We start from the raw sequence: 56,834 nt of genomic DNA, 5'->3' as shown, positions 1-56,834 counted from the left end.
ACCTCCTCGCGCGTGATGCCAGGCATGCAGCGATCCTCTGGGGTGAGTGAATGTGGTGTGGCCCAATCCTATGGGGCGGGGGGCCGTGCCCGTGAAACGGTTTGCCGGGTTCGCGCGGGGCGGGCGGGGGACGGCGGCTCTCAGAGCGCGAAGAGCAGTCCCGCACCGATCAGGACGACGACCGCGGTGGCGAAATGGATCCCGAAGGCCACCGCTTTCGCGCCGCCGTGACGCAGCACGATCAGGGTGTCGCCGAGCGGCACGAGCGCGACGGCGAGCAGGAACCAGGCCTCGGCACGGGCTCCCACGAACACCAGCAGCGCCAGCCCGACCAGCCCGAGGGTGCCGTCCCGCAGGCCTTTGATCGCCAGGTAGGCGCCGGCGTCCCCGCCGGGCTCGGCCGGTACGCCGTAGCCGGCGGCGGCGGGGGCGGGGCGGAACAGGAACCGGTAGCCGAGGAACAGGCAGAACAGGTTGAGCCCGACGGCCAGCGTGTACGCGGTGACGGTCATGTCTCTCCTCGATGTGCGTATCTAGCACTGCTAGGAACGCGAGCGAAGCTATCAGAGCATCGGCAGCATTTCTAGCGGTGCTAGCATTCCGTCATGACGATCCAGACGCGCCGGGAGCGCGAACGAGCCGAACGCGAGCGGCTGATCGTGACGGCCGCACGGGAGCTGGCGGAGACGGAGGGCTGGGACGCGGTGACCACGCGCCGGCTCGCCGAGGAGATCGAGTACAGCCAGCCGGTCCTCTACAGCCATTTCAAGGGCAAGAGCGCCATCATGGCGGCCGTGGCCGTACAGGGCTGCGCGGATCTGGCCGACGAGCTCCGGGCGGCACGCACGGCGGCCGGAAGCGCCCGGGAGGCACTGGCGGCGGTCGGCGGGGCGTACACCGCCTTCGCCCGGCGGCGGCCCGCCCTCTACGACGTGATGTTCACGCTCGCCGTGGACCTGCCGTTCGCCACGCCCGAGGCGCCGGCGGCCCTCCAGGACGCGTTCAACGAACTACTGCTGGCGGTCCGGCCGATCGCCGCCGAGGGCGAGGACACGGCGCTGCTGACGGAGACGTACTGGGCCGGGCTGCACGGGCTGGTGACCCTGATGCGCAGCGGCCGGCTGCCCGAGGAGGCACACGAGCGACGGCTGGCACTGCTGATCGGCCACTTCGTGCCGCAGGGCACGGACTGAGCGCCCCGGCCGCGTCATCTGCCGCACGAGCCGCTCGGCCAAGCGGGCGGGCGGGACGGGCGGAGCGGCGGGCGGGAGGTCACTCGTCGGCCGTCGCCGCGGGCAGTGCGGCGCGCGGCCGCTGCCATCCCCGCGGTCCCCGGGCGCGGAGCCAGGCCGTGGTCTCCTCGGGCGGCATCGCGGCGGCGACCAGCCAGCCCTGCACGGCGTCGCAGCCGAGGTCGCGCAGACGCTCCCAGGTCTCGTCGTCCTCGACGCCCTCGGCGACGACGAGCAGCCCGAGGGAGTGCGCGAGGTCGACCGTGCAGCGCACGATCTCCGCGTCCTCGTGGTCGAGCACCAGCCGGGCCACGAAGGAGCGGTCGATCTTCAGCTCGCTGACGGGGAGCCGGCGCAGGTGCACCAGGGAGGAGTAGCCCGTGCCGAAGTCGTCCAGGGACATCTTCACGCCGTGCGCGGTCAGCCCGTTGAGCGTGTCGGCGGCGCGCTGCGGGTCCTCCAGCAGGACGTGTTCCGTTATCTCCAGTTGGAGCGCTCCCGCGGGCACGCCGTGCCGGGCCAGCCGGGCGGCGACCGAGCCGGCGAAGCCGGGCGTGTGCACGTCACGCGGGGAGACGTTCACCGCGACCGGCACGAACAGGCCCTGGGCGCGCCAGCGGGCGACCTGCCCGAGCGCGGTCTCCAAAACGTACTCGGTGAGGTGGGGCATCAGGCCCGAGGACTCGGCGATCGCTATGAACTCGTCCGGCGGCACCTTGCCCCGCTCCGGGTGCACCCAGCGGACCAGGGCCTCGAGGCCCGCGACCTGTCCGTCGAAGCGGACCTTGGGCTGGTAGTGCAGGTGCACCTCGTGCGCGTCGAGCGCCCGGCGCAGATCGCCCAGCAGACCGAGCCGGTCGGGGGTGTTGGAGTCGCGCTTGGACTCGTACACCTCGACGCCGGTGCGGTCCCGCTTGGCCTGGTACATCGCCACGTCCGCCCGGCGCAGGAGTCCTTCGGCGTCGAGTGCGTGGTCGGGGAAGACGGCGACTCCGGCACTGGCCTCCAGGACCAGCGTGAGGCCGTCGAGGTCGAGGGGGGAGCTGAGCGCGGTGACCAGCTGGCGTGCGATGCGGGTCGCGGACGTCGTGGAGTCGGCGACCGGCAATAAGACGGCGAACTCGTCCCCGCCGAGCCGCGCGGCCTCCGCCCCGCGCGGCAGCGCCACCCGCAGCCGGTCCGCGATCTGCAGCAGCAGCCGGTCACCGGCCAGATGACCGAGGGTGTCGTTGACCGACCGGAACCGGTCGAGGTCGATCAGCATCAGGGCGGCGCGGGCGTCGATCCGCTCGGCGTCGTCCAGCGCGGTCCAGATGCGCTCCAGCAGCCACTGACGGTTGGGCAGCCCGGTGAGCGGGTCGCGCAGCTGCTCCTCGGCCCGGGCCCGGGCTATCCACAGCGTGGAGTCCAGGGCGATGAGGGGGATGGAGAACAGCGGCAGCAGGATCGGCTTGGCCACGGCCACCACGCACACCAGCGGCGCGATGCCCAGCAGCGCGACCGCGACCAGGCCGTGTCTGACCAGGGCGGTGCGGGCGACGGTGGGCAAACCGGAGCGCGGGGCGTGCAGATACCAGAGCAGGACGCGGGTGACGGCGAGGTAGGCGACGGCGACCAGGGCCACCTCGGGCGCGGTGGCGAGCGTCCAGGCCCCGGGGTCCGTGGGGGACTCGACGGAGGGCACCGTGCCGAAGGCGGCCAGCACCAGGGCGCCGGCGCCGATCCCGAGGAGGTCGACCGCCCCGTGCAGCACACCCTGGCGCCAGCGGTTGCGGCGGGCTATGCCGACCAGCACGACGACCGTGAGGCTGACCATCCCGGCCGGCAGCCAGCCGTACAGCAGCAGCACGGCGAGGGTGAGGGCGGCGCCCGAGCCGGTGCCGCCCCACCAGCGGGAGCGGCCGAGCATGACGAGGTGGCCGACGATGACGCCGGTCAGCAGGGCCAGCGCCCAGCCGGTGGTGCCCGACGGGAAGAGGGCGTGCCCGTCGGTGAAGGCACGGTAGAAGCCGGCGCCCAGGACGAACCCGGCCGCCACGACGATCGCCGCGGGCAGCACGGGCCAGGACGGGTGCCGTTCGGTGTCCGCGTCCGGCCCGGCGCCGGTCGCTGCCGGGGGACGCTCGCCGGCCGGCTGTGCGGTGCGGCGGTCGTCCGCGGCGGCGCGCCCGGCGGCGGCGCGTCCGTCCGCGGTGTACTGTCCGACGGCGCGCGCCTGGTTGCCCGGATGCCCCGCCGGCCGCCCGGTCCCACGCACTGCGCGCCATGCGACCGCCACACGGCGCAGCCGTGAGCCCGGCTCGGCGCTCTCGGTCGGTTCCATTCCCGTCCCTCTCACAGCCGGCGGTGCCCACGCCCCGCGGCCCGGTGCCCGACAAACTCAACGCCCCGCGTCGGAAATCCCTTCCCCGTACTCCGCGCGAGCACGAAGATGCCCCGACCGCAGCCGGGCACGGCAGGCGCACATCTCAACAGTAGGCCGCGGAAGGCTTCCACGGGCGGCGGTCGCCGACGGTTGCCCGAATGCGCCCCGGCCACCCGTATGCATCTGGTATGCGCCGAACGGGTGGCCTTCAACCGCTACTCCTCGGACGAAAGGGCGACTTCGGCCGCCGCTTCGGGCCCCTGCTCCAGCAGGACCCCGAAACCGTCCTCGTTCAGAACCGGAACCTTCAGCTGCATCGCCTTGTCGTACTTCGATCCGGGGCTGTCCCCCACGACGACGAACGACGTCTTCTTCGAAACGGAACCGGTCACCTTCGCCCCGCGGCTCTGCAGGGCCTCCTTGGCGCCGTCCCGCGTGAAGTGTTCGAGGGTGCCCGTGACGACGACCGTGAGGCCTTCGAGCGGGCGCGGCCCCTCGTCCGCGCCGGTGCTCTCCGCCTCCATGCGGACGCCCGCGGCCTTCCACTTACGGATGATTTCGCGGTGCCAGTCCTCGGCGAACCACTGCTTGAGGGAGGCGGCGATGGTCGGCCCGACGCCCTCGGTGCCCGCCAGCTCCTCCTCCGTGGCCTGGTCGATGCGCTCGATCGAGCGGAACTCGCGGGCCAGGGCCTCGGCCGCGACCGGCCCGACGTGACGGATCGACAGGCTCGTGAGGATGCGGGCTAGGGGGCGCTCCTTGGCCGCGGCGATGTTCTCCAGCATGGCGAGCGCGTTCTTGCGGGGCTCGCCCTGCTGGTTGGCGAAGACCGTCGCGACCTTCTCCTCGCCGGTCTTCGGGTCGCGCTTGGGCAGGCCGCTGTCCTGGTCGAGGACGTACGCCTTGATGGGCAGCAGCTGTTCGACGGTGAGGTCGAACAGGTCGCCCTCGTCCGCCAGCGGCGGGGTCTTCGGCTCCAGCGGGGCCGTGAGGGCGGCCGCGGCGACGTAGCCGAAGTGCTCGATGTCCAGCGCCTTGCGGCCCGCGAGGTAGAACAGGCGCTCGCGCAACTGGGCCGGGCAGGTACGGGCGTTGGGGCAGCGCAGGTCGACGTCGCCCTCCTTCATCGGCCGCAGCGGGGTGCCGCACTCGGGGCACTCGCTCGGCATCACGAACTCGCGCTCGCTGCCGTCGCGCAGGTCGGCGACGGGGCCGAGGATCTCCGGGATGACGTCACCGGCCTTGCGCAGCACCACCGTGTCGCCGATGAGGACGCCCTTGGCCTTGACCACGTCCTGGTTGTGCAGCGTGGCGAACTCGACCTCGGAGCCGGCGACCGTGACCGGCTCGACCTGGGCGTACGGGGTGACCCGGCCCGTGCGGCCCACGCCCACGCGGATGTTGACCAGCTTGGTGTTGACCTCCTCCGGGGCGTACTTGTACGCGATCGCCCAGCGGGGGGCGCGCGAGGTGGAGCCGAGGCGGCCCTGGAGGGGGATCTCGTCGAGCTTGACGACCACGCCGTCGATCTCGTGCTCCACGGAGTGGCGGTTCTCGCCGAAGTGGGCGATGAACTCCCGTACGCCTTCCAGGCCGTCGACCACCTTGTTGTGCCGCGAGGTGGGCAGGCCCCAGGTCTTGAGCAGGTCGTAGGCCTGGGAGAGGCGGGTCAGGCCGGTGAAGCCCTCCAGGGCACCGATGCCGTGGACCACCATGTGCAGGGGGCGGGTGGCGGTGACGCGGGGGTCCTTCTGGCGCAGGGAACCGGCGGCCGCGTTGCGCGGGTTGGCGAAGGGCTTGTCGCCGGCCTCGACGAGGCGGGCGTTGAGCTCCTGGAACTTCTCCATCGGGAAGTAGACCTCGCCGCGGATCTCCACGAGGTCGGGGACGTCGTCGCCCTTGAGGCGGTCGGGGATCTCCGCGATCGTCCGCACGTTCGGCGTGATGTCCTCGCCGGTGCGGCCGTCGCCGCGGGTCGCCGCGCGGGTGAGGCGGCCGTGCTCGTAGGTGAGGTTCACGGCGAGGCCGTCGACCTTCAGCTCGCACAGGAAGTGGTAGTCCTGCTCGCCCAGTTCCCTGGCGATGCGCTCCGTCCAGGCGGCCATCTCGTCGTCGTTGAAGGTGTTGTCCAGCGAGAGCATGCGCTCGCGGTGGGCGACCGCCGTGAACTCCGTCTCGTAGGACCCGGAGACCTTCTGGGTCGGCGAGTCCGGCGTGCGCAGCTCCGGGTGCTCCTCCTCCAGCGCCTCCAGGGAACGCAGCAGCTGGTCGAACTCCGCGTCGCTGACGACGGGAGCGTCCTTCACGTAGTAGCGGAAGCGGTGCTCCTCGATCTGCTCCGCGAGGCGCGCGTGCTTCTCCCGTGCCTCGGCGGGCACCGTCGTCGTCTCCGCTTGCTTGTCGCCGGCCACCGTGTCGTCCTCCCGTTACTCTGGGTTGTCCGCGAGGGATCTCGCCGCCCTGACACAGTGGGCGAGAGCCTGGCGCGCGTACCCCGGGGAGACCCCCGCGAGTCCGCACGCCGGGGTGAGGGTGACCGCCTCCGCGAGATGCCCCGGAGACAGCCCCAGCCTGCGCCACAGCGTCCTGACACCCATGACGCTACCGGCAGGGTCTGACAATGGTCCCTCCACGGACGGGACGATGCCGGCGAACAGCCGGGTGCCGCCCTCCACCGCCTCGCCGATCGCCTCGTCGTCACGCTCGGTGAGCAGGGAGAAGTCGAACGAGACGGCCGCCGCACCCGCCCGGCGGAGCAGGGCGAACGGGACGTCCGGGGCGCAGGAGTGGACGACGACCGGGCCGTCGGGGTGCGTCCCGACGAGGTCGCGCAGCGTCTGCTCGGCGATCTGCCGGTCGACGGCCCGGTGGGTGCGGTAACCGCTGGCGGTCTTCACCCGGCCGCGCAGCACGGCGGCCAGGGAGGGCTCGTCGAGCTGGAGCACGAGCTGCGCGCCCGGGACGCGCCGCCGCACCTCGGCGAGGTGCTGGCGCAGTCCCTCGGCGAGGGAGGCGGCCAGGTCGCGGCAGGCGCCGGCGTCGGACAGGGCCGCCTCGCCGTTGCGCAGCTCCAGACTGGCGGCGAGGGTCCAGGGGCCGACGGCCTGGACCTTCAGTGGCCCCTGGTACTCCTGGGTGTGCTCCTCCAGCGCGTCGAGGTCCTCGCGGAGCCAGGAGCGGGCCCGCTTGGTGTCCCGCCCCGGCCGGTCCCCGAGCCGCCAGCCGCTGGGCTCCACGCGCGCGTACAGCTCGACGAGCATTCCGGCGGTCCGGCCGATCATGTCCGCGCCGGGGCCCCGGGCGGGCAGTTCGGGCAGGAAGGGGAAGTCCTCGAAGGTCCCGGTGGCGGTCTTGGCGGCCTCCCGGGCGTCACCTCCGGGCAGGGAGCCGACACCGGTGGCCGCACCGAACCTGAACTGGCTGTTTTCGCTCACCGCGACAGCCTAGTGAACGGGTGCCGGGGTCAGGCGCCCGGCCGCACCGTCAGGTCGTTGACCTCGGCGTCGCGCGGCAGGTCCAGGGCCATCAGGATCGTCGTGGCCACCGACTCGGGGTCGATCCACTTCGAGGCGTCGTACTCCTTGCCCTCCTGCTGGTGGACCTTGGCCTGCATGGGGCTGGCCGTGCGGCCGGGGTAGACCGAGGTGACCCGCACCCCGTTGCCGTGCTCCTCATGGCGCAGCGCGTCGGCGAGGGCCTTCAGCCCGTGCTTGGAGGCGGCGTAGGCGGACCAGTCGGCGTGGGCGTTGAGGCCGGCGCCGGAGTTGACGAAGAGCACGTGGCCGCGGGCGGCGCGCAGCTGGGGCAGGAAGTGGCGGGTCAGCTCGGCGGGGGCGACGAGGTTGACGTTGAGCTGGTGGCGCCAGGTCTTCGGGGTGAGTTCGCCGACCGGGCCGAGGTCGACGACGCCGGCGATGTGCAGCAGCGAGTCGACCCGGTCGGGCAGGGACTGGTGGGAGAAGGCCCAGGAGAGCTTGTCGGGGTCCGTCAGGTCGCCGACCAGGGTCCTGGCGCCGGGGAAGCCGGCCGCCAGCTCCTTCGCGCGGGCCGCGTCACGCGCGTGCAGCACGAGCTCGTCCCCGCGCGCGTGCAGGCGGCGGGCCACGGCCGCGCCGATGCCGGATCCGGCCCCGGTGATCACATGAGTAGCCATGCCCGCCATGCTCGCATCACAGGCGGTCAGGCGATGCCCCGGCTCTCCTCCAGGTAGGCCAGCGCCCCGACCGGCTCCTCCGCGAAGAAGACCAGGTCGGTCAGCGGGCGGGGCAGGAAGCCCTCGTCCTCCATGCGGCGGAACTGCTCCTTGAGGCCGTCGTAGAAGCCCGCCGTGTTGAGCAGGACCACCGGCTTGTCGGTGTGCCCGTGCTTCTTCAGCTCCAGGATCTCGGTCGCCTCGTCGAGCGTGCCCGTCCCGCCGACCATGACGACCACCGCGTCGGCCTTCTCCAGCAGCAGCCGCTTGCGCTCGGCGAGGTCCTCGGCGATCACCATCTCGTCGACACCCGGGCGGGCCTTGGCGGCGAGGAACCGCACGGAGACGCCGGCCAGCCGGCCGCCCGCCTCCTGCACGCCGTCGGCGACGACCTTCATCAGGCCGACGTCGGAGCCGCCCCACACGAGCGTGTGACCGCCCTTGCCGAGCAGCTCGGCGAACTCCCGCGCGGGCCGGGTGTAGCGCTCGTCGAGGTCGGCGGCGGAGAGGAAGACACAGATGTTCATGGACCCACCGTACGGGCCGGGTCGGCGGCCGTGGTGAGGCGCATTTTGGACTGGCGGTGCGGCAGCCGCTCCCAGTCGTCCATGAACCGGGCGTCCAGGCCGTGCCGCGCGGCGAGGTCGGTCAGGGTCCGCGTCCGGTAGTAGAAGTCCTCGTGCAGCACCTGGTGCTCCTCGCCCTCGGTGCGGTCGAACGTGAAGTCGAAGAACCCGCCGGGCGCGAGGATCCGCCCGACGTGCGCGAAGCACTCCTCGATGACGGGCAGCGGCGAGTGCGAGAAGACGCTGTGCGCGTGCACCACGTCGAAGTGCGCGTCGGGCAGGAAGTCGAAGGTCAGATCGTCGGCGAGGGTGAGGTGGGGCAGCTTGGGCTGGAGCTTGTCGGCGACGAGGGTGTCCTGGGCGGCCAGCAGGATGTGCGGCGAGATGTCGATGCCGTAGTAGTGGCCGGTGTCGAGGTAGTCGATGAACAGCCGGCCGGCCCGCAGGTTGCCGCAGCCGATGTCCAGCATGCGGTGGTGCGGCCGCAGGCCGTGCCCCACCAGGTACTCGAACTGCATGCGCCCGATGCGCGTCCACGCCTCGCGCGAGGGGTTGTGTCCCACGGCCGCCTCCGCGCTGCGGGCCGCGTCCGAGGCCATCACGGCCCGGTAGTACGCGATGTGGTCGCGGTGGCGCAGCCGCAGCAGGGCGTCCCGCAGGAGGCGCCGGGCGTGCGCGGGCACCCGTTCCGGGTGGCGCAGGGCGTACCGGAGCTGGTGGACCAGGCTGCTGCGGTTTCTGGCCGGTTCCGTGGCGCGCATCTCGGCCTCCTGCGGGTCGGGGGAAGAACTCGGCTTCAGCCTGCGCTGTATCGCATGAGCCGGCTACCCGAGGAGGGCGATCGTGACGACAGGGCACCGCATCACCGTCGAACGGAGCGAGCGGCACGTGCGCGTGGTGCGCGACGGGCAGGTCCTCGCGGAGAGCGACCGGCCACTGCTCCTGCGGGAGACGGGCTGTCCGGAGCGGTACTACATCCCGCCCGAGGACGTGCGCCTGGACCTGCTGACCCCGTCCGGCACGCAGACGTACTGCCCCTTCAAGGGCACCGCGTCCTACTGGTCGCTGCCGGGGGCGGCCGACCTCGTCTGGGCGTATCCGGACCCCAAGCCGGCCGTCGCCGGGATCAAGGACCACCTGTGCTTCTACGACGTGGAAGTGACGTGATCGGCTGACGCACGGCCCGCCTCACCCAGGATCACCGTGCGGTGCGGCAGTCTCGACAGGCATGGACAAGAAGACCCTTTCGCGGGACGGCACCCGCATCGCCTACGAGAGCACCGGCCGGGGCCCCGCGGTCGTCCTGGTGAGCGGCGCGATGTCGACGGGCGGCACGCTGGCGCCGCTGGCGGTGTCGCTGTCGGAGCGCTTCCAGGCCGTCGTGTACGACCGCAGGGGCCGCGGTGCCAGCGGAGACACCGCGCCCTACGCGGTGGAGCGCGAGGTCGAGGACCTGGCGGCGGTGATCGAGGCGGTGGGCGGCGAGGCGTTGCTGTACGGCATCTCCTCCGGTGGCGCGCTCGCCCTGGAGGCGGCGGCGAGCGGGCTGCCGGTGCGGCGCGTGGCCGTGTACGAGACGCCGTTCACGATGTCGGGAGAGGGCGCGAGGGAGCGCGCGGAGTACACCCGGGGGCTGACGGAGGCGCTCGGTGAGGGGCGGCGCGGGGACGCGGTGGAACTGTTCCTGCGGCTGACCGGCCTGGCCGAGAGCGTGATCCGCAACGCCCGTCAGTCCCCCATGTGGGCGGGCATGGAGACGCTCGCCCCGAGCCTCGCCTACGACGACGCCGTCATGGGTGACGGCCGGGTCCCCCGGGAGCGGCTGGCCTCGGTCGGCGTGCCCACCCTGGCGGTGGCGGGCGACGCGAGCCCGGCCTGGCTGCGCGAGGCGGCCCGGGCCATCGCGGACTGCGTCCCCGACGGGTCGTACCGCACGCTCCAGGGCCAGACGCACATGGTGGAGCCGAACGTGCTGGCGCCGGTGCTGACGGAGTTCTTCAGCCGGGGCTGAGAGGCCTGTCCTGTGCACGGCTCTACGCACGCGTGGAGCCGCCTCGGGCGGGAGCGGGGCCGGGGTCAGGCGACGCCCGCCGTCGCCCTCGTGGTCGAGGCGATCGTCGCCGAGCCCACCACGCGCGTGCCGTCGTACAGGACGATCGCCTGGCCGGGGGCCACGCCGCGGACCGGCTCGGTGAAGGTGACCTCCAGGGTGCCGTCGACGACCTCGGCGGTCACCTCGGTCTCGCCGCCGTGGGCGCGCAGCTGGGCCGTGTACGTGCCGGGGCCGGTGGGGGCGGCACCGCACCAGCGCGGCCTGATCGCCCGCAGCGCGGTGACGTCGAGGGCGTCGGCCGGGCCGACCGTCACCGTGTTGTTCACCGGGGAGATGTCGAGGACGTAGCGGGGCTTGCCGTCGGCGGCGGGCGTGCCGATGCGCAGTCCCTTGCGCTGGCCGATGGTGAAGCCGTACGCGCCCTCGTGGGTGCCGAGCTTGTTGCCGGCCTCGTCGACGATGTCGCCCTCGGCCCTGCCCAGCCGCTGTGCCAGGAAGCCCTGGGTGTCGCCGTCGGCGATGAAGCAGATGTCGTGCGAGTCGGGCTTCTTGGCGACCGCGAGCCCGCGCCGCTCGGCCTCGGCGCGGATCTCGTCCTTGGTGGTGACCGTGTCGCCGAGCGGGAACATCGCGTGGGCGAGCTGCCGGTCGTCGAGCACGCCGAGGACGTAGGACTGGTCCTTGGCCATGTCGGAGGCGCGGTGCAGTTCGCGGGTGCCGTCCTCGCGGACGATCACCTTGGCGTAGTGGCCCGTGCAGACCGCGTCGAAGCCGAGCGCGAGCGCCTTGTCGAGCAGGGCGGCGAACTTGATCTTCTCGTTGCAGCGCAGGCAGGGGTTGGGGGTGCGGCCGGCCTCGTACTCGGCGACGAAGTCCTCCACGACGTCCTCGCGGAAGCGGTCGGCGAGGTCCCACACGTAGAACGGGATGCCGATGACGTCGGCGGCGCGGCGGGCGTCACGCGAGTCCTCGATGGTGCAGCAGCCCCGCGCGCCCGTGCGGAAGGACTGGGGGTTGGCGGAGAGCGCGAGGTGGACGCCGGTCACGTCGTGGCCCGCCTCGGCCGCGCGGGCGGCGGCGACGGCGGAGTCGACGCCGCCGGACATGGCGGCCAGGACGCGGAGGGGGCGGGGGCGCTGCGGGGTGTCAGTCATAACCCCTCCAGGGTAAGGGGGCGCGGGAACCAGGACCGGCGAGTATCCGTTGACGATCACATGGGACAGCGGAAGGCTCCGAGGGACGGCGACCGGAAGGTCGGGCGCCGCGCGTTGCTGATCGGCGGTGCGGCGGCCGCGGCGGGCACGGCCGTGCTGGCCCGGGACGAGCTGGGGCGGCTGTGGTGGCGCACCCCGGGCGTGGAGAAGCCGCGCAAGGAGGGCGAGGTCGACTTCGCGGGCGCGCGCTGGGTGGCGGCGTCCGACGCGAACTGGCGGCGCGCGGACCGGCCCGACGACTTCGGCATAGACATGGTGATCGTCCATGTCACGCAGGGCAGCTTCGACAGCGCGGTGAAGGCCTTCCGGGACCCCGGGCACAAGGCGGCCACGCACTACGTCGTCCGCCAGGACGGGCACGTGACGCAGATGATCCGCGAGCTGGACGTGGCGTACCACGCGGGCAACCGCGACTACAACGAGCGCAGCGTCGGCATCGAGCACGAGGGCTTCGTGGACCGCCCGCAGGACCTCACGGACGAGATGTACGAGGCCTCGGCGCGGCTGACCGCCCGGATATGCGCGCGGTACGGCATTCCCGTGGACCGCGAGCACATCATCGGCCATGTGGAGGTCCCGGGCACGGACCACACGGACCCGGGGCCGCACTGGGACTGGGACAAGTACATGCGGCTGGTGCGCCGGGCACGCACGACGCCCGCCTGACCGGCCCGCCGGCCGGTGTCACAGGGAGGAAGAGCGGGACCGCCGGGCGGTGGTGGAGGAAGCGCTCCAGGCACCCTCGACGAGGTGGATCACAGCGGCGAGCAGGGTGAAGACCTGCTGGCGTTCAGGTCCGGAGTGTGTCCGCCCGGGCCCGGCCCCCGGCAAGGGCCCCGCGGACCGCCGCACGCCCCGTCGCACGCGCCGGGCGTTACGTCAGTCCCGCCGCCCGGGCTCGTTCCACCGCCGGGCCGATGGCCTTGGCCAGGGCCTCGATGTCGGCCTCGGTGGAGGTGTGGCCGAGGGAGAAGCGGAGGGTGCCGCGGGCCAGGTCGGGGTCGGTGCCGGTGGCGAGGAGGACATGGCTGGGCTGGGCGACGCCGGCGGTGCACGCGGAGCCGGTGGAGCACTCGATGCCCTGGGCGTCGAGCAGGAGCAGCAGGGAGTCGCCCTCGCAGCCGGGGAAGGTGAAGTGCGCGTTGGCCGGAAGGCGCCCTTCGGGATCCGGGTCGCCGCCGAGGATCGCGTCGGGTACGGCCGAGCGGACGGCGGCCACCAGGGCGTCGCGCAGGGCGCCGATCTCCCGGGCGAACCACTCGCGCTGCTCGGCGGCCAGCCGCGCGGCGACGGCGAAGGAGGCGATGGCGGGCACGTCCAGGGTGCCGGAGCGCACGTGCCGCTCCTGACCTCCGCCGTGCAGGACGGGGACGGGGGTGTGCTCGCGGCCGAGGAGCAGCGCGCCGATGCCGTAGGGGCCGCCGATCTTGTGGCCGGAGACGGTCATCGCGGCGAGTCCGGAGGCGGTGAAGTCCACGGGGACCTGGCCGAAGGCCTGCACGGCGTCGGAGTGCAGCGGAACTGCGAACTCCGCGGCGACGTCGGCCAGTTCGCGGATCGGCAGGATCGTCCCGATCTCGTTGTTCGCCCACATGACGGTGGCGAGGGCCACGTCGCCGGGGTTGCGGGCGATGGCCTCGCGCAGGGTGTCCGGGTGGACCCGGCCGTGGGCGTCGACCGGCAGGTACTCGATGGTGGCGCCCTCGTGTTCGCCGAGCCAGTGCACCGCGTCGAGGACGGCGTGGTGCTCGACGGGGCTGGCGAGGACGCGGGTGCGGGCCGGGTCGGCGTCGCGGCGTGACCAGTACAGGCCCTTGACGGCGAGGTTGTCGGCCTCCGTGCCGCCCGAGGTGAAGACGACCTCGCTGGGGCGCGCGCCGAGGGCTTCGGCGAGGGTCTCGCGGGCCTCCTCGACGGTGCGGCGGGCCTGCCTGCCGGATGCGTGGAGGGAGGACGCGTTGCCGGTGGCACCCAGCTGGGCGGTGAACGCCTCAACCGCCTCCGGGAGCATCGGGGTGGTCGCGGCGTGGTCGAGGTAAGCCATGGTGAGCCCGATTCTACGGCTCCCCTTCGGCGGGCCTGAGATCAAGGCTGGCCGAACGTGAACCGCTGTCCGGCGCGGCGGTGGCCCGTCGCCCCCGGGCCCGGCCCCGGCCGGCCGGCGCGTGATCGGCCGACGGCGGCTCAGAAGCTCCAGGAGATCGTGCTGTCGGACTGCACGAAGGCGGCCAGGACCAGCAGGTCGGCGACGCCCAGGCCCAGACCGAGCAGGGCGCGGCCGCGGCGCTCGGTGCCGCGCCACAGGGCGACGCTCGCCAGCACGATGGCGATCGGGCCGAGGAAGACGTTGAGGACCAGCAGGCCGAGCAGGCCGAGGACGAAGGACGCGACGGCCATGCCGTCGGTGTCGCGGATGCCGGTGCGGCGCGAGGCCGGGGCGGTGAGCTGCATGATGATCGACTCCCGGGTCGGAGGCGCGGTGGTCAGTGGGCCTGCGGGTGGCGCCGGCGGTTGCGCTCCCGCACCGCGAAGATGCCGAGCCAGACGGCGATGACGGCACCGGCGGCGAGGGAGAAGCCGAGCGGTGCGTGGGCCACGGTGCCCAGCACGAACCCCAGCAGCAGGAGTGCGGCGACGATGAACAGCATGGGAAACAGCCCCCAGAATTTCGGTGAACGGTTGTAGTTACACTTGTTCACTGACTTCCCAGGCTAGCGCCTCTCATGACTTTCCAATTCCAGAGAACAGTTGTTAACTGCATGGTATGAGTCACACCCTCGGCATCCGGCAGGCCCAGAAACAGAAGACCCGGCAGGCACTCCTGGACGCGGCCCTGGGGCTGCTGGAGGAGCAGAGCCTGAGCAGCCTCGGGCTGCGCGAGGTCACCCGCGCCGTCGGTGTCGCCCCGACCGCCTTCTACCGCCACTTCCGCTCCACGGCGGATCTGGGCGTGGCCCTGGTCGAGGAGGCGCTGGGCAGCCTGCACCCGATGATCCGGACGACGGTGTCCGGGACGGGTGACCAGGAGGAACGCATCACGCGTGCCATCGAGTTGATCGCCCGTCACGTCGACGGGTACCCCGCACATGTCCGCTTCATCGCGCGGGAACGACACGGCGGAGTCCAGCCGGTGCGGGAGGCCATACGGGACCAACTGTCCCGGTTCGCCGGGGAGGTCAAGGACGAGCTGGCCAAGGACCCGGTGTCCGAGGGCTGGAGCGAGGACGACCTGCTGATGCTGGCGCACCTGTATGTCGACCAGATGCTGATCACGGCGTCGCTCTTCCTGGAGGCACTGGAAGGGCCGCCGGAGGCACGCGAGGAGCGGCAGCGGGAGGTCGCCCGGGTGGCGACCCGTCAGATGCGGCTGATCGGCCTCGGCCGTCACCACTGGCTGGATTGAGCCGTACCGCATGACGCCCGGGGGCGGCGCGCTCGTTCGCGAGCACGCCGCCCCCGTCGCTTTCCGGCCGCACCGCGACCCGGCCGGTGCCTGCTTCGCCGTTCCGCGCCTGACCGCCACCGCCCGGGGCGCCGCAGCCACCGCCCTGACCGCCCCAGGGGCCGCCCTGCCCACCGCCCGGCGTACCGGACGGGGCTCCCGACGCCTCGGTGGCGGAAGCGGCCCTGGAAGGCACATGGGCGGGAGCCCGAGCGGACACCCGTCGGAGCCCCGGAAGGGGTCGGCGCGGCGCGGTTCAGCCGAGCCGGACCCGCGCCAGCTGCCGGGACTGCGCCACCAGCCGGTCGGCGCTGTCCCACACCTCCGCGTCCTCCTCCAGGAAGCCGCCGGCGAGGTTGCGTGTGGCGATCGACACGCGCAGCGGGCCCGGCGCCGGACGGCACCGCACGTGCACGGTCAGCTCGACGGTCGGCACCCAGCCCTTCAGGCCGAGCTCGAAGGCGGTCGGCGGCAGGGCGTCCACCGCCAGCAGCAGGGAGAGCGGGTCGGGGTCGCGGCCGTCCTTGAGTCCGAACCAGGCCCGCATCTCGCCCTTGCCGGAGGGCTGCCCGAGGGCCCAGCCCAGGGTCGACGGGTCGAGCTTGAGCATCAGCCGCTCGGTGATGGCCGAGCTGCCCTCGACCGGGGCCGGCCCGTCCTCGGGGCCGAAGCAGTGCTCGATCGGCGGGATCGCGGGCGGCCGGGCCGTGGTGCGGACGTCGTCGGGCAGCGTGTCCAGGTCGCCGTAGGAGGCGAGCACGCGGATGCGTTCGACCTCGCGGCCCTCGTCGTCGTACTGGAACAGCGAGGCCTGGCCGGTCGACAGGGTGCGGCCGGTGCGGACGACGTCCGTGCGGACGACCGCCGGGCCGGGTTGCGACGCGGTCAGGTAGTGCGCCGAGATGGTGAAGGGGTCGGCGTGCGGCAGGGCGTCCGCGAGCGCCCGGCCGAGGACGGCCAGCAGGTAGCCGCCGTTGACGGCGCTGATGATCGTCCAGCCGGCGGAGAGGTCGATGTCGTAGACGCCGGGCGCGCGGCGGGTGAGAGCGGTGTCGCGGTCGAACTCGCTGTCGCCGATCGCGGCCCGGACGGCCGGGGCGGAGGCTGCTTCTGGCATGGCTGAACAGTACAAGAACCAACTACTAAGCGGTAGCTTTGCGCAGCTCCCGGACTGCCACGCACGGGTGGGACATGGACAACTTCCCGGTAAGTGCCCGACTCGTCCGTGAACCTCGCGGCCGCCTCCGCCCTCTGTAGGGGCATGAGCCTCACCGGGACCCCGTTCCTCTGCACCCCGCGACGAACCGGCCCACCGGCACCACCGGTTCCCGGTCGTGGAGCTGCTGCCCGGCTATCCGGGCTCGGCGAAGGCCCGGTTCGGCTCACTGCGCGCGCACGAGCAGCTGGAGCCCTCGATGCGGGACGGCCGCGTCGCCCCGTTCATCCTGGTCGCGCCCCGCACCAACCTGCCGGCCGGGGTGGACACCGGTTGCGCCAACATCCCGGCCACGGTCAACGCCGACAGCTGGCTGAGCGTCGACATGCCGAAGACGGTCATGGACAACTTCCGAAGAGCGCCGGCGGGCACACCATGGCGCTGTGGCGGCCGCAGATCGCGCCGGCCTTCACCTGGCTGACGCAGCAGACGGGCGCCCGGCCCGTCACGGCAGGACGGGCTGCTCCTCCTCGCTCACCGTCGACCGCCGGTGCCACGCCCGCGGAGCTCGCCAGTGGAACCGCATCGCGAGCAGACGCAGTACGAAGGCCGTGATCACCGCGAGGGCACTGGTGAACGGGTTCAGGGCGTCGTAGCGGATGCACAGGGCGACCAGGGCGGAGCCGACGATCGCCGGGACCGCGTACAGGTCGCGGTCCCAGCGCAGCAACGAGGGCACCTCGTTGGCGAGGACGTCCCGCAGCACACCGCCGCCGACCGCGGTGGTCAGGCCCAGGCCGGCCGAGGCGGTCAGGCCGAGCCCGTACTCGTAGGCCTTGATCGTGCCGGCGACGCAGAACAGGCCGAGGCCGGCCGCGTCGAAGACGTTCACGGCGACCTGGATGCGTTCCACCTGCGGGTGCAGGAAGAACACGAGGAGGGTGGCGAGCAGCGGGGTGAGGAAGTACCCCAGGTCCGTGAACGCGGCGGGCGGCACGGCCCCGATGACCAGGTCGCGGAAGAGCCCGCCGCCCAGCGCGGTCACCTCGGCGAGGACGGCCATGCCGAAGACGTCGAAGTTCTTGCGCACGGCCAGCAGGGCGCCGGAGATCGCGAAGACGAAGATGCCGATCAGATCGAGCGTGTGCTGGACGGACGGACTGAAGAGTTGCTGGAGCACCCGTGCATTTTCCCCCACGGGTGAGCCCCCGCCCTGAGGTGCGAGGGCGAGGGCTCGGGTGGGGTCACTTCTCGACGGGCGCCGCGCCGTTCTCCACGGCGACCTCCTTCGCCGAGGACAGCAGCTCGGTGTCCTGCGGCTGCTGGTCCGCGAAGTTCTCCGGGTGGTGGCAGGCCACGCGCTGCCCGGCCCGCAGCTCCACCAGCGGCGGCTCGGTCGTCTTGCAGATCTGCGTGGCCTTCCAGCACCGGGTGTGGAAGCGGCAGCCGCTCGGCGGGGCGATCGGCGAGGGCACGTCGCCCTTGAGCAGGATCCGCTCGCTCTTGACGCCCCGGCGCTTGGGGTCCGGTATCGGCACGGCCGACAGCAGGGCCTTGGAGTAGGGGTGCATCGGCGACTTGTAGAGCTTGTCGCGGTCGGCCAGCTCGACGATCTTGCCGAGGTACATCACCGCGATCCGGTCGGACACGTGCCGGACCACCGACAGGTCGTGCGCGATGATCACGTACGTCAGGCCGAGCTCCTGCTGGAGGTCGTCCAGCAGGTTCACCACCTGGGCCTGGATCGACACGTCCAGCGCGGAGACCGGCTCGTCCGCCACCACGAGCTTGGGGTTGAGCGCGAGCGCGCGGGCGATGCCGATGCGCTGGCGCTGGCCGCCGGAGAACTCGTGCGGATAGCGGTTGTAGTGCTCGGGGTTGAGGCCGACCACCGACAGCAGCCGCTGGACCTCCTTCTTCACTCCGCCCTCGGGCTCGACGCCCTGGAGCCGGAAGGGGGCGCCGACGATCGTGCCGATCGTGTGCCGGGGGTTCAGCGAGGAGTACGGGTCCTGGAAGATCATCTGGACGTCGCGGCGCATGGGGCGCAGCTCGCCGGTCTTCAGGTGCGTGATGTCCTTGCCCTCGAACTCGACCGTGCCGCCGGTCGGTTCGAGCAGCCGGGTGATCAGCCGGCCCATGGTGGACTTGCCGCAGCCCGACTCGCCGACGACGCCGAGCGTCTCGCCCTTGCGGACTTCGAAGTCGATGCCGTCGACGGCCCGGACCGCGCCGGTCTGCCGCTGGAGCAGGCCCTTGCGGATCGGGAAGTGCTTCTGCAGGCCGGTCACCTTCAGCAGGATCTCACCGTCGGCGGTGGTGTCCTGGGTGAGGGTGCTGCCGCTGGTGTCCGGTTCGCTCACCGTTTTGTCGTCGCTCACAGCTTCGGCGCAATCTCTTCGGTCCAGATACGCTCCCGCTGCTCCTGGCTCATGTGGCAGGCGGCCCAGTGCGAGCCGCCGACCTCGGTCAGCTCGGGGCGGACCGTGCGGGTGACGTTGTCCTTCGGGATGTCCGCGTACGGGCAGCGCGGGTGGAAGGCGCAGCCGGACGGGAGGTTGATCAGGGAGGGCGGCGCGCCCTTGATCGGGATGAGCCGGTCGGTCTCCTCGCGGTCCAGCCGCGGCATCGAGCCGAGCAGGCCCCAGGTGTAGGGGTGCCGGGGCTCGGAGAACACGGCCTCGGCGGGACCGCGCTCCACGCACCGGCCGCCGTACATGACCAGCAGGTCGTCGGCCATCTCGGCGACCACGCCCAGGTCGTGGGTGATCATGATGACCGCCGAGCCGAACTCCTTCTGCAGATCGTGGATCAGGTCCAGGATCTGCGCCTGCACGGTGACGTCCAGGGCGGTGGTCGGCTCGTCCGCGATGAGCAGCTCGGGGTTGTTCACCAGGGCCATGGCGATCATGGCGCGCTGGCGCATACCGCCGGAGAACTCGTGCGGGTAGCTGTCGACGCGCTTGGCGGGCTCGGGGATGCCGACCCGGTCCAGCATCTCGATGGCGCGCTGCTTGGCGGCCTTCTTGGTCACGTCGTGGTGGACGCGGTACGCCTCGACGATCTGCTGCCCGACCGTGTAGTACGGGTGCATCGCGGACAGCGGGTCCTGGAAAATCATGGCCATCTTCCGGCCGCGCAGCCGCCGTACGGCGTCGGGGTCGGCCGCGATCAGCTCCTGGCCGTCCAGCCAGACCTCGCCGGTGACCTTGGCGCGCGCCGAGCGGTGCAGGCCCATCACACCGAGCGAGGTGACGGACTTGCCGGAGCCGGACTCGCCCACGATGCCCAGGGTCTTGCCCTTGCGCACGTCGAAGCTGACGCCGTCGACGGACTTGACCAGGCCGTCGTCGGTGTCGAAGTGGATGCGCAGATCACGGACGGACAGGAACACGTCGTCCGGGACGGACGGGGCGGTGGTGTCCGGTTCGCCGAGCGCGGCTTTGTCGAGCTTGCTCACGAGTACCTCACCCGGGGGTCGATGGCGGCGTACACCAGGTCGACGATCAAGTTGCAGAAGACGATGAAGAACGCGGCGACCAGGGTCACGCCCATCACGATGGGCAGGTCGTTGTCCTTGATGGCCTGGACCGAGTAGGCACCGATGCCCTGGAGGGAGAACACGGTCTCGGTGAGCACCGCGGTGCCCACGAGGGTGCCGAAGTCCATGCCGAAGATGGTGACGATCGGGGTGAGCGCGGAGCGCAGGCCGTGCTTGGTGACGACCGTGGACTCCTTCAGGCCCTTCGCCCTGGCCGTGCGGATGTAGTCCTCGTTCATCGTCTCCAGCATGCCCGCCCGGGTGAGCCGGGCGTAGAGCGCGGAGAAGAGGAAGGCGAGGCTGATCCAGGGCAGCATCAGATGCCAGGCCCATTCGGCGGGGTTCTGGGTGAACGGGACGTAGTCGATGCTGTCCCAGATGGGGATCTCGTAGACGAAGAGCGCGAGCAGGATCTGGCCGGTGAAGAAGATCGGGAGCGAGACGCCGGCGAGCGCGATGAACATGGAGATGCGGTCGATCGGCCGGCCCTTGCGCAGGGCCGAGATGACACCGGTCGTCACACCGGAGATCAGCCAGATCACCGCCGCGCCGACGGCCAGCGAGAAGGAGACCGGGATCCGCTGCTCCAACTGCGGCCAGACTTCGATGTGGCTCTTGAAGGAGTACCCGAAGCAGGGTGCGCTGCAGTGCGTCGCCTCGGGACCGAACCGGTAGTCGGCACCCGCCACGAGGCCCTTGATGAAGTTCCAGAACTGCTCGTAGACGGGCTGATCCAGTCCCAGGTTCTTCTTGATCGCGGCGACGGACTCGGGGTTCGCGTCCTTGCCGACGTACTGGGTGGCCAACTGGTCGGCCGTCTGGCCCCCGAGACGGGGCACCAGGAAGAAGATGGCGAAGGTGACTGCGCTGACCACCAGCAGCAACAGCACCGCGCCCATGACGCGTCGGAGGATGTACGCAGCCACAGCTGTACGGCCCCGGGTGGCCGCGGCGGGGTCGTCCGCCGCGGCCACCCGGTGCCTTCACCTGCCTTTCGAAAGGATCCGGCCTGCTGAGTTACTTCGCGGAGCTCATCAGCAGGTAGTCGTACATGCCGAGGTAGGCCTGCGTGACCGTGACGTTGCTGGCGGACGTGGGCCGCAGCAGCAGGTTCTTGCGGTAGATCAGCGGGACGACCGAGGCGTTGTCGAGGACCATCTTGTCGATGTCGCCCCAGGCCTTGGTGCGGGCGGCGTCGTCGGTGTTGGCGATCGCGTCCGTCAGGGCCTTGTTGATCTTCGGGTCGTCCAGCTCCATCAGGTTGTTGCCGCCGGAGGGCTTGATGGCGGCACCGTTGACGATCTGGTCGAGGAAGCCGTAGCCGGTCGGCCAGTCGGCGCCCCACGCCATGGAGAGCATGCCCAGCTTGTTCTTGTGGACGTAGGACGGGACACCGGCGAAGTTGGAGAAGTACTTGCCGGAGGGGAACTGCTTGATCTCGATGTTGATGCCGATCTTCTTCAGCGACGCCTGGACGGCCGTGGCGGCCGCGACCTCGGCGGGCCGGTCCGAGCGGGCCGTGAGGATCGTGTTGAAGCCGTTCGGCTGGCCGCAGGCCTTCAGCTCGGCCTTGGCCTTGGCGGCGTCACCCTTGTGACCCTCGCTCGGGTAGGTGTCGAACTTGGTGTAGCCGTTGACCGACGGCGGCAGCAGCGTGGTCGCCACGTCACCCTTCGGCGAACCGCCCATGGCGTCCAGGACGGACTGCTTGTCCAGACCCCACTGGACGGCCTTGCGGCAGTGCTCGTTGTCGAACGGCTTCACGTTGACGTTGAGCGCGATGTACTGCGTGGCGCCCGCGTAGGAGCTGTCCGTCTGGCCGGCGAGCTTGCCGCGCAGGACCTTCGGCTGGGTCTGCGGCTGCACACCGGTGCCGGCCGCGTCAGCCGTGATCTTGTCGGAGATCAGGTTGTTGTCGACCGTGACCGGGTTGACCTTGAACTTGATCGTGATCTTGTCCGGCAGGGCCTTGCGGATCGGGTCCGTCTTCGGGTCCCACTGCTTGTTGCGCACGAGGGTGGCGCCGCGGCCCTCCTCGTAGGACTGGAACTGGTACGGGCCGGAGGACTGGATGGCCTGCACGTACTTCGCGCCGGTGTCCTTCGCCTTCGGCACGGGGGCCGTCTGCGAGAAGGTCGCCAGGTAGTCGAAGTCGGCGAACGGCTGCTTCAGCTTGAAGACGATCGTCCGGTCGTCCGGCGTCTCGATGGACTTGATGCCCTCGGCGGACTTGTCCTTGTAGGGGCCCTTGTACTTGTCGCCGCCCTCAAGGTACGCCTTGAAGTAGGTCGGGCCGTTGGACAGCGCCTCGGGCGCGAAGTTGGAGCGCTCGATGGCGTACTTCACGTCCTTGGACGTCACCGGGGTGCCGTCCTGGAACTTCACTCCGGTACGCAGCTTGTACGTCCAGGTCTTGGCGTCCGGGCTGGACTTGCCGAGTCCCTCGGCGAGGTCCGGCACGACCTCCAGGCCTTCCTTGCCCGCCGCCGGCTTGAACGTGGTGAGCGTCCGGCCGTAGAGGCGGGAGAAGTTCTGCACCCAGCCGTAGTACGTGTTGCCCGGGTCGAGGGAGTCCGGCACGTCCGAGTGCTCGTACGTGACCGTCCCTCCCTTCTTGTCCGACGCGTTGACGATCGAGTTCAGCGCGGCGTCCTTCTTGCCGCTGCCTCCCCCGTCGTTGTCGTCACCGCCGCCGCCGCACGCGGCAGCTCCCAGCGACAGTGCCAGGACCGACGCAACGCCGGCGGTCACCCTTCTCGTCTTCACCTGAGGAAGCCCCCTCATTCGATGGATCACTTGCTGCGAGGGTCGAGGGCGTCACGCAGCCCGTCACCCAGCAGGTTGAAGGCCAGGACGGTGATGAAGATCGCCAGTCCGGGCACGAACATGTACTGCGGATCAGCCGTGTAGAGGTCCACAGCGTTGCTGAGCATGCCGCCCCAGGAGGCCTGCGGCGGAGCGATACCGACACCGAGGAAGCTCAGCGCGGCCTCGAACAGGATGTTCGTCGGGATGATCAGCGTCGAGTAGACGAGGATCGGCGCGACGAGGTTCGGGAGGAGCTCCCGGAACAGGATGTACGGGCCGCGCGCCCCGAGGCTCGTGGAGGCCTCGATGAACTCCCGCTTGCGCAGGGTCATGGTCTGCGCCCGCACGATCCGGCCGATGTACGGCCAGCTGAAGAAGCCGATCACGAAGATCAGCACGCAGATGCGCAGGGACAGGCCGTCGAGACCGAAGAACCCGTCCTGCACGGAGGCGGAGATCGAGATGGCGAACAGCAGCAGCGGGAACGCCAGGAAGGTGTCCATCAGCCTGCTGATGACGCTGTCGATCCAGCCGCCGTAGTAGCCGGCGATCACGCCGAGCACGGTGCCGATGCACACGGACAGCAGCGTGGCGCCGCCCGCGACCAGCAGGGAGACCCAGGAGCCGTCGATGATGCGGGCGAGCATGTCGCGGCCGTACTGCGGGTCCACGCCGAGCGGGTGGTCCCAACTCATGCCGCCCCAGCCGCCCTTGGGGGCGAGCAGCGCGGGGTCGATGAGGTCCTGGTTGAACTTGTTGGGATCGAGGTTGAAGATCCACTGGATCGGCTTGGAGAACACCGCCATCAGCGTGAGCAGGATGACGACGACGCCGCCGGCCATCGCCACCTTGTCCCGCTTGAAGCGCATCCAGGCGATCTGGGTGAGCGAGCGCCCTTCGATCTGGCTCTTCTTGACCCCGGAGAGCACGGCCTCGGGCTGTGCTCCGGCTTCCGCCCCGGTGGTCTCGATCGGTGCGGTCACGGTGCGATTGACCCCTCTCGGGCCGGCGATCGCCTAGCCCCTGGCTGCCGCTGTAGCGGTTTTGTTTGTCTCGTACACGAGACCGACCGGCCCGTGTCTTGCCGGGAGTCTTCAACGCTTTGGCGATCTGTTGCCAGACTTGGCGGTGAAAGGATGCGTAAACGTGATGCTGTCTGGGGGGTTCCGTTATCCGGACAACGGGTAACAGGGGTCGGACGCGTTGAGGTATGGGCATTTTAGGACATACAGGTGCATCTCACCCTTATCTACGCGCGGAGAGCTGACTTTTCCTCGTCTTTGCGCGGGGGTGGGGAACCGGCCTCGGCGGGGGTCCTGGCGGCTCAGAACCTGCCCTGGGCGGGCGGGTAGCCGTAGCCGGACGCGGGGGCCTGGACGGGGGCGGTGGCGTGGGCCTCGCGGTCGTAGAAGGGGCGGGCGTTCGCCCGCAGCCACATGGCGACCGGGTCGTGTTCGTCGGACATCGCGACGGTGGAGACGGGGAGTCCGTCCGGGACGGCGCCGAGGGACTGCTGCATCATCGCGCGCACGGAGTCCACGGCCGGCGGCGAGGTGTCGTACACGTCCAGTCCGATGGCGAGGTACGGCGCGCCGAGCGCGGGCTGCACCCAGGCGCGGCGCAGCGCGCGGACGGCCGGGGTGCGGTGGGCGTTCTGCGCGAGGAGGGCGTAGAACTGAGGGATCTCGATGGCGGGTTCGGACAGCCGCAGCGGTCCGGCGGGCTGGCGGTCCAGGCCCGTGGCGATTCTGCGCAGGTCGAGCCAGGGGATGCCGACGCCGCCGCCCGGGGCGTGCGGGTTGAGCCAGAGGCCGTAGTGGTCGGGGTAGAGGGCGCGGGCCACGTCGACGCCGTCGACCACCTCGTAGGAGCGGTTCCAGCCGCTGGCCGAGAGCTCCTGGGCGGAGGTCACGCAGGGCGCGTAGCCGTGGCCGTCGACCTCCATGTTTCCGTACTGGGCGTCCGGGGAGCCGGCCTGGCCGTGCCACAGGAGCATCCAGATCTGGCCGGTGTGCGGGGTCGCGAGCGCGCGCAGGAGTGCCTCGTAGGCGTCGTAGCGCCCGGGCGTGACCTGGCGCAGCATGTGCTCGACCTGTCCGGCCGCGGCCGTGCCGCTCGCGCTCACCTTTACCGCCCCTTCGTACAACGCCTCGACCGTGACCTAGCTTAAGCCCGCCCACCGACTCGGGACTTGCCCTCGTCCGGCGCGTGCGGGTCCGTCCGTGGCTTGCGGCGCGCCCGGGCCGGTCGCCCTACCGCTGGTAGAAGGGCCGGACCCGGTCCTTCATCCAGTGGCCCACCGGGTCCTCCGTCACGTCCAGCAGGACGAGGTTGACGGGCCAGGGCGCCGGTGCCGCGGTGACGGCCCGGGTCAGGGCCTCCAGCGGGAGGGCCCGCAGGTCGCCCTCCCACTGGGAGAGTTCGACGCCCACGAACATCACGGGGTCGGCGGTCTCGATCGCGGCGAGGCAGCGGCGGGCGGTGAGCACGACGCCGATCGCCTCGAACTCGGCGGAGGCGGCGGCCAGGAAGTCCACCGGGTCGTCCTGCCAGTCGGGCTCGAAGAGGCGGACCCGGCCGCCGCTCGCCGGGCCGTCCAGCGGGGTCCGGCCGGCCCGGCACAGGTCGGCGACGGCGGGGGGCGGAAGGGGTATGCCGACCACGCCGCCGGGGTTGACGACGATCCCCGCGTGCGGGGGCAGGCCGCGGGCGAACTCCACGGCCGGCGCGATGGTGTACGCCATGTGGGGCCCCGCGGCCAGGCGGAACTGCTCCTCCGAGCTGAACACCGGCACGAACGCCTGACCCTCGATCTCGACGGCGGGCAGGTCGAGCGGGCCGCTGTGCGGGCCACCGCCGTTGGGGAGCGGCACCCAGACGAAACTCCGGCCGAGCACCTCGACGATCCGCCCGCCTGCCGCGGGACCGGCGCCGAGAGCGGCCGAGAGCACCTCCTCCAGCTCGTTGCCGGGCCAGCCACCGTGCGGGTGGGTCTGCGTCTGCGCCGGGAAGTCCGCGGAGAAGTCCGCCGGGAAGTCCATCTGCCTACCGCCTGCCTGAAACCACTGCTGAGGCTGAAAAGGCTAACGGCTCGGGGAGCGGGAGTGGCCGGGCCGTGCGGGACGGCCTGCCGGCCGGTGGTCGGCCGTCGTGCCCCGGCCCGCCTTCCGGGCCGTTCGGCCGCCCCGCTGGGTGTGCCGCCCGGTCCCCGGCCGGGTGTCCGGGCGAGCGCGTCGGTGAGGGCCGTGACCGCCGCCGGGTCCGCCAGGAGCGGGCAGGCTGCCGTCGCGGAGCTTCCGGACGATCGCGTCGTGGCCGGAGCCCCGGCAGGACGGCCTGCCGGCCGGTGGCCGGCCGTCGTGCCCCGGCCCGCCTTCCGGGCCGTTCGGCCGCCCCGCCGGGTGTGCCGCCCGGTCCCCGGCCGGGTGTCCGGGCGAGCGCGTCGGTGAGGGCCGTGACCGCCGCCGGGTCCGCCAGGAGCGGGCAGGCTGCCGTCGCGGAGCTTCCGGACGATCGCGTCGTGGCCGGAGCCCCGGCGGTCTCCCCGGCCGCACCGCTCGGCCTCCGGCGCCACGCGGGCCGCACCGCCGGCCCCCGGCAGCCACCCCGGCCCGCCGCGAATCCCCGGCGCTCACCCCGGCCCGCCGCGGACCCCCGGCGCTCACCCGGTGAAGCCGATGCGGCGGAGCGCGTTCGCCGTGTCCCGGTCGGCGAGGACGGCCGATCCGCAGCCGGAGGGGAGGTCGCCCTGTTCGGCGGAGCGCAGCAGGCGGGTGGTGGCCGCGCGGTGGCGCAGGAACGCGTAGCGCGAGACGCCGCGGCCGCGGTCGCGCTGGCCGGCCAGGGCCTGTTCGGGGGTGACGTCGAGGAGGAGCAGGTGCAGGGCGCCGCCCCGGCGGCGGGCCTCGCGGGCGAGCCAGCGGCGGACCCACGCCTGCGTGCCGCAGTCGTGCACCACGAGCCCCTCACCCGTGCGCAGCGCGCGCCGCAGCCCGGCGTAGTGGGCGAGCCGGACGAGCGGCCGGTAGAGCGCGTACGGCAGGAAGCCCGGCATGCGGCGCTCCCAGCGGTCGCGGGTGTCCTGGGAGTCGACGCGCCGGCCCGGGACCGTGCGCCGCATGAGCGTGGACTTGCCGCTGCCGGGCAGGCCCGTGACCACGACGATGTCCCGGGGGCCGAACAGCAGCGCGTGCGGGCCGCGGCCGGGGCGGTCGCGCAGATCGCGGACGACCGGCGCCGGGCCGCGGACCGCCCGGGCCGGAACGGCCGGCTGCTCGGGCAGCGCGATGCCCGTGGTCGTGGCGTACGCCCTGGTCCTGTTCACCGTGATCGTCCTCCCCTGGGGCCAGGTACGGAGTCCCATCCCCGCCGAGTGTAAAGAGAAGGTAATGCCGCAGGCCTCTCATTTCCGTACTCTTCCTGCAACAGGGCTGCTACAGGTCGCCGGGTCCGGCGCGCGGGACTCCCGCCCTCCCTGTGAAAGGTCCCCCTGCCGCGCCGGAAGGATGCGTGCAATGATGTGCGCGCCAACTGCATACCGGCCGTTTGAATCCGCGCGGGAGAGTTCCCAGCACCGCTGACGCTGGGGCGCCGAAGGAGCAAGTCCCTCCCTTGAATCTCTCAGGCCCCGTTACCGCGCGGGCGAGGCACATCTGAAAAGCGGGCCCTCCCCTGCCCCGGCAGGGCGCGGCTCCACCCAAGGTGCAAGCCATGGACCGGCGCGGTCATGGCGAACCTCTCAGGTTCCGATGACAGATGGGGAGGAACGACCTCGCCGTCATTGCCTTGGGAGACGACCGACCGTGAGCAGTACAGGACAACTCCGTCACACCGCGCTCGATGCCCTGCATCGCTCGCTCGGCGCGACGATGACCGACTTCGCCGGCTGGGACATGCCCCTGCGCTACGGCTCCGAGCGCGACGAGCACACCGCCGTGCGCACGAGGGCCGGGCTGTTCGACCTCTCCCACATGGGTGAGATCACCGTCACCGGCCCGCAGGCCGCCGCCCTCCTCGACTACGCCCTGGTGGGCAACATCGGCGGCGTGAAGCCGGGCCGCGCCCGCTACACCATGATCTGCCGGGCCGACGGCGGCATCCTCGACGACCTGATCGTCTACCGGCTGGGCGAGACCGAGTACATGGTCGTCGCCAACGCCTCCAACGCCCAGGTCGTGCTGGACGCGCTGACCGAGCGGGCCGCCGGCTTCGACGCCGAGGTGCGCGACGACCGGGACGCCTACGCGCTGCTCGCCGTCCAGGGCCCTGAGTCCCCCGGCATCCTGGCCTCCCTCACCGACGCCGACCTGGACGGGCTGAAGTACTACGCCGGCCTGCCCGGCACGGTCGCCGGGGTCCCGGCCCTGATCGCCCGCACCGGCTACACCGGCGAGGACGGCTTCGAGCTGTTCGTGAAGCCGGAGCACGCCGTCGAGCTGTGGCAGGCGCTGACCAAGGCAGGCGAGGGCGCCGGGCTGGTCCCGTGCGGCCTGTCCTGCCGCGACACGCTGCGCCTTGAGGCGGGCATGCCGCTGTACGGGCATGAGCTGACCACCTCCCTGACGCCCTTCGACGCCGGTCTCGGCCGCGTGGTGAAGTTCGAGAAGGAGGGCGACTTCGTGGGCCGTGAGGCCCTGCGCGAGGCCGCCGCCCGGGCCGAGCAGAACCCGCCGCGCGTGCTGGTCGGCCTGGTCGCCGAGGGCCGCCGCGTCCCGCGCGCCGGGTACGCCGTCGTCTCCGGCGGCGAGGTGATCGGCGAGGTCACCTCCGGCGCCCCCTCCCCCACCCTCGGCAAGCCGATCGCCATGGCCTACGTCGACGCCGCGCACGCCGCGCCCGGCACGCCCGGCGTGGGCGTGGACATCCGGGGCAGTCACGAGCCGTACGAGGTCGTGGCGCTGCCCTTCTACAAGCGCCAGAAGTAGACACTGGCCAGGGGCTCCACGAGGCCCCGGCCCGCCCTTCACCCCGCTCACCAGCGGTCCCCTTCACCAGCACTCCCGCGCGTACAGGAGAATTCAGGCCATGAGCAACCCCCAGCAGCTGCGCTACAGCAAGGAGCACGAGTGGCTGTCGGCCGCCGAGGACGGCGTGTCGACGGTCGGCATCACGGAGCACGCGGCCAACGCGCTCGGCGACGTGGTCTTCGTCCAGCTCCCCGAGGTCGGTGACACGGTGTCCGCGGGCGAGACCTGCGGCGAGCTGGAGTCGACCAAGTCGGTGTCCGACCTGTACTCCCCGGTCTCCGGTGAGGTCACCGAGGTCAACGAGGACGTCGTGAACGACCCGTCCCTGGTGAACTCGGCCCCCTTCGAGGGCGGCTGGCTGTTCAAGGTGCGGGTCACGGACGAGCCGGGCGACCTGCTCTCCGCCGACGAGTACACCGCGTTCTCCGCCGGCTGAGGAGTCGTAGCCGTATGTCCGTCCTGAACACCCCCCTGCACGAGCTCGACCCGGCCGTCGCCGCCGCGGTCGACGCCGAGCTGCACCGCCAGCAGTCCACGCTGGAGATGATCGCCTCGGAGAACTTCGCCCCGGTCGCGGTCATGGAGGCGCAGGGCTCGGTCCTCACCAACAAGTACGCCGAGGGCTATCCGGGCCGCCGCTACTACGGCGGCTGCGAGCACGTCGACGTGGTCGAGCAGATCGCCATCGACCGGGTCAAGGAGCTGTTCGGCGCCGAGCACGCCAACGTGCAGCCGCACTCGGGCGCCCAGGCCAACGCGGCCGCGATGTTCGCGCTGCTCAAGCCGGGCGACACGATCATGGGCCTGAACCTCGCCCACGGCGGTCACCTGACCCACGGCATGAAGATCAACTTCTCCGGCAAGCTCTACGACGTCGTCGCCTACCACGTGGGCGAGGACGGCCGGGTCGACATGGCCGAGGTCGAGCGGCTCGCCAAGGAGTCCCGGCCGAAGCTGATCGTCGCCGGCTGGTCGGCGTACCCGCGGCAGCTGGACTTCGCCGAGTTCCGCCGGATCGCCGACGAGGTCGGCGCGTACCTGATGGTCGACATGGCGCACTTCGCCGGGCTCGTCGCGGCCGGGCTGCACCCCAACCCGGTGCCGCACGCGCACGTGGTCACCACCACGACCCACAAGACCCTCGGCGGCCCGCGCGGAGGTGTGATCCTCTCCACGGCCGAACTGGCCAAGAAGATCAACTCCGCCGTCTTCCCCGGTCAGCAGGGCGGTCCGCTGGAGCACGTGGTCGCCGCCAAGGCCGTCGCCTTCAAGGTCGCCGCCTCGGAGGACTTCAAGGAACGCCAGCGCCGTACGCTGGAGGGTGCCCGCATCCTGGCCGAGCGTCTGGTGCGGGACGACGTCCGGGCCGTGGGCGTGGACGTGCTGTCCGGCGGCACGGACGTGCACTTGGTCCTGGTCGACCTGCGCGACTCCGAGCTGGACGGGCAGCAGGCCGAGGACCGGCTCCACGAGATCGGCATCACCGTCAACCGCAACGCGATCCCGAACGACCCGCGTCCGCCGATGGTGACGTCCGGTCTGCGGATCGGAACCCCGGCCCTGGCCACCCGCGGCTTCACGGCCGAGGACTTCGCCGAGGTCGCGGACGTCATCGCCGAGGCGCTGAAGCCGTCGTACGACGTGGAGGCCCTCAAGGCCCGGGTGAAGGCCCTGGCCGACCGGCACCCGCTGTACCCGGGTATGAACAAGTAACCAGCGGCAGACAACGGTCGCGAAGAAACCTTTCGGGCGCCGCGCCGGCCACAAGCGGGCGCGGCACCCACCCCTGTGCACCACCCCCGTAGTCAGGAGTTCCCCCGTGGCCATCTCGGTCTTCGACCTGTTCTCGATCGGCATCGGCCCGTCCAGCTCCCACACCGTCGGCCCGATGCGCGCGGCCGGCCTGTTCGTCCGGCGGCTGCGCAACGAGGAGCTCCTGCGCTCCGTCGCCTCGGTCCGCGCGGAGCTGTACGGCTCGCTCGGCGCGACCGGCCACGGCCACGGCACGCCCAAGGCGGTGCTGCTGGGCCTGGAGGGCGACTCGCCGCGCACGGTGGACGTGGAGACCGCCGACGAGCGAGTGGAGACGATCAAGGCCGGCGGCAGGCTGAACCTGCTCGGTGAGCACGAGATCGCGTTCTCCTTCGACGACGACATGGTCCTGCACCGCCGCAAGGCCCTGCCGTACCACGCGAACGGCATGACCCTGTGGGCGTACGACGCCTCGGGCGCGGAGCTGCTGACCAAGACCTACTACTCGGTCGGCGGCGGCTTCGTCGTCGACGAGGACGCGGTCGGCGCGGACCGCATCAAGCTCGACGACACCGTCCTCAAGTACCCCTTCCGCACCGGCGACGAGTTGCTGCGCATGGCCCGGGAGACCGGCCTGTCCATCTCGGCGCTGATGCTGGAGAACGAGCGGGCCTGGCGGACCGAGGAGGAGATCCGCGAGGGCCTGCTGGAGATCTGGCGGGTCATGCAGGCGTGCGTGGCGCGCGGCATGTCCCGCGAGGGCATCCTGCCGGGCGGTCTCAAGGTGCGCCGCCGGGCCGCCAACACCGCGCGCAAGCTCCGCTCCGAGGGCGACCCGCAGGCCCTGGCGATGGAGTGGATCACCCTCTACGCGATGGCCGTGAACGAGGAGAACGCGGCCGGGGGCCGGGTCGTCACCGCCCCGACCAACGGCGCGGCCGGCATCATCCCGGCGGTCCTGCACTACTACATGAACTTCGTGCCCGGCGCCGACGAGGAGGGCGTGGTCCGCTTCCTGCTCGCCGCGGGCGCGATCGGCATGCTGTTCAAGGAGAACGCCTCCATCTCCGGCGCCGAGGTCGGCTGCCAGGGCGAGGTCGGTTCCGCCTGCTCCATGGCGGCGGGCGCGCTGGCCGAGGTCCTCGGCGGGTCCCCGGAGCAGGTCGAGAACGCGGCCGAGATCGGCATGGAACACAACCTGGGCCTGACCTGCGACCCGGTCGGCGGCCTGGTCCAGATCCCGTGCATCGAGCGCAACGGCATGGCGGCGGTCAAGGCCGTCACCGCCGCCCGCATGGCGATGCGCGGCGACGGCTCCCACAAGGTGTCCCTGGACAAGGTCATCAAGACGATGAAGGACACGGGCGCGGACATGTCCGTGAAGTACAAGGAGACCGCCCGGGGCGGGCTTGCGGTGAACATCATCGAGTGCTGAGACGCTGATCGCGCTGATCCTCACCAAGGAGACCAGGCACGTCTCCCTGGACGACGGCGAGGCCGCCCCCGCCGACGACCCGGCTCCCGCCGTCACCGCGCCTGGCCGAAGTTGACGTTTCCACAACGGGCCACAGCAGCCCGTGCCATGGTGGTGGCACCAACTCTCCCTCCCCCCAGCACTACAGGGAGCCCCCCATGCTGCGCGGCATCGACGTGAGTTCCTACCAGTCCTCCTCCTACGACACCGACGGCCTCTCCTTCGTCTTCGTGAAGGCGACGGAGGGGCGTTCCTACGTGAACCCCAAGCTGGCCGCCCAGGCCAGGCGGGCGCGGGACGCCGGGCTGGTCGTCGGCTTCTACCACTTCCTGTGGCCCGGCAACCTCACCGCCCAGGCCGAGTACTTCGTCGGCAAGGCCCCGGACCGGCCGGGCGACATCCTCGCCGTCGACTGGGAGACGACCGGCGACGGCACGCACGCGAGCAACGCGGAGAAGGACCGGTTCATACGCAAGCTGAAGGAACTCCGTCCGGACAACCGGGTGGTGCTCTACTGCAACCGGCACTTCTGGCTCAACGTCGACACGAGCTCCTACGCCGGCGACGGGCTGTGGATTGCCGACTACGTCTCCGCGGGCAAGCCCCGCATCAAGGCGAAGTGGCGCTTCCACCAGTACACCGACGACCCGCTGGACAAGAACGTGGCCGACTTCGAGAGCAAGGCGGCGCTGCGCAAGTGGGCCACGGACGCCTGATCCTCTCCGGCCTAGCCGCGGAAGTCCGCCGTGCGCTCCGGGGAAGCCTCCGACAGGGCCTTGGTGACCTCCTGGACGCCTCCGCGCAGGCCGTAGACGGGGGTGCCGGGCTGCTGGCGCCAGGAGTCGTCCAGGCCGCCCGCGTCGACCGTGTCGAAGCCGAGTTCCTCGATCAGCGCGCGCACCTTCCGCTTGGCAGCCTCGTCGTCGCCGGCCACCGGGAGGGCCAGGCGGCCCGGGTCGCCGGCCGGGCGGTGGCGGTCCAGGATGTCCTGGGCGTAGGTGCCGTTGAAGGCCTTGATCACGGGGTGGCCCAGCTGCCGTTCCGTCCAGCGGCTCTCGGTGAGGCCCTCGTCCTCGATCCCGGCGATCCTGCCGTCGCGCTGCTTGGGGTAGTAGTTGCCGGTGTCGATGACCGCGACGCCCTCCGCCGCGCCGTCGAGCACGCCGGACGGCAGGTCCGGGACCGCCTTCAGGGGGATGGTCACCACGACGACCTCGGCGCCCCGCGCGGCCTCCCCGACCGGTACGGGCGTCGCGCCGGTCTCCTCCGCCAGGGCGGTGAGGGTGTGCGGGCCACGGGAGTTGGCGACGGACACGTCGTGGCCCAGGGCGGTGAGCCGCCGGGTCAGGTTGCCGCCGATGTTGCCCGCTCCGATGATGCCGATCTTCATGTCCTCGCCCTTCCGGGGGGTGGATAGCGCCTCGCGGATCCTTGTGACCGGGGTCAACCCCGAGGGCGGGAGCGCTATTCCTGGCCGTACGCGGGAAGGCCGAGGGGCCCGGTCCGTGCGGGCACGGGCCGGGCCCCTTCGCTGACGCGGCCGGGCGGCCTACTTGTCCAGGTAGGCCCAGAACTCGTCGAAGCTGAGCCTCTTGTCGCCGTCCAGGTCGCGGCTCTTGATGACGACCTCGGCGACCGACTCGGTGACGTTCCAGTCACCCGACCGGGCCAGGGCGGTCTTGAACTCGGCAGCGGTGATGAGTCCGTCACCGTCCGTATCGATCCGCTCGAACTGCTTGCGTGCTTCCTCGATGTCCGCCACCGGTCGCCCCTCGTCTCGTGCTGTACGTCTTGCTGACGCTGGTCAGATTAACTGGCCGCTCGGGCTTCCAGTGCGGCGACCACCCAGGCGAACTCCTCCCGGTGGGCCGCCCCGGGCCCGGCGCCCTTCACGACGGCGAGCAACTCCCGGTAACGGGCGACCCGGTGGGTGGCGTGCGAGCGCAGCCGGTCGAGTACGGCGGCGGGGTCGGCCGTGCCCAGGAGATCGTCCAGCACGCGGCCGGCCTCCGGCGAGCCGGGGGCGATGCCCCGCTCGCGGGCCTCGGCCGCCAGCCGCACCAGCCGCCGGGAGAACCGCAGGGACGCCCCGGCGGGCGCGTCGTGGCCGCGGTCGGCCGCGTTGGACTCGGCGACCCTGCGCATCTCGGCCCGGAAGCCGGGGTCCTGCAGCAGCTCGGCCAGCTCCAGCCAGGCGTCGACCTGTTCGGGTGACGGCTCCTCGGGCAGGTCGGCGGCAGTGTGCCGCATCCGCTCGCGGATCTCCGGGTCCGCCGTGTCCAGCCCGTGGAAGATCTCGTCCACGAACTCCTCGAGGATGCGCCGCCGCTCGGCCGCGGACAGCCGTGCCAGTCTGTTCATCAAAGTCATCTCCTCCGTGCCGGAACCTCGCTTCGCGACCGTCGACAGCACCGCACGGGTCACCTTCAGCGACCGGATCCGCGCGTCCAGCGCGACCACGTGTGCGGCCGCGACCTGCGCCACCGTCGCCTCGCCGGCCAGCACCCGGCGGACGTCCGTGAGGCCCAGGCCGAGTTCGCGCAGCGTCCGGATCAGCTCCAGGCGGGCCACCGAGGCGGCGTCGTAGAGCCGGTATCCGCCCTCCGACCGGGCCACCGGGGGCAGGGCGCCCTCGTCGGACCAGTACCGGATGGTGCGGACGGTCAGTCCGGTGGCCCGGGCCAGTGCGCCGATGGTGAGCAGGGCGGTGCCGTCGTCGGTCATGTCCGGGAGTCTGCGCCCTCCAGCGGGTGGAGACTCAAGCCGCGGTCAGTGCCAGGGCTTGTAGTGCGGGTTGCTCTCGCACTCGCTCATGATCTCGGTCCTGGTCGCCTTGTCGACCGGGCAGACGCCGACGATGTACTGCCGGGCGATGCCGCCGGGGAAGGCGACCTCCTGCTGGTCGGCGTATGTGTGGCTGTCGCCGATGGTCTTGTTGACGTCGACGCCCCCGGGGGCGTCGACGTAGTAGTTGAAGGCGGACTTCCACTTCTTGAACAGGTCGTGGTCGTACGTGGTCGACACGTACGGGGACGGCTGGTTGACCAGGACGTACTTCTCCAGGTCGTACTGTCCGTTCACGACGTCCCTGGGGCGGAAGCCCTCCTCGAAGACGACGGAGGGGCCGCGGCCGTCGGCGCGGTAGAGGGTGCCGCAGGTGGTGCGCCAGGACGGATTGGGGGTGATCCGGCCGAGGTCGACCCGGCGGTCGGCGGCGGCTTCGGCCTTGTCGTCGTACTGGACGGGGCAGGCGGCCGGTGCGGGGGCGGTGGGCCGGGCGGGTGCCTGGTTCGGTGCGGCGGCCGTGGTGGTGAGGACGGCCGCGAGGGAAAGGGCGGCGGCGGTGGCGCGCCGCCGCGGGCGGAGAGTGATCATGCGGAGCACGATCCTGGTTCCACCGCGGCGGGGCCGGGATCCTCACCCGATCAGGGCGTGTCAACTGCGCTGGTGCGGACGGCCGATGGGGTCAGCGGAAGATACCCGTGTGGCCGAGTGAGTAGCGGCCGGGCTGCGGGTAGACCGCGAGGCCGTGCGGGCCGCTGCCGACGGGGATGCGGGCGAGCTGGGTGCCGGTGCGGGTGTCGATGGCGTAGACCTCGGCGTCGTAGCGGCCGGAGAGCCAGAGCACCTTGCCGTCGGCGGAGACGCCGCCCATGTCGGGGCTGCCGCCGTCGGGCAGCCGCCACTTCCTGGTGAGCTTGTTCCGCGTGAAGTCGAAGACGGAGACCGTGCCCTCGCCTCGGTTGGACACGTACATCTCGCGGGAATCGCGGCTGACGTAGAGGCCGTGGCAGCCCTTGCCGGTGGGCAGCAGGGTGGGCGCGGTGAACTTGTCGCCGTCCAGGACCCACATGCCGTGGGCCATCATGTCCGCGATGTAGAACCTCTTGCCGTCGGGCGAGATCTTCACGTCCTGCGGCATGGCGCCTTCGAACGGCAGCCGCTGCTGGCCCACGACCTCCATCTTCTCGGTGTCGACCTTGAGCAGTTCGCCGCTGAACTCGCAGGAGACGATGAAGTAGCGGCCGTCGAGGGAGAAGTCGGCGTGGTTAACGCCGTAGCAGGAGACCGGGACGGTCTTCTTGACGGCCATGGTGTGCGGGTCGCGGAAGACGAGCTCGCGGTCGAGGGAGGCCATGACGACGGCGTACTTGCCGTGGGGCGTGAAGTAGAGGTTGTAGGGGTCGTGGACCTCGACCTCCTCGCCCGCCTTGCCGGTCTTCGGGTCGATCGGGGTGAGGGTGTGGCCGCGGTTGTTGTTGACCCAGAGCGTCTTCAGGTCCCAGGAGGGCACCACGTGCTGGGGCTGCCGGCCCACGGGGATCGTCTCGACGATCTCGTACGTCTTCGGGTCGATGACGGAGACGGTGTCGGACTCGGTGTTGGGGACGTAGACCCGGGACGGGAAGTCTCTGACCACCGGGGACAGCTTGTTCGGTCGGTCGGCCGCGTACACGTCCTGCGGGTCGAGGACCGGCGGCATGCCGGGCAGGCCCTCGACGGGCTTCTTCTCGGGCGGGGCGGGGACGGCGGCCTTGGTGCCGCGCGCCTCGGAGGCCTGCTCCCCGTCCGTGCCGCAGGCGGCGAGGACGGCGAGGGCGGCGCCCGTGACCAGGGCGCTCTTGACGAGGTGACGGTGCATTCCACCATTTAAGAAGCGCCTTCCCCGGAAGCGGGCCATTCGCCCGATCGGTGGCCGGGTGAGCCCTGCCGCGCGGGCCTGGGGCCCCGGCCCTCAGCGGTCGGGGATTCGCATCTCGAACCAGGTGGTCTTCCCGCGGGGCAGCAGGTCGACCCCCCAGCGGTCGGCCAGCTTGTCGACCAGGAACAGGCCCCGGCCGCTGACGTCCATCTCCTGCACCGGCATCAGGCACGGCAGCCCGCGCGAGGGATCGCGCACCTCGGCCCGGATCCAGCCGCGCCGCCGGTGCAGACGGAGCCCGAAGACGCGGGCGCCGGTGTGGCGTACGGCGTTGCCGACCAGTTCGGAGACGAGGAGCACCGCGTCCTCCGTGGTCCTGGGCGTGAGCCCCCAGTGCCGCAGGACCACGACCTGGGTGAGCCGTCTGGCGGTGGCCGCGGACTCGGGGCGGGACGGCAGTGGAACCTCTGCCTCCGCCGGGTCGCCGTACAACTCCAGCGCCTTCAGCGCGAGTTCGTCCTCGACGGCCGGCGACCAGCGCGCCGCGGCCGCATGAGCGTGCCCCCGCGGCTGTCCCGTACCCTCCAGCCCCGCCATGCCCCCATGATGGCCGTCCGGGCCGTCCGCCGGGGCCGTTCCCGGGGAATACGCCCCCGGGGGGACGGACCCCGGGGCGACGGTCGCCCGTCATGCGCCAACGGCACTTCGGCCTGGTCCGCACCCGGGCCGACCTGCTGGAACGGACCGTTCCGGGGCAATCGGCGACCTCCCACGACCGGGCACGCTTAAGGTTGCCTTAAGGCTGCCATAAACCGCCCCATCGAGGGACCCGGATCGGACACGGTGTCAATTGCGACCTGTGGAGGAATGTTCAGAGGAACTTCGCCTTGCCCGGACCCTCCTCCACGAAGCTGCGCATCCCGCGCTCGCGGTCCTCGGTGGCGAACAGGCCGGCGAACCAGTTCCGTTCGATCGCGAGGCCCGTGTCGATGTCCGTCTCCAGGCCCGTGTCGATCGACTCCTTGGCTGCGCGCAGCGCGAGGGCCGGGCCCTGGGCCAGCTTCGCGGCCCAGGCGTGCGCCTGCGCGTAGACCTCGTCGGCAGGCACGACCCGGTCGACCAGACCGATCTCCTTGGCCTCGTCGGCCTTGACCATCCGGCCCGTGAAGATGAGGTCCTTGGCCTTGGAAGGGCCGACCAGGCGGGCCAGGCGCTGGGTGCCGCCGGCGCCGGGGATCAGGCCGAGCAGGATCTCCGGCTGGCCGAGCTTGGCGTTCTCGCCGGCGATGCGGTAGTCCGCGCAGAGCGCGAGCTCGCAGCCGCCGCCCAGGGCGTAGCCCGTCACGGCCGCGACGACCGGCTTGGGGATGCGGGCCACCGCCGTGAAGGAGTCCTGCAGGGCGCGGGCGCGCAGGACCATCGCCGTGTGGTCCATCGCCTGCATCTCCTTGATGTCCGCGCCGGCCGCGAACACCTTCTCGCCGCCGTAGACCACCACGGCCCGCACGTCCTCGCGGCGCGCGGCCTCCTCGGCGAGTTCCTTCAGCCGGTCCTGCGTGGCGATGTCCAGCGCGTTCATGGGCGGTCGGTCCAGCCGGAGCGTACCGACGCCTTCAGCGACTTCGAGAGAGACGGTCATGGGCAGCAGGTTAACGGGGATTAACGCACGGGGCCCCGGTGCGGTCCGTCACACCGGGGCCCTGCCGTCAGCGGCGGGGGCGCTACTTCTTCCACTTCTCCCACGACATGTTCCAGCCGTTGAGCCCGTTGTCCGGGTCGACGATCCGGTCCTCGGAGTTCTTGACGACGACCACGTCGCCGATCATGGAGTTGTTGAAGAACCAGGCGGCCGGCACCTTCTTGTCCCAGCCGCCGCGCACGTCGCGCAGGCCGATGCAGCCGTGGCTGGCGTTGTAGTTGCCGAAGGCGCCGCTCGCCCAGTAGTTGCCGTGCAGGAACGTGCCGGAGGTGGTGAGGCGGACGGCGTGCGGGACGTCCTTGATGTCGTACTCGCCGCCGTAGCCGACGGTCTCGCCGTTCATCCGGGTGACCGTGAGCATCTCGCTGATGACCATCTGGCCGTTCCAGGTCTCCATGCCGGGCTTGCCGGTGGTGACCGGGATGGTCTTGACGACCTTGCCGTCCCGCGTGACCTTCATGGTGAGCTTCTTGGCGTCGACGACCGAGACCTGGTTGCGGCCGATGGTGAACTCGACCTTCTTGTCCTGCTCGCCGTAGACGCCGGGGCGGCCCTCGACGCCGTCGAGGTTCAGGTCGACGGTCACCTTGGTGCCGGGCTTCCAGTACTTCTCGGGGCGGAAGTCGAGGCGGTCGTTGCCGAACCAGTGGCCCTCGACGTCGACGGCCGGCTCGGTCTTGATGCGGATGGCGTTCTCGACGGCCTCCGGGCTGGTGATGCCCCGGGAGAAGCGGATGGAGAACGGCATGCCGACGCCGACCTTGGAGCCGTCCTCGGGCGTGAAGGTGCCGATGAAGGTGTTCTTCGGCGTCAGCGTCGTGAAGCCGGCGTCCTCAGCGGCCGTGCGGCCCTCGGAGTCCTTGGCGACCGCGTGCACGGTGTACTTCGTGGCACCGGCCAGATGCGTGGACGGCGTCCAGGTGGCACCGTCGCCGGATATCTTCCCGTCGATCCTCTTGCCCTCGGCGTCCTTGACGACGACCTCCGAGAGCTTGCCCTTGGCCGCGGTGACCTTCAGCGCGCCGCTGGTCCCGACGGACTTGGCCCCGTCCTTCGGCGCGATGCTGACGACGGCCTCGGACTGCCCGCTCTGCGCGGTGTCCGCGCCCTTGCCCTGGCCGCCGTCCGCGCCGGAACCGGAGCCGCCGTCCCCGCCGCCGCACGCCGTCACGGCGAACAGCAGCGCGCCGACGACGAGCGCGAGCCTCCCGCTCCCGCGTCCAACCGACGCCCCCGATATCGGTCGCACGTTCAAGTGGTTCTCCCCTCCCCGGACCTGGCCAGGCCCGCTCCCCGGCGCGTGTCCCCCGCGCACCGGCGAATAGTAACCACCAAGTGAGCGGCCCCGGCGGCCCGCGAATGTCACTGTTCGGTCCCAACGGATCGCCGGCTCAACCCGCCCCCCTGTCGGGTTACTTCACCGCACTGCCCGCCTTCCATGCATTCCAGCCCATATTCCAGCCTCCGAGCCCGTTGTCGGGAGCGACCTTTTTGTCATTGCTGTTGACCACCTCGACGACGTCCCCGACGAGGCTGCGGTCGAAGAACCAGCCGGCCGGGGTGTCCGAGCCGCCGCCCTTCACGTCGCGCAGGCCGATGCACCCGTGGCTGACGTTGGTGCGGCCGAAGACGCTGCGGTGGGCCCAGTAGTTGCCGTGCAGGAAGGTGCCCGAGCCGGTCAGGCGCATGGCGTGCGGGACGTCGGGGATGTCGTACTCGCCCTTGCCGTCGCGCTTCTTGAAGCCGACCGTGGCGCCGTTCATCCGGGTGACCTCCAGCATCTCGGTCACCACCATCTTGCCGTTGTAGGTGGTCGTCTTCGGGGCTCCGGCGGTGACGGGCACGGTGGCGAGCGGTTCGCCGTCGCGCCGCACCTCCATGGAGTGCCGGGCGGCGTCGACCACCGAGATCTGGCTGCGGCCGACGGTGAAGGAGAACCTCTTGTCCTGCAGGCCGTAGAGGCCCGGCCCGCCCTTCACGTCCCGCAGGCGCAGCTCGACGGTGACCCGGGTGCCGGGTTTCCAGTAGTGCCGGGGGCGGAAGTCGAGCCGGGTCCGGCCGAACCAGTGCGGGCGGATCTCTACGGCCGGGCGGGCGGTGACCCGCACCGCGCGCTCGACGGCCGCCCGGTCGGTGATCCGCCGGCTGAACTGCAGGGAGACGATCATGCCGGTGCCGACGGTGGCACGGTGCTCCGGCGTGACGTAGCCGATGAAACGCTCCTTGGGGACGTACGTCGTGAACGTCGTGTGCCGGGCCGAGCGGCGTCCGCCGCCGTCCACGGCCACGGCGTCGACCGTGTACTTGGCGCCCAGCGCGAGCCGCTTCTCCTCCGGTTCCCAGGTCAGGCCGTCGGCGGAGAGGTGCCCGGGCACGGGGGTCACCCGCGCGTCCTGCGACCGGACGACCTTCACCGACTCCAGCCGGCCGTCGGGTACGCGCACCCGCAGTTCCTCCCCGGGGCGCACGCCCCGGGTGCCGTCGCCGGGCGAGACCTCGATGACGTCCTCGGGCGCCGGGGGCGCGCCGAACACCCCGGCGATGCCGCCGCCGTCGTCCGAGGTGCAGCCGGTGGCCCCGGCGAGGAGCCCTGCCCATGTCACTACGGCGGCCAGCGCGGCCCTCGCGCGCCGTGCGCGCCCTTGTACGTGCCTCACGAGGTGCCCAACGACCGGTCACGTCCCCGGGAAACGACCATGCCCGCCCCCGGGGAAACGTGAGTGCGACCCATGCTCTGGGCAGAACAGTGGGGAGGACGACGCGCAGGGGAGCCGCGACCCGGGCCGCAGCACAGGGCCGCACCCCTCTGTCCCCCGTCGTTCCACGAGCCTCGGGAGGCTGACAGGTGTCCAGCGCAGCCGAGCAGGAGGCGGTGGCCGGTCATGAGGCCACCGGGAACGGGCGCCAGGCCGCCGCCGTGAACGGCACGCGGCCCTCCGTGCCGCCGCCCGCCGTGCCCGCCCGGCCGGGCGCGCCCACCCCGCTGGGCGCCCGGTTCCGGGTCGGCCCGGGCGGGGTGGCCGGGACGAATTTCGCCTTGTGGGCGGGCGGGGCCGAGGGGGTCGAGCTGTGCCTCTTCGACGAGGCGGGCAAGGAGTCACGGGTGCGGCTCGCCGAGCTGACCCACGGGATCTGGCACGGTTTCGTGCCGGGCGTGCTGCCCGGCCGGCGCTACGGCTACCGGGTGCACGGCCGCTGGGACCCCTGGACGGGCGCCCGCTGGAACCCGGCGAAGCTGCTGCTCGACCCGTACGCACGTGCCGTCGACGGTGACTTCGGGCTGCCGCCGGAGGTGTACGGGCACGTCCGCGACTGGCCCCAGCAGCACGTCGCCGACACCGTGCGCGACGACCGGGACTCGGCGCCGTACGTGCCGAAGGGCGTCGTCGTCCACGATGACGACGACTGGTCCGACGACCGGCGCCCGAAGACCCCGTGGGCCGACTCGGTGATCTACGAGCTGCACGTCAAGGGCTTCACCCGGTTGCACCCGGGCATCCCCGAGGAGCTGCGCGGCACCTACGCCGGCCTCGCGCACCCGGCGGCGGTCGAGCACCTGGTGACGCTGGGCGTGACGGCGGTGGAGCTGCTGCCGGTGCACCAGTTCGCGCACGAGGACCACCTGCTGCGCAGGAGCCTGCGCAACTACTGGGGCTACAACTCCATCGGCTATTTCGCCCCGCACGCGGCCTACGCCGCCTCCGGCACCACCGGTCAGCAGGTCGGCGAGTTCAAGCGCATGGTGCGCGCCCTGCACGCGGCCGGGATCGAGGTCATCCTCGACGTGGTCTACAACCACACCGCGGAGGCGGGCGAGCTGGGCCCGACGCTGTCCCTGAAGGGCATCGACAACCGCGGCTACTACCGCCTCCAGGACGACGCCCGCCGCTACGCCGACTACACCGGCTGCGGCAACACGCTGCACGTGGTCCAGCCGCACGTGCTGCGCCTGATCACGGACTCGCTGCGCTACTGGGTCACCGAGATGGGCGTCGACGGCTTCCGCTTCGACCTGGCGGCGGCGCTGGCCCGCTCGATGCACGACGTCGACATGCTCTCCCCGTTCCTGGCGGTGATCGCCCAGGACCCGGTGCTGCGCCGGGTGAAGCTGATCGCCGAGCCGTGGGACGTGGGCTCTGGCGGCTACCAGGTGGGGGCGTTCCCGCCGCTGTGGACGGAGTGGAACGACCGCTACCGCAACACCGTGCGGGACTTCTGGCGGCACGCGCTGCCGGACGTGCGCGAGATGGGCTACCGCCTGTCGGGCTCCAGCGACCTGTACGCCTGGGGCGGGCGCAGGCCGTACGCGTCGGTCAACTTCATCACCGCGCACGACGGTTTCACCCTGCGCGACCTGGTGTCCTACGAGCGCAAGCACAACGAGGCCAACGGCGAGGGCAACCGGGACGGCACGGACGACAACCGCGCCTGGAACTGCGGCGCCGAGGGCGAGACGGACGACGAGGGCGTGCGGGCGCTCAGGCGCAGGCAGCTGCGCAACCTGCTGACCACGCTGCTGCTGTCGACGGGCGTGCCCATGCTGGTCGCGGGTGACGAGCTGGGCCGCACGCAGCGCGGCAACAACAACGCCTACTGCCAGGACAACGAGATCAGCTGGCTGGACTGGGGCCTGCTGGAGGACCCCGGCTGGCGGGCCCTGTTCGAGCTGACCTCCCGGCTGATCGCGCTGCGCCACCGGCACCCGGTGCTGCGCCGCCGGGCGTTCTTCTCGGGCCGGGCGCAGACCGCCGACGGGCTGCGCGACCTGGCCTGGTTCACCTCGCGGGGCACGGAGATGACCGAGCAGGACTGGTACGCGCCCGCCGCCACGCTGGGCATGTACCTCTCCGGCCGGGACATCCCGGGCCGGGACGAGCACGGGGAGCAGATCCTCGACGACAGCTTCCTGGCGGTGCTGCACGCGGGCGAGGGGCCGGTGAGCTTCGTGCTGCCGGGTCCGCCGTGGGCGGAGCGCTACGAGGTCGTCGTCGACACGAGCCTGGAGGAGCAGGGGGAGGCACCGGGGGCGGAGCACCCGGCCGGGACGGAGATCACGGTACCGGCGCGCGCGGTGCTGCTGCTGCGGGTGGCGGGGTGAGCGCACGGCTCGGCCCGTGCCGCCGTCCGGTGCCTCGAAAACGCAGGTCGTAGGACCAACGGCCGATGCGGGTCGGGCGCAAACCCGGTGGGAAGTGTCAGTGGCGAACCGTAGGCTCGCTGCTGATGGCCACGACACCCGCACCCGCCAAGGACCGTTCCGTCGTGCGTACGCTGCTGCGCCTGTGGCCGTATGTCCGGCCCGTGCGGGGCAGGCTGTTCACCGCCGCGTTCGTCGCCATACTCGCCTCCTGCGTGGGCCTGGTGATCCCGCTGGTGCTGAAGTGGATGGTGGACGGGCCGATCGCCGGCCGGGACCCGGCCGGGGTGTGGCTCGGGGCGCTGTACCTGCTGCTGCTCGGCTTCGCGGAGGCCCTGCTGTTCGGGCTGCGGCGCTGGCTGGTGGCGCGTCCGCTGTCCCGTGTCGAGGCCTCCATGCGGGCGGCCCTGTACCGGCACCTGCAGCGGCTGCCGGTCTCCTTCTACGACCGCTGGGCTTCCGGACAGTTGCTGTCCCGGGGGACGACGGACCTGATGCTGCTGCGCATGTTCCTCGCCTTCCCGCTGACGTTCCTGCTGGTCAACGGCGTGACGATCCTCGTCGGCGTGATCATCATGCTGGTGCAGGACTGGACCCTCGGGCTGGTCATCCTCGGGCCCGCCGTACCCCTCCTGGTCACCTGCGTGGTCTTCGAGAAGCGCTACGCCACGGCGGCCCGCCGCGCCCAGGACCAGGTGGGCGACCTGACGACGGTCGTCGAGGAGAGCGTGCTCGGCATCCGCATCATCAAGGGCTTCGGCCGCCACCGGAGCCAGGCGCGGGCCTTCCGCGAGCTGTCGCAGCGGCTGCGCGGCACGGAACTGCGCAAGGCGCGCCTGCTGGCGACGATCTGGGGTGTCATCGTGACGCTGCCGGAGGTGGCGATCGGCGCCGCGCTGGTGGTGGGGGTCGTCCAGGTCGCCGACGGGGCGCTGTCGGCGGGCACGCTGGTGGCCTTCCTGTCCACGGCGCTGGCGCTGCGCTGGCCGGTGGAGTCGATCGGCTTCCTGCTGGCGATGACCCAGGAGGCGGCGACCGCGACCGAACGGTACTTCGAGGTGATGGACGAGAAGGCCGAGGAGACGGATCCGGTGCCGGGGGCGGCCCCGGCCGACCCGGACGACCGGGGACTGCGCTTCCACGACGTCACCTTCCGCTACCCCGACGCCCCGCCCGGCTCCCCTCCCGTCCTCCACCACATCGACCTGCACATCCGCCCCGGCGAGTCCATGGCCCTGGTCGGCACCACCGGCAGCGGCAAGACGACGCTCACCGCGCTCGTCCCCCGTCTGTACGAGGTGACCTCGGGCCGCATCACCCTCGACGGCGTCGACATCACCGCCCTGCCCCGTCAGACCCTGCGCGCCAAGGTCGCCGTCGCCTTCGAGGAGCCCACGCTCTTCTCCGCCTCGGTCGGCGACAACGTCCTCATGGGGGCCGGGGACTCGGCGGGCCCCGCCACCCTGGAGCGCGCCCTGGCCGTCGCCCAGGCCGACTTCGTGCACGCCCTGCCGCAGGGGACCGGCACCCAGGTCGGCGAGCAGGGCCTCAGTCTCTCCGGCGGTCAGCGGCAGCGTCTCGCCCTGGCCCGGGCGGTCGTGGGGCAGCCGGAGTTCCTGGTGCTCGACGACCCGCTGTCGGCGCTGGACGTGCACACGGAGGCCGCCGTGGAGGCCGCCCTGCGGCAGGTGCTCGCCGACACCACCGCCCTGATCGTGGCGCACCGCCCGTCCACGGTGCTGCTCGCCGACCGGGTCGCGCTGCTGTCCGGCGGCCGGATCGCCGCGGTCGGCACCCACCACGAACTGCTGCGCGGCAACGCCGAGTACGCCCACCTGATGTCCGGAGCGGAATCAGGGGAACAGGAGGAGGCCCGATGACGGCGGCCACCACGGCACCGGCCGGCGGCAAGCCCGACGACCGCCGCCCCGCCCCCGGCGACCCCTTCGACCGGGACGTCCTGCCCACTCCCCCGGGCGCGACCGCGGCCCTGCTGCGCTCCCTGCTCGCGCCCATGAAGGCCCGGGTCGCGGTCACGACCCTCCTGCTGCTGGTCCAGCAGGCGGTGGTGCAGGCGGGCCCGCTGCTCGTGGCGTACGCCATCGACCGTGCCGTACCGGCGTTCCGGGCGCGGGACCACGGGCCGCTGATCGCGGTGGGCGCCGGTTACCTGGGGTGCGCGCTGGCCGCGGGCGCGCTGCAGTGGGCGTTCGTCGCCGCGGCGGCCCGCGTCAGCCAGGACGTGCTGCTGGACCTGCGCGGCCGGATCTTCCGCCACGCCCAGGCGCTCAGCGTCGACTTCCACGAGCGCTACACCTCGGGCCGGCTCATCTCCCGCTCCACGACGGACGTGGAGTCGCTGCGCGAGCTTCTGGACGAGGGGTTGCAGGAGCTGGTGACGGTCGTCCTGTCGTTCGTCTACATCTCGGCGATGCTGCTCTGGCTCGACCTCGGCCTCGGGGGCGTGGCGGTGGCGTCCCTGGTGCCGCTGTACGCGCTCGTGCGGCTCTACCAGCGGCGTGCCGCACGGGTGTACCGGGCGCGGTCCACCGCCATCGCCGCGGTCATCGTGAAGTTCGTCGAGACCATGAACGGCATCCGGCCGGTGCGCGCCTTCCGCCGTGAGGCCGCCAACGACGCCGACTTCGGCCGGCTGAACCAGCGGCACGAGCGGACCAACGGCGACGCGCTGCTGGAGATGGCCCGCTACGTCACCGGCTCGCGGCTGGTCGCCAACGCGGCGGTCGCGGCGATCGTGCTGTGGGGCGCCCACCGGGTCGCGGACGGCACCCTGGCGCTCGGTGTGCTGGCGGCGGCCGTGCTGTATCTGCGACGGCTGTACGACCCCATCGACCGGCTCGGCATGTTCCTCAACTCCTACCAGTCGGCGGCGGCCTCCCTGGAGAAGATCGCCGGGCTGCTCGCCCAGAAGCCGTCCGTGCCGGAGCCGGCCGTCTCCCGGCCGCTCCCGCCGCGCAGCAGCGGGATCCCGGGCCGCGAGGTCGTCTTCGACGGCGTCCGCTTCGGCTACCGCACCGGCGGCGAGGTGCTGCCCCGCTTCGACCTGACGCTCCCGGCGGGACAGACGGTCGCGGTCGTCGGCTCCACGGGCGCCGGCAAGTCGACGCTGGCCAAGCTGCTGGCCCGGTTCTACGACCCCTCCGACGGGCGGGTGCTGCTCGACGGCGTCGACCTGCGTGATCTGGCCGTGCCGGAACTGCGGCGCGGTGTGGTGATGGTGACGCAGGAGGCGTTCCTGTTCTCCGGCACGGTCGCCGACAACATCGCGATCGGCCGGCCGGACGCGACCCGTGCGGAGATCGAGCAGGCGGCGAAGGAGATCGGCGCGCACGACTTCATCAGCGCCCTGCCCGACGGCTACGACACCGACGTCCGCAAGCGGGGCGGCCGCATCTCGGCCGGGCAGCGGCAACTGGTGGCGTTCGCGCGGGCGTTGCTGGCCGACCCGGCGGTGCTGATCCTCGACGAGGCGACCAGCTCGCTGGACGTCCCGGGCGAGCGCGCGGTGCAGCGGGCCATGGCGACGGTACTGAAGGGCCGTACGGCGGTGGTCATCGCGCACCGGCTGTCGACGGTGGAGATCGCGGACCGAGTCCTGGTGATGGAGCACGGCAGGATCGTGGAGGACGGCGAGCCGGGCGAACTCATCGCGGGCACGGGCAGATTCGCGGAACTGCACCGCGCGTGGCGGGACAGTCTGGCGTAGCTGCCGTACGCCGTGAGGTCGATCTCGCCGACCTCACGGCAGACCCCTTCCGCGTCCGTATAGCGAACATGAACTTCCGGTCAACGAACCGTTTCCGGCCATTGTTTTGACGCGCTCCTGACAGAAAGCGCGGTCCCCTGCCACGCTTCCCGCGACTGCTCCACAGCAACCCCACAGCAACACCTCCCCCTCCCCAGGCCGGGCGACCCCCGGTCCCGCAGAAGGAGTCCGTGTTGAGTAGCAGTTCCTCTGGCAGAGGCACCTCCCACAGACGCACTCCCCACACCCCCCGCCGCACCGCGGCCGTGGCCCTCGCCGGCGTCGCCGCGCTGATCGCCGCCGCCGTGCAGAGCGGCACCGCCGTCGCGGCCCCGGAGAAGGCACCGCGGGTCGCGAGCAAGGCGATCCCCGGCTCGGAGTCGGTGAAGCTCACCCCCGCCCAGCGCGCCGCGCTGATCCGCGAGGCCGACGCCGCCACGGCGGAGACCGCGAAGGACCTGGGCCTGGGGGCCAAGGAGAAGCTGGTCGTGCGGGACGTCCTGAAGGACCGGGACGGCACCGTGCACACCCGCTACGAGCGCACCTACGACGGTCTGCCGGTCCTCGGCGGCGACCTGGTCGTGGAGAGCACGAAGGCGGACGAGACCGCCGCCGTCGTGAGGGCGACCCGCGCCGCCATCGCCCCGGCCACGACGAAGACCGCGGTGCCCGCCGCGAAGGCCCGGCAGCAGGCCCTGGCCGCCGGGAAGGCGGAGGAGGCGAAGAGCCCCGGCATCAACCGCGAGCCGCGCAAGGTGATCTGGGCCGCGAGCGGCGAGCCGGTCGTGGCGTACGAGACGGTCGTCGGCGGGTTCCAGCACGACGGCACCCCGCAGGAACTGCACGTGATCACGGACGCCACGAGCGGCGAGAAGCTGTACGCGTGGGAGGCCATCGAGACCGGCACCGGCAACACGGTGTACTCCGGCACGGTCGACCTCACCACCACCCAGTCCGGGTCGGCGTACAACCTCACCGACGGCGCCCGCGGCAACCACAGGACGTACAACCTCAACCGCGGCACCTCCGGCACCGGCACCCTCTTCTCCGGCGCCGACGACGTCTGGGGCAACGGCAGCCCGTCCAACCTGGAGTCCGCGGCCGCGGACGCCCACTACGGGGCCGCCCTGACGTGGGACTACTACAAGAACGTGCACGGCCGCTCCGGCATCCGCGGCGACGGCGTGGGCGCGTACTCCCGCGTCCACTACGGCAACAACTACGTCAACGCCTTCTGGTCGGACAGCTGCTTCTGCATGACCTACGGCGACGGCTCGGGCAACGCCAACCCCCTGACCTCGATCGACGTGGCCGCGCACGAGATGACCCACGGGCTCACCTCGAACACGGCCGGGCTGAACTACAGCGGCGAGTCCGGCGGCCTGAACGAGGCGACGTCCGACATCTTCGGCTCGACCGTGGAGTTCTTCGCCAAGAACTCCGCCGACGTCGGTGACTACCTCATCGGCGAGGAGATCGACATCAACGGCGACGGCACGCCGCTGCGCTACATGGACAAGCCCAGCAAGGACGGCTCGTCCAAGGACGCCTGGTACTCGGGCATCGGCTCGATCGACGTGCACTACTCCTCGGGCCCGGCGAACCACTTCTTCTACCTGCTCAGCGAGGGCAGCGGCACCAAGACCATCAACGGTGTCACGTACGACTCGCCCACCTCGGACGGCCTTCCGGTCGCCGGCATCGGCCGGGACAAGGCGGAGAAGATCTGGTTCCGCGCGCTGACCACCAAGTTCACCTCGACCACCAACTACGCGGGCGCCCGCACCGGCACCCTCGCGGCCACCGGTGAGCTCTACGGCACCGACAGCGCCGAGTACAAGGCGGTCCAGGACGCGTGGGCGGGCGTGAACGTCGGCGCCCGCTCGGGCGGCGGAGGCGGCGGGGGCACGTCCTTCGAGAACACCGCCGACGTGGCGATCCCGGACCGGGGCGCGGCGGTCACCTCGCCCGTCACCGTCTCCGGGCGGACGGGCAACGCGCCGGCCGACCTCAAGGTCGCCGTGGACATCGTCCACACCTACATCGGTGACCTCCAGGTGCAGTTGGTGGCCCCCGACGGGACGGCGTACACGCTGAAGGGGTACGGCACCGGCGGCAGCGCGGACAACCTGAACACCACGTACACGGTGAACGCGTCCTCCGAGGTGGCCAACGGCGTCTGGCAGCTGCGTGTGCAGGACAACGCGGCCGCCGACACCGGCTACATCAACAGCTGGAAGCTCACCTTCCCGTAGGTCCCCGAGCCGGTCCCGAGTCAGGGCGTCGCCCCGGTGGGTTCGAATCCCCCGGGGCGGCGTCCGTTCTCCCGCTCCGGACGCACACCCAGCCGTCGATTTCCGGCCAACATCATGTGGCGCTCCTGACATGTACGCGTCCCAAGTGCCACTCTTCCTCCACCCGCCGCACAGCACCCAGCAGTTCCCCCACACCTAGGAGCTCGTGTGATCGCCCCCCGCTACGCGCGTCACAAGCGCACCACGCTGGCCATCGCCACCGCGGTCGCCGCCGGCGCCCTGCTCACCACCGGCCTGACCTCCGGCAGCAGCGTCGCCGCCGACGCGCAGAGCAAGCCGGTCCTCGCCGCCGCCCCGGTCCTGCTCACCGCGCCCGCCCGCACCGCCCTCGTCCGGGAGCAGCAGGCGGACGCCGCCGCCACCGCCGACGAGATAGGCCTCGGCACGCAGGAGAAGCTGGTCGTCAAGGACGTCGTGAAGGACGCCGACGGCACCGTCCACACCCGCTACGAGCGCACCTACGCCGGCTTGCCGGTGCTCGGCGGCGACCTCGTCGTGCACGAGTCGAAGTCCGGCGAGGCGCGGGGCGTCACCAGAGCGACGAAGGCCGCGATCAAGGTGGCCTCGCTCAAGCCGGCCGTGCCCGCCGCCAAGGCGGAGAAGCAGGCCGTGACCCTCGCCAAGGCGGCCGGCTCCGAGAAGACCGAGGCGGACTCCGCTCCCCGCAAGGTGATCTGGGCGGCCGACGGCAAGCCCGTCCTCGCCTACGAGACGGTCGTCGGAGGCCTCCAGGAGGACGGCACGCCCAACGAGCTGCACGTCGTCACCGACGCGGCCACCGGCGAGAAGCTCTACGAGTACCAGGCCATCGAGACCGGCACCGGCAACACCACCTACAGCGGCACGGTGAACCTCACCACCACCAAGTCCGGTACCTCGTACAACCTCACCGACGGCACCCGCGGCGGCCACAGGACGTACAACCTCAACCGCGGCACCTCCGGCACCGGCACCCTCTTCTCCGGCGCCGACGACGTCTGGGGCAACGGCAGCCCTTCCAACCTGGAGACCGCCGCCGCCGACGCGCACTACGGCGCCCAGGTCACCTGGGACTTCTACAAGAGCGCCTTCGGCCGCAGCGGCATCCGCAACGACGGCAAGGCCGCCTACTCGCGCGTCCACTACGGCAACAACTACGTCAACGCCTTCTGGTCGGACAGCTGCTTCTGCATGACCTACGGCGACGGCTCGGGCAACGCCAACCCGCTGACCTCGCTGGACGTGGCCGCGCACGAGATGAGTCACGGCCTGACCTCGGCCACCGCCGGGCTGAACTACAGCGGCGAGTCCGGCGGCCTGAACGAGGCGACGTCCGACATCTTCGGCGCGGGCGCGGAGTTCTTCGCGAACAACTCCGCCGACGTCGGTGACTACCTCATCGGCGAGGAGATCGACATCAACGGCGACGGCACGCCGCTGCGCTACATGGACAAGCCCAGCAAGGACGGCTCGTCCAAGGACGCCTGGTCCTCCAGCCTGGGCGGCCTGGACGTGCACTACTCCTCGGGCCCCGCCAACCACTTCTTCTACCTGCTGTCCGAGGGCAGCGGCTCGAAGACGATCAACGGCGTGACCTACAACTCGCCCACCTCCAACGGCTCCACGGTCACCGGCATCGGCCGCACCAAGGCGCTGCAGATCTGGTACAAGGCGCTGACGACGTACATGACGTCGACGACCAAGTACGCGCAGGCCCGTACGGCCACCCTGAACGCGGCCTCGGCGCTGTACGGCGCGTCCAGCGCCGAGTACAAGGCGGTCGCGGCCGCCTGGTCCGCCGTCAACGTCGGCTGACCGGTCCACGACCACGGGCGGTACCCGGACCGAAGGCGGGCCCGGGTACCGCCCTACTCTGTGACGGTGTCTTATCCGGATCCGAAGGACTTCACCTACGCCGAGGTCGGCGCCACCCGCGAGCCGGGGCACTGCCCGCCGGGCTTCCGTCCGCTGCACGTCCGTACCCGTCTCGGCGAGGGTGAGGACGTCTTCCGCCGGGCCTCGGAAGCCGTGCTCACCTGGGAGATGCACCGGGCCATGGGCGTGGGCATCGACGCGACCGCCGACCGGGCCGCCCCCGGCGTCGACGTCACCGTCACCCTGGCCGGCATGATCAAGGCCCCCTGCCGCGTGGTCTGGACGCTGGAGGAACCCCGCCGCGCCGGCTGGGCGTACGGCACGCTGCCGGGCCACCCGGAGAGCGGCGAGGAGTCCTTCGTGGTCGACCGTACCGGTGACGGCACGGTCTGGCTGACGGTGAACGCCTTCAGCCGGGCCGCCAAGTGGTACGCGAAGGCGGGCGGCCCGGCGACCAGGGGCTTCCAGCACGCGTACGCGCGCAGGTGCGGCACAGTCCTGCGGAACCTGTGCCGGCAGGGCGGCGAACCGGCCTAGGGGCGCGGGGCTGTGCCGGCAGGGCGGCGAACCGGCCTGGGGGCGCGGGGCTGTGCCGATGTGCGGCTCCGCCGCGTGAACGCGAGCCCTCACGCCCCACAGCCGCCGCTCACCGCATCAACAGCCCCCCAGCCGCCACCAGTTCCTCGGACGGCCCGGCGACCAGGCCCAGCTCCGCGCTCGAGGCCAGCAGCCGGTGCGCGGGCAGGATCCGCACCGTGTACCCGAAAGGCCCGGTGCGATCCAGCGACAAGGGCCCCTCGTACACCCAACGCCCGTCCTGCTCGGCGGAGCCCACGGCCTTCAGGGGAACGATCGTCGCGTCACCGATCCGGTCCTCCTCGTCCACCCGCCCCGAGACGACCTGCACCTCCACGTCGTCCGGCCCGAGCGCCCCGAGGCCGACCCGCACGCGCAGCCCCAGCGTCGTACCGAGCTCCGCCAGCGCCTCGGACGCGGACGTCTCGACATGGTCGACCGTGACGCCCGGCCACGCCGCCCGCACCCGGCCCTTCCACTCCGCGAGGTCCCGGGCCGCGTCCGGGTCCATGGCGCGGTGGGCGAGCGCCGCCGGCGTGTACAGCCGCTCGACGTACTCCCGGACCATCCGCCCGGCCAGCACCTTCGGCCCGAGCGAACTCAGCGTGTGCCGGACCATCTCGATCCACCGGTCGGGCAGCCCGCTCTGCCCCCGCTCGTAGAAGCGGGGCGTCACCCGCTGCTCCAGCAGGTCGTACAGCGCCGCGGCCTCTATGTCGTCGCGGTGGTCCGGGTCGGTCCCCACCCCGTCGGCCGTGGGGATCGCCCAGCCGAAGTCCGGCTGGAACCACTCGTCCCACCAGCCGTCCAGGACGGAGAGGTTGAGGCAGCCGTTGAGCGCCGCCTTCATGCCGGACGTGCCGCAGGCCTCCAGGGGGCGCAGCGGGTTGTTCAGCCAGATGTCACAGCCGGGGTAGAGCTTCTGCGCCATCCCCATGCCGTAGTCGGGCAGGAACACGATCCGGTGGCGCACCCGCGGGTCGTCCGCGAACCGGACCAGTTCCTGCACCAGCCGCTTGCCGCCGTCGTCCGCGGGGTGGGCCTTGCCCGCGACGACGATCTGGATCGGCCGCTCGGGGTGCAGCAGCAGTTCCATCAGCCGGTCCCGGTCGCGCAGCATCAGCGTCAGCCGCTTGTACGACGGGACGCGCCGGGCGAAGCCGATGGTGAGGACGTCCGGGTCGAGCACGCCGTCGATCCAGCCCAGTTCGGCCGTGCCGGCGCCGCGCTGCCGCCAGGAGGCCCGCAGCCGCTTGCGCACCTCCTCGACGAGCTGTTCGCGCAAGCCCCGCCGCAGGTCCCAGATGTCCTGGTCGGGGATGTCGGCCACCGAGTCCCAGCGCTCCGGGCCGCCGACGGTCAGCGCGTCCTCCGCGCGCTGGACGCCGATCTGCCGGGCGCCGAGCCGGAACACCTCGGGGGCGACCCAGGTGGGCGCGTGCACCCCGTTGGTCACGGAGGTGATCGGTACCTCGTCCGGGTCGAAGCCGGGCCACAGGCCGGAGAACATCTCACGGCTGACGTTGCCGTGCAGCAGGGAGACGCCGTTGGCGCGCTGCGCCAGGCGCAGGCCCATGACGGCCATGTTGAACAGGTTGGGCTCGCCGCCGGGGTAGGTCTCCATACCGAGCCGCAGGACGCGGTCGACGTCGATGCGGGGCAGTTCGGCGTCGGGCCCGAAGTGGCGGGCGACCAGCTCGCGGTCGAAGCGGTCGATGCCGGCCGGGACGGGGGTGTGGGTGGTGAAGACCGTGCCCGCGCGGACCGCCTCCAGCGCCGAGTCGAAGTCGAGGCCATCGGCGCACAGTTCGGCGATGCGCTCCAGGCCGAGGAACCCGGCGTGCCCCTCGTTGGTGTGGAACACCTCCGGCGCGGGGTGGCCGGTCAGCCGGCAGTACGTCCGTACCGCCCGGACCCCTCCTATGCCCAGGAGCATCTCCTGGAGCAACCGGTGCTCGCTGCCGCCGCCGTAGAGCCGGTCGGTGACGCCGCGCTCGCCGAGGTCGTTCTCCTCGACGTCGGAGTCCAGCATCAGCAGCGGCACGCGGCCGACCTGGGCCAGCCAGATGCGGGCGTGCAGCTGTTTGCCGCCGGGCAGCGCGAGGGCGACCTGGGCGGGCGTGCCGTCGGGCTCCTCCAGCTGCGCGACGGGCAGCTCGTTGGGGTCGAGGACCGGGTAGTGCTCCTGCTGCCAGCCGTCCCGGGAGAGGGTCTGGCGGAAGTAGCCGTGCCGGTAGAGCAGGCCGACGCCGATCAGCGGGACGCCCAGGTCGCTGGCCGCCTTCAGGTGGTCGCCGGCCAGGATGCCGAGGCCGCCGGAGTACTGCGGCAGGGCGGCCGTGATGCCGAACTCGGGTGAGAAGTAGGCGACGGCGGCCGGCAGGTCCTCGGGCTGGGCCTGGTACCAGCGCTCGCCGGTCATGTAGTCGTTCAGGTCGCCCGCGACCGCGGCGAGGCGGCGCAGGAAACGGCGGTCCTCGGACAACTCGGCGAGCCGCGTGGGCGGCACACTGCCCAGCAGCCGGACCGGGTCGCCGCCCGAGGCGGCCCACCGCTCGGGGTCGACGGACTGGAACAGGTCGCGGGTCTCCGCATGCCAGGACCAGCGCAGGTTGCGGGCCAGATCGCTGAGTGGCCGGAGGGAGTCGGGGAGCACGGGTCGGACGGTGAATCGACGGATCGCCTTCACGGGTTCCACCTCGGCGCGTTGCTGGATGACGCAGGGCTTCAACGACGTCTCCTACGACAGTACCGGCGACGGTGCCGCCCTCGCCGACGCTCCGCCACCGTGCCGTTGATCCGGCCTGAACAGGCCCGTCGGCGGATATGGCCGATTCTGCCCCCATAGGCGTCCTTGTGGTGCGTCACACCGCCACGAGAGGCTGCCCCTGGCGTACCGGCCCGCGCCGGCCGCACGCGGCCCGGCGCGGCAGCCGTGCGCCGAGTCGAGGAGGGGAACTCGGACCATGGCACGGACGCGACAGCGGCGTCTGCGCGGAACGTGGGGCCTGGCCGCAGCGCTCTGCGCCCTCGCGTTTTCGGCCACCACCCTGCCCGCGCACGCCGTACCGGAGGGGCGGATACTCGGCGCCGGAGCACCCGGCTCCGTGCACGGAAGTTACCTGGTCACGCTGAAGGAGGGCACGCGGGCCGGGTCGGCGGCCGGAAAGGAACTGGCCGGGACGTACGGGGTGGAGATCAGCCACACCTACGGCACGGTCCTGAACGGCTACGCGGTCCGGGCCGACGACAGACGGGCGCGGCGGCTGGCCGCCGACCCCCGGGTCGCCTCGGTCGTGCAGGACACCCGCGTCCGGCTGGAGGACACCCGGCGCGACCCGCCCTCCTGGGGACTCGACCGGGTCGACCAGCCGAGGCTGCCGCTGGACGGGAGTTACACCTGGCCCGCGTCGGCGGGTGCCGGCGTGACGGTCCACGTGCTCGACACCGGCGTGCGCACCACGCACCGGGACTTCGGCGGCCGCGCGGGCCACGGCTGGGACTTCGTCGGGGGCGACCCGATCGCCTCGGACGCCAACGGCCACGGCACGCACGTCGCCGGCACGGTCGCCGGCACCGCGTACGGCGTCGCGAAGAAGGCCCGGATCGTCTCCGTGCGCGTCCTCGACGCGGCGGGCGGGGGCACCACGGCCCGGGTGATCGCCGGGATCGAGTGGGTCACCCGGCACGCGAGGAAGCCGGCGGTCGCCAACCTCAGCCTGGGTGGGCCGCGCAACGACCGGCTGGACGCCGCCGTGCGCGCCTCCATCGCCTCCGGCGTCACGTACACCGTCGCCGCGGGCAACGACGGAAGGCCGGCGAGCCTGTACTCCCCGGCGGGCGTCAGGCAGGCGATCACGGTCGGCGCGACCGACCGCAAGGATGCAAAACCGGCCTTCTCCAACCACGGCCCGGCCCTCGATCTGTTCGCCCCGGGCGTCGCCATCACGTCCGCGACCGCCGCCGACGACACCGCGCGGGCAGCCTTCTCGGGTACCTCGATGGCGTCCCCGCATGTCGCGGGCGCGGCCGCGCTGCACCTCTCCGCCCATCCGAAGGCGACTCCGGCCCAGGTCAGCGCGGCTCTGACCACCGCTGCGGCGGACACGAAGGTCTCCGGCCGCGGACTCGGTTCGCCGGACAAGTTACTGCGGGTGCCGCGGGGGTAGGCGGAAGCAGCAGACGCGCGCAAGGACCGGCCTCGTCCGCCGCGGACGAGGCCGGTCTTGTGTGTCGACATACGCGTGAGTAGTTAACAAAGTGCCGGATTGCCCACCCGAATAGGGTGGGAAGGCTCCTGCGGGTACCCCTCTCAGGAGCACCACGCAGGACCCACCTCCCCATACACATCCGCCCACCCACGTTGACGCGGACAGGAGCGGTCATGCCCGCCAAGCACCATTCGCCAGCACCCCCCGACCAGCGCACCACCGGGGCGCGCGCACCCGGCGGCGAAACACGCCCCGCGCGCCCGGCCGACACCGGTCCACCCGTCCCGCAGCCACCCCCCGCGGACGGGAAGACCGCCGTCGGGCGCATACCCGTCCTCGATGTCCGCCCGGTCGTCCAGCACGGGCGCCGGCCGGCCAAGGCCGTGACCGGGGAGACGTTCGAGATCTCGGCGACGGTGTTCCGGGAGGGGCACGACGCCGTCGCCGCCAACGTCGTCCTGAGGGACCCCGAGGGCCGCCCCGGCCCGTGGACGCCGATGCGGGAGCTGACGCCCGGGACGGACCGGTGGGGTGCCACGGTCACGGCAGGGGAGCCGGGCCGGTGGACGTTCACCGTGGAGGCGTGGGGCGACCCGGTGAGCACCTGGCGTCACCATGCGCGGATCAAGATCCCGGCGGGCATGGACACGGACGTCGTCCTGGAGGAGGGCGCGCGCCTGTACGAGCGGGCGGCGGCCGGCGTGCCCGAAGAGGAGGGCCTCCGGGGCGTGATCCTGGCCGCCGTCGACGCGCTGCGGGACGAGACCCGCCCTCCGGTGTCACGGCTGGCGGCGGCGCTGACGCCCGAGGTGGACGCGGTGCTGGGCCGGTACCCGCTGCGGGACCTGGTCACCAGCAGCGAGCCGCTGCCGC

50 protein-coding genes, 1 pseudogene and 2 riboswitches (1 of these 53 running past the window's edge) are annotated in these 56,834 nt (G+C 71.8%); of the genes and pseudogenes, 19 read left to right on the top strand and 32 right to left on the bottom strand.

The window, feature by feature from the left end; all coding sequences use genetic code 11:
- Both gatC and ABTZ58_RS31380 read right to left on the bottom strand, forming a co-directional pair.
- Positions 1–26 carry the 5' portion of an Asp-tRNA(Asn)/Glu-tRNA(Gln) amidotransferase subunit GatC gene (gene gatC / locus ABTZ58_RS31385; RefSeq protein WP_031117542.1) on the bottom strand. It extends 271 nt beyond the left edge of the window, so 26 of the gene's 297 nt are visible here — the first part of the coding sequence; it begins with the start codon at positions 24–26; its stop codon lies beyond the left edge, outside the window.
- A gap of 114 nt (positions 27–140) precedes the next feature.
- Complete coding sequence (locus tag ABTZ58_RS31380; RefSeq protein WP_351363990.1) at positions 141–512, bottom strand: DUF4267 domain-containing protein; 372 nt, start codon at positions 510–512, stop codon at positions 141–143.
- A 93-nt stretch (positions 513–605) separates the two neighbouring features.
- Here ABTZ58_RS31380 and ABTZ58_RS31375 point away from each other — a divergent pair, with 93 nt between their 5' ends.
- The gene (locus ABTZ58_RS31375; RefSeq protein ID WP_351363987.1) at positions 606–1,193 is read left to right on the top strand and encodes a TetR/AcrR family transcriptional regulator; all 588 of its coding nucleotides are present in this window, start codon (positions 606–608) and stop codon (positions 1,191–1,193) included.
- A 79-nt stretch (positions 1,194–1,272) separates the two neighbouring features.
- Here ABTZ58_RS31375 and ABTZ58_RS31370 read toward each other — a convergent pair whose 3' ends face one another.
- The 6 genes from ABTZ58_RS31370 to ABTZ58_RS31345 form a co-directional block, all read right to left on the bottom strand.
- Positions 1,273–3,555, bottom strand: coding sequence for a putative bifunctional diguanylate cyclase/phosphodiesterase (locus ABTZ58_RS31370; protein WP_351363984.1), 2,283 nt, complete (start codon positions 3,553–3,555; stop codon positions 1,273–1,275).
- A 257-nt stretch (positions 3,556–3,812) separates the two neighbouring features.
- Positions 3,813–6,008, bottom strand: coding sequence for an NAD-dependent DNA ligase LigA (ligA, locus tag ABTZ58_RS31365; RefSeq protein WP_351363981.1), 2,196 nt, complete (start codon positions 6,006–6,008; stop codon positions 3,813–3,815).
- A 15-nt stretch (positions 6,009–6,023) separates the two neighbouring features.
- Complete coding sequence (locus ABTZ58_RS31360; RefSeq protein ID WP_351363978.1) at positions 6,024–7,031, bottom strand: methionine synthase; 1,008 nt, start codon at positions 7,029–7,031, stop codon at positions 6,024–6,026.
- Positions 7,032–7,060: 29 nt separating this feature from the next.
- A complete protein-coding gene (locus ABTZ58_RS31355) occupies positions 7,061–7,750 on the bottom strand; it encodes an SDR family oxidoreductase (protein WP_351363975.1) in 690 nt (229 codons plus the stop codon).
- A 26-nt stretch (positions 7,751–7,776) separates the two neighbouring features.
- Complete coding sequence (locus ABTZ58_RS31350) at positions 7,777–8,316, bottom strand: LOG family protein (RefSeq protein WP_351363972.1); 540 nt, start codon at positions 8,314–8,316, stop codon at positions 7,777–7,779.
- Complete coding sequence (locus ABTZ58_RS31345; protein WP_351363969.1) at positions 8,313–9,116, bottom strand: class I SAM-dependent DNA methyltransferase; 804 nt, start codon at positions 9,114–9,116, stop codon at positions 8,313–8,315. Before ABTZ58_RS31345 ends, ABTZ58_RS31350 begins: the two co-directional genes overlap by 4 nt.
- 82 nt (positions 9,117–9,198) lie before the next feature.
- Here ABTZ58_RS31345 and ABTZ58_RS31340 point away from each other — a divergent pair, with 82 nt between their 5' ends.
- Positions 9,199–9,522, top strand: coding sequence for a DUF427 domain-containing protein (locus ABTZ58_RS31340; protein WP_309094401.1), 324 nt, complete (start codon positions 9,199–9,201; stop codon positions 9,520–9,522).
- A 61-nt stretch (positions 9,523–9,583) separates the two neighbouring features.
- Positions 9,584–10,366, top strand: a complete 783-nt coding sequence (locus ABTZ58_RS31335; protein ID WP_351363964.1) for an alpha/beta fold hydrolase — start codon at positions 9,584–9,586, stop codon at positions 10,364–10,366.
- A gap of 65 nt (positions 10,367–10,431) precedes the next feature.
- Here the strand turns inward: ABTZ58_RS31335 and mnmA are convergent, their stop codons facing one another.
- Positions 10,432–11,562: a tRNA 2-thiouridine(34) synthase MnmA gene (gene mnmA / locus ABTZ58_RS31330; protein WP_351363961.1), complete on the bottom strand. Its 1,131-nt coding sequence runs from the start codon at positions 11,560–11,562 to the stop codon at positions 10,432–10,434.
- Positions 11,563–11,622: 60 nt separating this feature from the next.
- On the opposite strand from mnmA, the gene ABTZ58_RS31325 reads away from it, so the two are divergent.
- Entirely contained in the window at positions 11,623–12,288 is a 666-nt protein-coding gene (locus tag ABTZ58_RS31325) for an N-acetylmuramoyl-L-alanine amidase (protein ID WP_351363958.1), read from the top strand.
- A gap of 208 nt (positions 12,289–12,496) precedes the next feature.
- On the opposite strand, the gene ABTZ58_RS31320 is transcribed toward ABTZ58_RS31325, so the two are convergent.
- The 3 genes from ABTZ58_RS31320 to ABTZ58_RS31310 form a co-directional block, all read right to left on the bottom strand.
- Positions 12,497–13,666 (bottom strand): cysteine desulfurase family protein, encoded by a 1,170-nt coding sequence (locus ABTZ58_RS31320; RefSeq protein ID WP_351363955.1) that lies wholly within the window; start codon positions 13,664–13,666, stop codon positions 12,497–12,499.
- A 140-nt stretch (positions 13,667–13,806) separates the two neighbouring features.
- Positions 13,807–14,073, bottom strand: a complete 267-nt coding sequence (locus ABTZ58_RS31315; RefSeq protein WP_309094406.1) for a DUF4190 domain-containing protein — start codon at positions 14,071–14,073, stop codon at positions 13,807–13,809.
- A 32-nt stretch (positions 14,074–14,105) separates the two neighbouring features.
- Complete coding sequence (locus ABTZ58_RS31310) at positions 14,106–14,270, bottom strand: hypothetical protein (protein ID WP_351363952.1); 165 nt, start codon at positions 14,268–14,270, stop codon at positions 14,106–14,108.
- Between the two features lie 116 nt (positions 14,271–14,386).
- Between ABTZ58_RS31310 and ABTZ58_RS31305 the strand changes: the two genes are divergently transcribed.
- A complete protein-coding gene (locus ABTZ58_RS31305; protein WP_351363949.1) occupies positions 14,387–15,025 on the top strand; it encodes a TetR family transcriptional regulator in 639 nt (212 codons plus the stop codon).
- A gap of 295 nt (positions 15,026–15,320) precedes the next feature.
- Here the strand turns inward: ABTZ58_RS31305 and ABTZ58_RS31300 are convergent, their stop codons facing one another.
- Positions 15,321–16,181, bottom strand: coding sequence for a thioesterase family protein (locus ABTZ58_RS31300; protein WP_351363946.1), 861 nt, complete (start codon positions 16,179–16,181; stop codon positions 15,321–15,323).
- A 184-nt stretch (positions 16,182–16,365) separates the two neighbouring features.
- On the opposite strand from ABTZ58_RS31300, the pseudogene ABTZ58_RS31295 reads away from it, so the two are divergent.
- Positions 16,366–16,835, top strand: a pseudogene (locus tag ABTZ58_RS31295) (hypothetical protein); the annotation flags it as partial.
- On the opposite strand, the gene ABTZ58_RS31290 reads toward ABTZ58_RS31295, so the two are convergent.
- The 9 genes from ABTZ58_RS31290 to ABTZ58_RS31250 all read right to left on the bottom strand — a co-directional run bounded on the left by ABTZ58_RS31290 (position 16,726) and on the right by ABTZ58_RS31250 (position 26,893).
- The gene (locus ABTZ58_RS31290; protein ID WP_094056288.1) at positions 16,726–17,400 is read right to left on the bottom strand and encodes a trimeric intracellular cation channel family protein; all 675 of its coding nucleotides are present in this window, start codon (positions 17,398–17,400) and stop codon (positions 16,726–16,728) included. The pseudogene ABTZ58_RS31295 and the gene ABTZ58_RS31290 sit on opposite strands and share 110 nt — an antisense overlap.
- Before the next feature lie 64 nt (positions 17,401–17,464).
- Positions 17,465–18,583: an ABC transporter ATP-binding protein gene (locus tag ABTZ58_RS31285; RefSeq protein WP_351364073.1), complete on the bottom strand. Its 1,119-nt coding sequence runs from the start codon at positions 18,581–18,583 to the stop codon at positions 17,465–17,467.
- Positions 18,584–18,597: 14 nt separating this feature from the next.
- On the bottom strand, positions 18,598–19,680 hold the full coding sequence (locus ABTZ58_RS31280; protein WP_351363942.1) for an ABC transporter ATP-binding protein: 1,083 nt from the start codon (positions 19,678–19,680) through the stop codon (positions 18,598–18,600).
- Positions 19,677–20,687 (bottom strand): ABC transporter permease, encoded by a 1,011-nt coding sequence (locus tag ABTZ58_RS31275; RefSeq protein WP_309094413.1) that lies wholly within the window; start codon positions 20,685–20,687, stop codon positions 19,677–19,679. Before ABTZ58_RS31275 ends, ABTZ58_RS31280 begins: the two co-directional genes overlap by 4 nt.
- Before the next feature lie 91 nt (positions 20,688–20,778).
- Positions 20,779–22,545 (bottom strand): ABC transporter substrate-binding protein, encoded by a 1,767-nt coding sequence (locus ABTZ58_RS31270; protein ID WP_351363938.1) that lies wholly within the window; start codon positions 22,543–22,545, stop codon positions 20,779–20,781.
- Between the two features lie 8 nt (positions 22,546–22,553).
- Positions 22,554–23,552, bottom strand: coding sequence for an ABC transporter permease (locus ABTZ58_RS31265; RefSeq protein ID WP_309094415.1), 999 nt, complete (start codon positions 23,550–23,552; stop codon positions 22,554–22,556).
- A 341-nt stretch (positions 23,553–23,893) separates the two neighbouring features.
- Positions 23,894–24,694 carry an enhanced serine sensitivity protein SseB C-terminal domain-containing protein gene (locus ABTZ58_RS31260; protein WP_309094416.1) on the bottom strand — a complete coding sequence of 267 codons (801 nt, stop codon included), beginning with the start codon at positions 24,692–24,694 and terminating at the stop codon, positions 23,894–23,896.
- A gap of 127 nt (positions 24,695–24,821) precedes the next feature.
- A complete protein-coding gene (locus tag ABTZ58_RS31255; RefSeq protein WP_351363934.1) occupies positions 24,822–25,610 on the bottom strand; it encodes an enhanced serine sensitivity protein SseB in 789 nt (262 codons plus the stop codon).
- Positions 25,611–26,230: 620 nt separating this feature from the next.
- Positions 26,231–26,893 (bottom strand): AAA family ATPase, encoded by a 663-nt coding sequence (locus tag ABTZ58_RS31250; protein WP_351363931.1) that lies wholly within the window; start codon positions 26,891–26,893, stop codon positions 26,231–26,233.
- Between the two features lie 222 nt (positions 26,894–27,115).
- Positions 27,116–27,215: riboswitch (glycine riboswitch) on the top strand.
- Positions 27,216–27,334: riboswitch (glycine riboswitch) on the top strand. It abuts the riboswitch before it with no gap.
- Between the two features lie 37 nt (positions 27,335–27,371).
- On the opposite strand from ABTZ58_RS31250, the gene gcvT reads away from it, so the two are divergent.
- The 5 genes from gcvT to ABTZ58_RS31225 all read left to right on the top strand — a co-directional run bounded on the left by gcvT (position 27,372) and on the right by ABTZ58_RS31225 (position 32,477).
- Entirely contained in the window at positions 27,372–28,493 is a 1,122-nt protein-coding gene (gene gcvT / locus ABTZ58_RS31245) for a glycine cleavage system aminomethyltransferase GcvT (RefSeq protein WP_351363928.1), read from the top strand.
- 100 nt (positions 28,494–28,593) lie between these two features.
- Entirely contained in the window at positions 28,594–28,971 is a 378-nt protein-coding gene (gcvH, locus tag ABTZ58_RS31240) for a glycine cleavage system protein GcvH (RefSeq protein ID WP_086562694.1), read from the top strand.
- 14 nt (positions 28,972–28,985) lie between these two features.
- A complete protein-coding gene (gene glyA, locus ABTZ58_RS31235) occupies positions 28,986–30,248 on the top strand; it encodes a serine hydroxymethyltransferase (RefSeq protein WP_351363925.1) in 1,263 nt (420 codons plus the stop codon).
- Positions 30,249–30,354: 106 nt separating this feature from the next.
- Entirely contained in the window at positions 30,355–31,722 is a 1,368-nt protein-coding gene (locus ABTZ58_RS31230) for an L-serine ammonia-lyase (protein ID WP_351363922.1), read from the top strand.
- Between the two features lie 197 nt (positions 31,723–31,919).
- Positions 31,920–32,477, top strand: a complete 558-nt coding sequence (locus ABTZ58_RS31225; protein WP_351363919.1) for a GH25 family lysozyme — start codon at positions 31,920–31,922, stop codon at positions 32,475–32,477.
- 11 nt (positions 32,478–32,488) lie between these two features.
- Here ABTZ58_RS31225 and ABTZ58_RS31220 read toward each other — a convergent pair whose 3' ends face one another.
- From ABTZ58_RS31220 to ABTZ58_RS31180, 9 genes are all read right to left on the bottom strand, one after another.
- Positions 32,489–33,151 (bottom strand): NADPH-dependent F420 reductase, encoded by a 663-nt coding sequence (locus tag ABTZ58_RS31220; protein ID WP_351363916.1) that lies wholly within the window; start codon positions 33,149–33,151, stop codon positions 32,489–32,491.
- A gap of 159 nt (positions 33,152–33,310) precedes the next feature.
- Positions 33,311–33,523, bottom strand: coding sequence for an EF-hand domain-containing protein (locus tag ABTZ58_RS31215; RefSeq protein ID WP_351363914.1), 213 nt, complete (start codon positions 33,521–33,523; stop codon positions 33,311–33,313).
- Positions 33,524–33,570: 47 nt separating this feature from the next.
- The gene (locus ABTZ58_RS31210) at positions 33,571–34,485 is read right to left on the bottom strand and encodes a helix-turn-helix domain-containing protein (RefSeq protein WP_351363911.1); all 915 of its coding nucleotides are present in this window, start codon (positions 34,483–34,485) and stop codon (positions 33,571–33,573) included.
- A gap of 45 nt (positions 34,486–34,530) precedes the next feature.
- The gene (locus ABTZ58_RS31205) at positions 34,531–35,136 is read right to left on the bottom strand and encodes an ADP-ribosyltransferase (RefSeq protein ID WP_351363908.1); all 606 of its coding nucleotides are present in this window, start codon (positions 35,134–35,136) and stop codon (positions 34,531–34,533) included.
- 91 nt (positions 35,137–35,227) lie between these two features.
- Positions 35,228–36,403, bottom strand: a complete 1,176-nt coding sequence (locus ABTZ58_RS31200; RefSeq protein WP_351363905.1) for a YncE family protein — start codon at positions 36,401–36,403, stop codon at positions 35,228–35,230.
- A 93-nt stretch (positions 36,404–36,496) separates the two neighbouring features.
- The gene (locus ABTZ58_RS31195; protein WP_351363903.1) at positions 36,497–37,000 is read right to left on the bottom strand and encodes an ATP-binding protein; all 504 of its coding nucleotides are present in this window, start codon (positions 36,998–37,000) and stop codon (positions 36,497–36,499) included.
- A 274-nt stretch (positions 37,001–37,274) separates the two neighbouring features.
- Positions 37,275–38,042 (bottom strand): enoyl-CoA hydratase/isomerase family protein, encoded by a 768-nt coding sequence (locus ABTZ58_RS31190; protein WP_351363900.1) that lies wholly within the window; start codon positions 38,040–38,042, stop codon positions 37,275–37,277.
- 82 nt (positions 38,043–38,124) lie between these two features.
- A complete protein-coding gene (locus tag ABTZ58_RS31185; RefSeq protein ID WP_351363897.1) occupies positions 38,125–39,357 on the bottom strand; it encodes a L,D-transpeptidase in 1,233 nt (410 codons plus the stop codon).
- Positions 39,358–39,514: 157 nt separating this feature from the next.
- Positions 39,515–40,759 (bottom strand): L,D-transpeptidase, encoded by a 1,245-nt coding sequence (locus ABTZ58_RS31180; protein WP_351363894.1) that lies wholly within the window; start codon positions 40,757–40,759, stop codon positions 39,515–39,517.
- 188 nt (positions 40,760–40,947) lie between these two features.
- Between ABTZ58_RS31180 and glgX the strand changes: the two genes are divergently transcribed.
- From glgX to ABTZ58_RS31150, 6 genes are all read left to right on the top strand, one after another.
- On the top strand, positions 40,948–43,200 hold the full coding sequence (gene glgX / locus ABTZ58_RS31175; protein WP_351363892.1) for a glycogen debranching protein GlgX: 2,253 nt from the start codon (positions 40,948–40,950) through the stop codon (positions 43,198–43,200).
- A gap of 125 nt (positions 43,201–43,325) precedes the next feature.
- A complete protein-coding gene (locus tag ABTZ58_RS31170; protein WP_351363889.1) occupies positions 43,326–45,119 on the top strand; it encodes an ABC transporter ATP-binding protein in 1,794 nt (597 codons plus the stop codon).
- The gene (locus ABTZ58_RS31165) at positions 45,116–46,966 is read left to right on the top strand and encodes an ABC transporter ATP-binding protein (RefSeq protein WP_351363886.1); all 1,851 of its coding nucleotides are present in this window, start codon (positions 45,116–45,118) and stop codon (positions 46,964–46,966) included. Before ABTZ58_RS31170 ends, ABTZ58_RS31165 begins: the two co-directional genes overlap by 4 nt.
- A gap of 233 nt (positions 46,967–47,199) precedes the next feature.
- Positions 47,200–49,260, top strand: coding sequence for a M4 family metallopeptidase (locus tag ABTZ58_RS31160; RefSeq protein ID WP_351363883.1), 2,061 nt, complete (start codon positions 47,200–47,202; stop codon positions 49,258–49,260).
- 210 nt (positions 49,261–49,470) lie between these two features.
- Positions 49,471–51,114 (top strand): M4 family metallopeptidase, encoded by a 1,644-nt coding sequence (locus ABTZ58_RS31155; protein ID WP_351364070.1) that lies wholly within the window; start codon positions 49,471–49,473, stop codon positions 51,112–51,114.
- A gap of 60 nt (positions 51,115–51,174) precedes the next feature.
- Positions 51,175–51,711 (top strand): DUF1990 domain-containing protein, encoded by a 537-nt coding sequence (locus tag ABTZ58_RS31150; RefSeq protein WP_351363880.1) that lies wholly within the window; start codon positions 51,175–51,177, stop codon positions 51,709–51,711.
- Positions 51,712–51,820: 109 nt separating this feature from the next.
- Here the strand turns inward: ABTZ58_RS31150 and ABTZ58_RS31145 are convergent, their stop codons facing one another.
- Positions 51,821–54,439, bottom strand: a complete 2,619-nt coding sequence (locus tag ABTZ58_RS31145) for a glycosyltransferase family 1 protein (protein ID WP_351363877.1) — start codon at positions 54,437–54,439, stop codon at positions 51,821–51,823.
- A gap of 277 nt (positions 54,440–54,716) precedes the next feature.
- On the opposite strand from ABTZ58_RS31145, the gene ABTZ58_RS31140 reads away from it, so the two are divergent.
- A complete protein-coding gene (locus ABTZ58_RS31140) occupies positions 54,717–55,919 on the top strand; it encodes a S8 family peptidase (protein ID WP_351363874.1) in 1,203 nt (400 codons plus the stop codon).
- Positions 55,920–56,134: 215 nt separating this feature from the next.
- On the top strand, positions 56,135–56,834 hold a 700-nt coding region (locus tag ABTZ58_RS31135; RefSeq protein ID WP_351363871.1), incomplete at its 3' end, for a maltotransferase domain-containing protein.

This window comes from Streptomyces sp. NPDC094143 (genome assembly GCF_040303825.1).
GTDB lineage: Bacteria > Actinomycetota > Actinomycetes > Streptomycetales > Streptomycetaceae > Streptomyces.
This window is presented reverse-complemented; position numbering and strand designations above follow the sequence as displayed.

What these genes read in the sequence shown, in the direction of transcription:
- glyA (WP_351363925.1), top strand. Translation starts at nt 28,986, where the DNA reads ATGTCCGTCCTGAACACCCCCCTGCACGAGCTCGACCCGGCCGTCGCC.
- ABTZ58_RS31220 (WP_351363916.1), bottom strand. Translation starts at nt 33,151, where the DNA reads ATGAAGATCGGCATCATCGGAGCGGGCAACATCGGCGGCAACCTGACC.
- ABTZ58_RS31200 (WP_351363905.1), bottom strand. Translation starts at nt 36,403, where the DNA reads ATGCACCGTCACCTCGTCAAGAGCGCCCTGGTCACGGGCGCCGCCCTC.
- ABTZ58_RS31170 (WP_351363889.1), top strand. Translation starts at nt 43,326, where the DNA reads ATGGCCACGACACCCGCACCCGCCAAGGACCGTTCCGTCGTGCGTACG.
- ABTZ58_RS31270 (WP_351363938.1), bottom strand. Translation starts at nt 22,545, where the DNA reads ATGAGGGGGCTTCCTCAGGTGAAGACGAGAAGGGTGACCGCCGGCGTT.
- ABTZ58_RS31195 (WP_351363903.1), bottom strand. Translation starts at nt 37,000, where the DNA reads ATGGCGGGGCTGGAGGGTACGGGACAGCCGCGGGGGCACGCTCATGCG.
- gcvH (WP_086562694.1), top strand. Translation starts at nt 28,594, where the DNA reads ATGAGCAACCCCCAGCAGCTGCGCTACAGCAAGGAGCACGAGTGGCTG.
- ABTZ58_RS31310 (WP_351363952.1), bottom strand. Translation starts at nt 14,270, where the DNA reads ATGCTGTTCATCGTCGCCGCACTCCTGCTGCTGGGGTTCGTGCTGGGC.
- ABTZ58_RS31355 (WP_351363975.1), bottom strand. Translation starts at nt 7,750, where the DNA reads ATGGCTACTCATGTGATCACCGGGGCCGGATCCGGCATCGGCGCGGCC.
- ABTZ58_RS31205 (WP_351363908.1), bottom strand. Translation starts at nt 35,136, where the DNA reads ATGATCACTCTCCGCCCGCGGCGGCGCGCCACCGCCGCCGCCCTTTCC.
- ABTZ58_RS31210 (WP_351363911.1), bottom strand. Translation starts at nt 34,485, where the DNA reads ATGACCGACGACGGCACCGCCCTGCTCACCATCGGCGCACTGGCCCGG.
- ABTZ58_RS31350 (WP_351363972.1), bottom strand. Translation starts at nt 8,316, where the DNA reads ATGAACATCTGTGTCTTCCTCTCCGCCGCCGACCTCGACGAGCGCTAC.
- ABTZ58_RS31380 (WP_351363990.1), bottom strand. Translation starts at nt 512, where the DNA reads ATGACCGTCACCGCGTACACGCTGGCCGTCGGGCTCAACCTGTTCTGC.
- ABTZ58_RS31320 (WP_351363955.1), bottom strand. Translation starts at nt 13,666, where the DNA reads ATGGCTTACCTCGACCACGCCGCGACCACCCCGATGCTCCCGGAGGCG.
- ABTZ58_RS31305 (WP_351363949.1), top strand. Translation starts at nt 14,387, where the DNA reads ATGAGTCACACCCTCGGCATCCGGCAGGCCCAGAAACAGAAGACCCGG.
- ABTZ58_RS31300 (WP_351363946.1), bottom strand. Translation starts at nt 16,181, where the DNA reads ATGCCAGAAGCAGCCTCCGCCCCGGCCGTCCGGGCCGCGATCGGCGAC.
- ABTZ58_RS31325 (WP_351363958.1), top strand. Translation starts at nt 11,623, where the DNA reads ATGGGACAGCGGAAGGCTCCGAGGGACGGCGACCGGAAGGTCGGGCGC.
- ABTZ58_RS31190 (WP_351363900.1), bottom strand. Translation starts at nt 38,042, where the DNA reads ATGACCGTCTCTCTCGAAGTCGCTGAAGGCGTCGGTACGCTCCGGCTG.
- ABTZ58_RS31345 (WP_351363969.1), bottom strand. Translation starts at nt 9,116, where the DNA reads ATGCGCGCCACGGAACCGGCCAGAAACCGCAGCAGCCTGGTCCACCAG.
- ABTZ58_RS31165 (WP_351363886.1), top strand. Translation starts at nt 45,116, where the DNA reads ATGACGGCGGCCACCACGGCACCGGCCGGCGGCAAGCCCGACGACCGC.
- ABTZ58_RS31375 (WP_351363987.1), top strand. Translation starts at nt 606, where the DNA reads ATGACGATCCAGACGCGCCGGGAGCGCGAACGAGCCGAACGCGAGCGG.
- ABTZ58_RS31225 (WP_351363919.1), top strand. Translation starts at nt 31,920, where the DNA reads ATGCTGCGCGGCATCGACGTGAGTTCCTACCAGTCCTCCTCCTACGAC.
- ABTZ58_RS31335 (WP_351363964.1), top strand. Translation starts at nt 9,584, where the DNA reads ATGGACAAGAAGACCCTTTCGCGGGACGGCACCCGCATCGCCTACGAG.
- ABTZ58_RS31140 (WP_351363874.1), top strand. Translation starts at nt 54,717, where the DNA reads ATGGCACGGACGCGACAGCGGCGTCTGCGCGGAACGTGGGGCCTGGCC.
- ABTZ58_RS31255 (WP_351363934.1), bottom strand. Translation starts at nt 25,610, where the DNA reads ATGGACTTCCCGGCGGACTTCTCCGCGGACTTCCCGGCGCAGACGCAG.
- ABTZ58_RS31315 (WP_309094406.1), bottom strand. Translation starts at nt 14,073, where the DNA reads ATGCAGCTCACCGCCCCGGCCTCGCGCCGCACCGGCATCCGCGACACC.
- mnmA (WP_351363961.1), bottom strand. Translation starts at nt 11,562, where the DNA reads ATGACTGACACCCCGCAGCGCCCCCGCCCCCTCCGCGTCCTGGCCGCC.
- ABTZ58_RS31370 (WP_351363984.1), bottom strand. Translation starts at nt 3,555, where the DNA reads ATGGAACCGACCGAGAGCGCCGAGCCGGGCTCACGGCTGCGCCGTGTG.